The sequence below is a fragment of the Pseudomonas sp. IT-P100 genome (assembly GCF_949767185.1).
Taxonomy (GTDB): Bacteria; Pseudomonadota; Gammaproteobacteria; order Pseudomonadales; family Pseudomonadaceae; genus Aquipseudomonas; species Aquipseudomonas fluorescens_B.
The window spans coordinates 57,525-113,547 of sequence record NZ_CATKQK010000011.1 but is presented as its reverse complement, the minus strand read 5'-3'; the positions used below and the strand labels follow the sequence as shown (position 1 = coordinate 113,547).

The 56,023-nt window shown below is 59.6% G+C and carries 59 protein-coding genes (2 of these 59 only partly in view); 2 read left to right on the top strand and 57 right to left on the bottom strand.

Annotated elements, in window-relative coordinates; genetic code table 11:
- A protein-coding gene (locus ACM6IQ_RS08675) for a flagellar hook-length control protein FliK (RefSeq protein ID WP_017337204.1) crosses the window boundary here: on the top strand, window positions 1–534 show its 3' portion. Its footprint begins 1,041 nt before the window's first position; only the last 534 of its 1,575 coding nucleotides appear in the window; its start codon lies off the left edge, out of view; the stop codon is at window positions 532–534.
- Window positions 531–860: an EscU/YscU/HrcU family type III secretion system export apparatus switch protein gene (locus ACM6IQ_RS08670; RefSeq protein WP_017337203.1), complete on the top strand. Its 330-nt coding sequence runs from the start codon at window positions 531–533 to the stop codon at window positions 858–860. The genes ACM6IQ_RS08675 and ACM6IQ_RS08670 overlap by 4 nt, the downstream gene beginning before the upstream one ends.
- A 64-nt stretch (window positions 861–924) precedes the next feature.
- Here the strand turns inward: ACM6IQ_RS08670 and ACM6IQ_RS08665 are convergent, their stop codons facing one another.
- From ACM6IQ_RS08665 to ACM6IQ_RS08385, 57 genes are all read right to left on the bottom strand, one after another.
- Window positions 925–1,317: a DUF2802 domain-containing protein gene (locus tag ACM6IQ_RS08665; protein ID WP_017337202.1), complete on the bottom strand. Its 393-nt coding sequence runs from the start codon at window positions 1,315–1,317 to the stop codon at window positions 925–927.
- Window positions 1,318–1,803, bottom strand: coding sequence for a chemotaxis protein CheW (locus ACM6IQ_RS08660; protein WP_008024622.1), 486 nt, complete (start codon window positions 1,801–1,803; stop codon window positions 1,318–1,320).
- A gap of 73 nt (window positions 1,804–1,876) precedes the next feature.
- Window positions 1,877–2,755 (bottom strand): CheW domain-containing protein, encoded by an 879-nt coding sequence (locus ACM6IQ_RS08655; protein ID WP_017337201.1) that lies wholly within the window; start codon window positions 2,753–2,755, stop codon window positions 1,877–1,879.
- Between the two features lies 1 nt (window position 2,756).
- A complete protein-coding gene (locus ACM6IQ_RS08650; protein ID WP_017337200.1) occupies window positions 2,757–3,545 on the bottom strand; it encodes a ParA family protein in 789 nt (262 codons plus the stop codon).
- A 39-nt stretch (window positions 3,546–3,584) separates the two neighbouring features.
- Window positions 3,585–4,475: a flagellar motor protein MotD gene (motD, locus tag ACM6IQ_RS08645; RefSeq protein ID WP_017337199.1), complete on the bottom strand. Its 891-nt coding sequence runs from the start codon at window positions 4,473–4,475 to the stop codon at window positions 3,585–3,587.
- Between the two features lie 15 nt (window positions 4,476–4,490).
- Complete coding sequence (locus ACM6IQ_RS08640; RefSeq protein WP_017337198.1) at window positions 4,491–5,231, bottom strand: flagellar motor protein; 741 nt, start codon at window positions 5,229–5,231, stop codon at window positions 4,491–4,493.
- A complete protein-coding gene (locus ACM6IQ_RS08635) occupies window positions 5,231–6,361 on the bottom strand; it encodes a protein-glutamate methylesterase/protein-glutamine glutaminase (RefSeq protein WP_017337197.1) in 1,131 nt (376 codons plus the stop codon). The genes ACM6IQ_RS08640 and ACM6IQ_RS08635 overlap by 1 nt, the downstream gene beginning before the upstream one ends.
- Before the next feature lie 50 nt (window positions 6,362–6,411).
- Window positions 6,412–8,658, bottom strand: coding sequence for a chemotaxis protein CheA (locus ACM6IQ_RS08630; protein WP_017337196.1), 2,247 nt, complete (start codon window positions 8,656–8,658; stop codon window positions 6,412–6,414).
- Between the two features lie 55 nt (window positions 8,659–8,713).
- The gene (locus tag ACM6IQ_RS08625) at window positions 8,714–9,502 is read right to left on the bottom strand and encodes a protein phosphatase CheZ (RefSeq protein ID WP_017337195.1); all 789 of its coding nucleotides are present in this window, start codon (window positions 9,500–9,502) and stop codon (window positions 8,714–8,716) included.
- A gap of 22 nt (window positions 9,503–9,524) precedes the next feature.
- Window positions 9,525–9,896, bottom strand: a complete 372-nt coding sequence (locus tag ACM6IQ_RS08620) for a chemotaxis response regulator CheY (RefSeq protein ID WP_003183998.1) — start codon at window positions 9,894–9,896, stop codon at window positions 9,525–9,527.
- Window positions 9,897–10,063: 167 nt separating this feature from the next.
- A complete protein-coding gene (fliA, locus tag ACM6IQ_RS08615) occupies window positions 10,064–10,804 on the bottom strand; it encodes an RNA polymerase sigma factor FliA (RefSeq protein WP_007894214.1) in 741 nt (246 codons plus the stop codon).
- Entirely contained in the window at window positions 10,801–11,631 is an 831-nt protein-coding gene (gene fleN, locus ACM6IQ_RS08610; protein WP_008001746.1) for a flagellar synthesis regulator FleN, read from the bottom strand. The genes fliA and fleN overlap by 4 nt, the downstream gene beginning before the upstream one ends.
- Before the next feature lie 116 nt (window positions 11,632–11,747).
- Window positions 11,748–13,076 (bottom strand): flagellar biosynthesis protein FlhF, encoded by a 1,329-nt coding sequence (gene flhF / locus ACM6IQ_RS08605; protein ID WP_414878524.1) that lies wholly within the window; start codon window positions 13,074–13,076, stop codon window positions 11,748–11,750.
- 11 nt (window positions 13,077–13,087) lie between these two features.
- Window positions 13,088–15,217 (bottom strand): flagellar biosynthesis protein FlhA, encoded by a 2,130-nt coding sequence (gene flhA / locus ACM6IQ_RS08600; RefSeq protein ID WP_017337193.1) that lies wholly within the window; start codon window positions 15,215–15,217, stop codon window positions 13,088–13,090.
- Between the two features lie 242 nt (window positions 15,218–15,459).
- Window positions 15,460–16,599 (bottom strand): flagellar biosynthesis protein FlhB, encoded by a 1,140-nt coding sequence (gene flhB / locus ACM6IQ_RS08595; protein ID WP_017337192.1) that lies wholly within the window; start codon window positions 16,597–16,599, stop codon window positions 15,460–15,462.
- Between the two features lie 2 nt (window positions 16,600–16,601).
- Complete coding sequence (gene fliR, locus ACM6IQ_RS08590) at window positions 16,602–17,384, bottom strand: flagellar biosynthetic protein FliR (protein WP_017337191.1); 783 nt, start codon at window positions 17,382–17,384, stop codon at window positions 16,602–16,604.
- Window positions 17,385–17,387: 3 nt separating this feature from the next.
- Window positions 17,388–17,657, bottom strand: a complete 270-nt coding sequence (gene fliQ, locus ACM6IQ_RS08585) for a flagellar biosynthesis protein FliQ (protein WP_008024593.1) — start codon at window positions 17,655–17,657, stop codon at window positions 17,388–17,390.
- The gene (gene fliP, locus ACM6IQ_RS08580) at window positions 17,654–18,412 is read right to left on the bottom strand and encodes a flagellar type III secretion system pore protein FliP (protein WP_008039813.1); all 759 of its coding nucleotides are present in this window, start codon (window positions 18,410–18,412) and stop codon (window positions 17,654–17,656) included. Before fliP ends, fliQ begins: the two co-directional genes overlap by 4 nt.
- Entirely contained in the window at window positions 18,412–18,849 is a 438-nt protein-coding gene (gene fliO / locus ACM6IQ_RS08575) for a flagellar biosynthetic protein FliO (RefSeq protein WP_017337190.1), read from the bottom strand. The genes fliP and fliO overlap by 1 nt, the downstream gene beginning before the upstream one ends.
- Entirely contained in the window at window positions 18,850–19,308 is a 459-nt protein-coding gene (fliN, locus tag ACM6IQ_RS08570; RefSeq protein WP_008151080.1) for a flagellar motor switch protein FliN, read from the bottom strand.
- Window positions 19,309–19,376: 68 nt separating this feature from the next.
- Window positions 19,377–20,345 (bottom strand): flagellar motor switch protein FliM, encoded by a 969-nt coding sequence (fliM, locus tag ACM6IQ_RS08565; RefSeq protein WP_008024584.1) that lies wholly within the window; start codon window positions 20,343–20,345, stop codon window positions 19,377–19,379.
- Window positions 20,346–20,354: 9 nt separating this feature from the next.
- Window positions 20,355–20,855, bottom strand: coding sequence for a flagellar basal body-associated protein FliL (gene fliL, locus ACM6IQ_RS08560; protein WP_017337189.1), 501 nt, complete (start codon window positions 20,853–20,855; stop codon window positions 20,355–20,357).
- 208 nt (window positions 20,856–21,063) lie between these two features.
- Window positions 21,064–22,416 carry a flagellar hook-length control protein FliK gene (locus ACM6IQ_RS08555; RefSeq protein ID WP_414878523.1) on the bottom strand — a complete coding sequence of 451 codons (1,353 nt, stop codon included), beginning with the start codon at window positions 22,414–22,416 and terminating at the stop codon, window positions 21,064–21,066.
- A gap of 81 nt (window positions 22,417–22,497) precedes the next feature.
- A complete protein-coding gene (locus ACM6IQ_RS08550) occupies window positions 22,498–22,869 on the bottom strand; it encodes an Hpt domain-containing protein (protein WP_414878522.1) in 372 nt (123 codons plus the stop codon).
- 30 nt (window positions 22,870–22,899) lie between these two features.
- Window positions 22,900–24,606, bottom strand: a complete 1,707-nt coding sequence (locus ACM6IQ_RS08545; RefSeq protein ID WP_414878521.1) for an ATP-binding SpoIIE family protein phosphatase — start codon at window positions 24,604–24,606, stop codon at window positions 22,900–22,902.
- Window positions 24,607–24,611: 5 nt separating this feature from the next.
- Complete coding sequence (locus ACM6IQ_RS08540; protein ID WP_017337184.1) at window positions 24,612–24,917, bottom strand: STAS domain-containing protein; 306 nt, start codon at window positions 24,915–24,917, stop codon at window positions 24,612–24,614.
- A gap of 145 nt (window positions 24,918–25,062) precedes the next feature.
- Window positions 25,063–25,512, bottom strand: a complete 450-nt coding sequence (fliJ, locus tag ACM6IQ_RS08535) for a flagellar export protein FliJ (RefSeq protein ID WP_017337183.1) — start codon at window positions 25,510–25,512, stop codon at window positions 25,063–25,065.
- Between the two features lie 6 nt (window positions 25,513–25,518).
- Window positions 25,519–26,877, bottom strand: coding sequence for a flagellar protein export ATPase FliI (gene fliI, locus ACM6IQ_RS08530; RefSeq protein ID WP_017337182.1), 1,359 nt, complete (start codon window positions 26,875–26,877; stop codon window positions 25,519–25,521).
- Complete coding sequence (gene fliH, locus ACM6IQ_RS08525) at window positions 26,867–27,667, bottom strand: flagellar assembly protein FliH (protein WP_414878520.1); 801 nt, start codon at window positions 27,665–27,667, stop codon at window positions 26,867–26,869. Before fliH ends, fliI begins: the two co-directional genes overlap by 11 nt.
- A gap of 7 nt (window positions 27,668–27,674) precedes the next feature.
- Window positions 27,675–28,694: a flagellar motor switch protein FliG gene (fliG, locus tag ACM6IQ_RS08520; RefSeq protein WP_003184041.1), complete on the bottom strand. Its 1,020-nt coding sequence runs from the start codon at window positions 28,692–28,694 to the stop codon at window positions 27,675–27,677.
- On the bottom strand, window positions 28,687–30,471 hold the full coding sequence (fliF, locus tag ACM6IQ_RS08515) for a flagellar basal-body MS-ring/collar protein FliF (RefSeq protein ID WP_017337180.1): 1,785 nt from the start codon (window positions 30,469–30,471) through the stop codon (window positions 28,687–28,689). The genes fliG and fliF overlap by 8 nt, the downstream gene beginning before the upstream one ends.
- A 15-nt stretch (window positions 30,472–30,486) precedes the next feature.
- Window positions 30,487–30,816: a flagellar hook-basal body complex protein FliE gene (fliE, locus tag ACM6IQ_RS08510; protein WP_017337179.1), complete on the bottom strand. Its 330-nt coding sequence runs from the start codon at window positions 30,814–30,816 to the stop codon at window positions 30,487–30,489.
- A 129-nt stretch (window positions 30,817–30,945) separates the two neighbouring features.
- Complete coding sequence (locus tag ACM6IQ_RS08505; RefSeq protein WP_017337178.1) at window positions 30,946–32,331, bottom strand: sigma-54-dependent transcriptional regulator; 1,386 nt, start codon at window positions 32,329–32,331, stop codon at window positions 30,946–30,948.
- Between the two features lie 5 nt (window positions 32,332–32,336).
- Window positions 32,337–33,542, bottom strand: a complete 1,206-nt coding sequence (locus ACM6IQ_RS08500; RefSeq protein WP_162491079.1) for a sensor histidine kinase — start codon at window positions 33,540–33,542, stop codon at window positions 32,337–32,339.
- A gap of 128 nt (window positions 33,543–33,670) precedes the next feature.
- Window positions 33,671–35,146, bottom strand: a complete 1,476-nt coding sequence (locus ACM6IQ_RS08495) for a sigma-54 dependent transcriptional regulator (RefSeq protein WP_008044600.1) — start codon at window positions 35,144–35,146, stop codon at window positions 33,671–33,673.
- 173 nt (window positions 35,147–35,319) lie between these two features.
- Window positions 35,320–35,616: a hypothetical protein gene (locus ACM6IQ_RS08490; protein ID WP_017337176.1), complete on the bottom strand. Its 297-nt coding sequence runs from the start codon at window positions 35,614–35,616 to the stop codon at window positions 35,320–35,322.
- A gap of 10 nt (window positions 35,617–35,626) precedes the next feature.
- Window positions 35,627–36,022 carry a flagellar export chaperone FliS gene (gene fliS / locus ACM6IQ_RS08485; RefSeq protein WP_414878519.1) on the bottom strand — a complete coding sequence of 132 codons (396 nt, stop codon included), beginning with the start codon at window positions 36,020–36,022 and terminating at the stop codon, window positions 35,627–35,629.
- Window positions 36,023–36,151: 129 nt separating this feature from the next.
- Entirely contained in the window at window positions 36,152–37,591 is a 1,440-nt protein-coding gene (fliD, locus tag ACM6IQ_RS08480) for a flagellar filament capping protein FliD (protein WP_414878518.1), read from the bottom strand.
- Between the two features lie 82 nt (window positions 37,592–37,673).
- Complete coding sequence (locus ACM6IQ_RS08475; protein ID WP_414878517.1) at window positions 37,674–38,039, bottom strand: flagellar protein FlaG; 366 nt, start codon at window positions 38,037–38,039, stop codon at window positions 37,674–37,676.
- Window positions 38,040–38,111: 72 nt separating this feature from the next.
- Window positions 38,112–38,957 (bottom strand): flagellin domain-containing protein, encoded by an 846-nt coding sequence (locus ACM6IQ_RS08470; RefSeq protein ID WP_008035234.1) that lies wholly within the window; start codon window positions 38,955–38,957, stop codon window positions 38,112–38,114.
- Window positions 38,958–39,211: 254 nt separating this feature from the next.
- Entirely contained in the window at window positions 39,212–39,478 is a 267-nt protein-coding gene (locus ACM6IQ_RS08465) for a hypothetical protein (RefSeq protein ID WP_414878516.1), read from the bottom strand.
- Window positions 39,475–40,767, bottom strand: coding sequence for a motility associated factor glycosyltransferase family protein (locus ACM6IQ_RS08460; protein ID WP_414878515.1), 1,293 nt, complete (start codon window positions 40,765–40,767; stop codon window positions 39,475–39,477). Before ACM6IQ_RS08460 ends, ACM6IQ_RS08465 begins: the two co-directional genes overlap by 4 nt.
- Before the next feature lie 83 nt (window positions 40,768–40,850).
- Complete coding sequence (locus ACM6IQ_RS08455) at window positions 40,851–41,777, bottom strand: ketoacyl-ACP synthase III (protein ID WP_414878514.1); 927 nt, start codon at window positions 41,775–41,777, stop codon at window positions 40,851–40,853.
- Between the two features lie 212 nt (window positions 41,778–41,989).
- Window positions 41,990–42,685, bottom strand: a complete 696-nt coding sequence (locus tag ACM6IQ_RS08450; RefSeq protein WP_414878513.1) for an HAD family hydrolase — start codon at window positions 42,683–42,685, stop codon at window positions 41,990–41,992.
- Entirely contained in the window at window positions 42,669–43,655 is a 987-nt protein-coding gene (locus ACM6IQ_RS08445) for an ATP-grasp domain-containing protein (RefSeq protein ID WP_414878512.1), read from the bottom strand. The genes ACM6IQ_RS08450 and ACM6IQ_RS08445 overlap by 17 nt, the downstream gene beginning before the upstream one ends.
- Window positions 43,652–44,242, bottom strand: coding sequence for a GNAT family N-acetyltransferase (locus tag ACM6IQ_RS08440; protein WP_414878511.1), 591 nt, complete (start codon window positions 44,240–44,242; stop codon window positions 43,652–43,654). Before ACM6IQ_RS08440 ends, ACM6IQ_RS08445 begins: the two co-directional genes overlap by 4 nt.
- Window positions 44,239–44,991, bottom strand: coding sequence for a crotonobetainyl-CoA--carnitine CoA-transferase (locus tag ACM6IQ_RS08435; protein ID WP_414878510.1), 753 nt, complete (start codon window positions 44,989–44,991; stop codon window positions 44,239–44,241). The genes ACM6IQ_RS08440 and ACM6IQ_RS08435 overlap by 4 nt, the downstream gene beginning before the upstream one ends.
- 11 nt (window positions 44,992–45,002) lie before the next feature.
- Window positions 45,003–45,890 (bottom strand): class I SAM-dependent methyltransferase, encoded by an 888-nt coding sequence (locus tag ACM6IQ_RS08430; RefSeq protein ID WP_414878509.1) that lies wholly within the window; start codon window positions 45,888–45,890, stop codon window positions 45,003–45,005.
- On the bottom strand, window positions 45,887–46,588 hold the full coding sequence (pseF, locus tag ACM6IQ_RS08425; RefSeq protein WP_414878508.1) for a pseudaminic acid cytidylyltransferase: 702 nt from the start codon (window positions 46,586–46,588) through the stop codon (window positions 45,887–45,889). Before pseF ends, ACM6IQ_RS08430 begins: the two co-directional genes overlap by 4 nt.
- Window positions 46,585–47,694 (bottom strand): pseudaminic acid synthase, encoded by a 1,110-nt coding sequence (gene pseI / locus ACM6IQ_RS08420; RefSeq protein WP_414878507.1) that lies wholly within the window; start codon window positions 47,692–47,694, stop codon window positions 46,585–46,587. Before pseI ends, pseF begins: the two co-directional genes overlap by 4 nt.
- A gap of 92 nt (window positions 47,695–47,786) precedes the next feature.
- Window positions 47,787–48,950 (bottom strand): UDP-4-amino-4,6-dideoxy-N-acetyl-beta-L-altrosamine transaminase, encoded by a 1,164-nt coding sequence (gene pseC, locus ACM6IQ_RS08415; RefSeq protein WP_414878506.1) that lies wholly within the window; start codon window positions 48,948–48,950, stop codon window positions 47,787–47,789.
- On the bottom strand, window positions 48,947–49,948 hold the full coding sequence (gene pseB, locus ACM6IQ_RS08410; protein WP_414878505.1) for a UDP-N-acetylglucosamine 4,6-dehydratase (inverting): 1,002 nt from the start codon (window positions 49,946–49,948) through the stop codon (window positions 48,947–48,949). Before pseB ends, pseC begins: the two co-directional genes overlap by 4 nt.
- A gap of 30 nt (window positions 49,949–49,978) precedes the next feature.
- Window positions 49,979–52,912, bottom strand: coding sequence for a glycosyltransferase family 2 protein (locus ACM6IQ_RS08405; RefSeq protein WP_414878504.1), 2,934 nt, complete (start codon window positions 52,910–52,912; stop codon window positions 49,979–49,981).
- A gap of 54 nt (window positions 52,913–52,966) precedes the next feature.
- Window positions 52,967–53,704: a cephalosporin hydroxylase family protein gene (locus ACM6IQ_RS08400; RefSeq protein WP_008035271.1), complete on the bottom strand. Its 738-nt coding sequence runs from the start codon at window positions 53,702–53,704 to the stop codon at window positions 52,967–52,969.
- A 17-nt stretch (window positions 53,705–53,721) separates the two neighbouring features.
- The gene (locus ACM6IQ_RS08395; protein ID WP_414878503.1) at window positions 53,722–54,792 is read right to left on the bottom strand and encodes a class I SAM-dependent methyltransferase; all 1,071 of its coding nucleotides are present in this window, start codon (window positions 54,790–54,792) and stop codon (window positions 53,722–53,724) included.
- The gene (locus ACM6IQ_RS08390; RefSeq protein ID WP_414878502.1) at window positions 54,782–55,639 is read right to left on the bottom strand and encodes an NAD-dependent epimerase/dehydratase family protein; all 858 of its coding nucleotides are present in this window, start codon (window positions 55,637–55,639) and stop codon (window positions 54,782–54,784) included. The genes ACM6IQ_RS08395 and ACM6IQ_RS08390 overlap by 11 nt, the downstream gene beginning before the upstream one ends.
- On the bottom strand, window positions 55,636–56,023 hold the 3' portion of the coding sequence (locus ACM6IQ_RS08385; RefSeq protein WP_414878501.1) for a methyltransferase domain-containing protein. 839 nt of this gene lie beyond the right edge of the window; 388 of the gene's 1,227 nt are visible here — the last part of the coding sequence; the start codon falls outside the window, past its right edge; the stop codon is at window positions 55,636–55,638. The genes ACM6IQ_RS08390 and ACM6IQ_RS08385 overlap by 4 nt, the downstream gene beginning before the upstream one ends.

The window sequence follows — 56,023 nt, the reverse complement described above, 5'->3', positions numbered from 1 at the left end:
TTCCTGCAAAGCCTGGAAGGCGAAGATGATCTGGAGCACTTGCTGCGGTTGGCCGCCGCGGCAGTCTCACGCCTGCAAAGCCATCAACTGTCTAGCCTGGAGCAGACCGGCGTGACGAACGACGGTCGGCTGATGAGCACCTGGCAGCTGGAAATTCCGATGCGCAATATGCAGGACATCGTCCCGCTGCAGCTCAAGTTCCAGCGCGAGGAAGCCCCCGAAAAAGATCAACCCAATGAGCGCCGTGACGAACGCGAGCCCAAGCAGCAGTTGTGGCGCGTGGACCTGGCCTTCGACATGGAGCCGCTGGGCCCTCTGCAGATTCAGGCACAGCTGATTGGCGGCAGCCTGTCCAGCCAGCTGTGGGCCGAGCGGCCCTACACCGCCAGCCTGATCGAGAGCAATCTGGCCAGCCTGCGCGAACGCTTGCTGGCGGCCGGCCTGAACGTCGGCGATCTCGATTGCCACCACGGCACACCACCCCAAGGGCCGCAAACCCGTCTCGAACAACGCTGGGTCGACGAAACCGCATGAGAAATTCCGATACGCCACGCCAGGCCATCGCCCTCAAATACGACGGCACCCACGCACCGACCCTCACGGCCAAGGGCGACGAAGAGCTGGCGGAAGAAATCCTGAGGATTGCACGCGATTATGAAGTGCCGATTTACGAGAACGCCGAGCTGGTGAAATTGCTGGCCAGGATGGAGCTGGGGGACAGTATTCCGGAGGAGTTGTATCGGACGATTGCCGAGATCATTGCGTTTGCATGGAATCTGAAGGGCAAGTTCCCGCAGGGGCATGATCCGAGTGCGTTGATGGTCGAGAAAGACATCACCGAGCGCGGGGATGATTATTGATGTGTGTTGAATGCAAAAGATCGCGGCCTCGTTGCACTCGACGAGGCTGCGATCTTTTGATCTGTCAGTTCTTGTGCAACTTGCTCATCAACTCCGCCTCAGCCTGGGTCAACCCGCAGGACTGAGTCAGTTCATCGACGCTCGCGCCCATTCCGACCAGGCGTGCTGCCTGGGCGAACGACAGGCTCGACGGGTCGCGCTGCTCAAGCTGGGCCAGCTTGTCCGGCAACGGCCCGACGACGGCGCGCAGCTCGTGCAGGTCTTCACCCATGCGCACATTGCCGCTCTGATAGTCGTCAACGCGCTTGGCCAGGTCCTTGATGCGCTGATCACGCAGCGCATCGCCCTGGGCCTGTTGCGCAGCGATCTGCCGCTGGCCCCGAATATACGCCAGAAACATCGCCAGCGTGCCTGCCCAGAAAAGGAACAGGACAATGACCGCTACCTCGAGAATCAATCAGATACTCTCCAGTTCCGACCATTCTTCTTCGCTCATCATCTTGTCCAGCTCGACCAGGATCAGCAATTCGTTGTTCTTGTTGCACACGCCTTGAATGAACTTGGCGGACTCTTCGTTACCCACGTTCGGCGCGGTTTCGATTTCCGACTGACGCAGGTAAACCACTTCGGCCACGCTGTCGACCATGATGCCGACCACTTGCTTGTCGGCTTCGATGATGACGATCCGGGTGTTGTCGCTGATCTCGGCATTCATCAGGCCGAAGCGCTGACGGGTGTCGATCACGGTGACCACGTTACCGCGCAGGTTGATGATGCCCAGCACATAGCTCGGGGCACCCGGGACCGGGGCGATTTCGGTGTAACGCAGGACTTCCTGAACGCGCATCACGTTGATGCCGTAGGTTTCATTGTCCAGCTTGAAGGTTACCCATTGCAGGATCGGATCTTCGGAACCTTTTGCAGACGACGCCTTATCATTCATACCCTGACCCCTCGAAAAACCGCGCTAGCGGTGTGTGTTCGGTGCGATGGCAAGTCACTTGCCCCGCGTGTTGTTATGTCGGTTTGTGGTTCGGCTTGCTGCCGCTCATGTGCTTTGCCCCACCGCTGGCGATCAGCTCGGCCAGTTCGGATACGTCAAGCAACGCACACATGTGTTCAATCACCGTGCCCGCCAGCCATGGCCGTTGACCACGGTGACTGCGCCACTTGATTTCGTTCGGGTCCAGGCGCAACGAGCGGCTGACCTGATGCACCGCCAGCCCCCACTCGTAGCCCTGAACCGAAATAACGTATTGCAGGCCCTGACGGAAGTCATCGCGATAGCGGTCGGGCATGACCCAACGGGCGGTATCGAGCACTTTCAGGTTGCCCGCCTGGCTCGGCAGGATCCCGAGGAACCATTCAGGCTGGCCGAACAGCGGCGTCAGCTCCTGACCAGCCAGGGAGTAAATCGAGCCCAGGCACACCAGCGGCACCGCCAGGGTCAACCCGGCGACATCGAACAACAGACATTCGAACGGCTCGGCGGCCCAGGCAGGACGACCGTCGGTTTCCACCGGTGGCGGCGTGTTGCTCGGTGGCAGATGGACTTCGACGATCGGTGGCACCAGGGCTTGCAGCAGCGGCGCGATGGTCGAGACGGGGGCCAGAACCGGCGCCGGCGCCTCGATCAGTGCCACCGGGGCTTTCACCACAGGTGCTGCGACCGGAGCGGCAACGGCTGTCGGTTTCTCAGCCGGTTTTTGCGCATCACGAGCCTGCTCTTCAAGCACCGCAGCCTGGAACTCGTCCAGCGCCGCTTCAACCTCGACCACCTCGGGAATCGCTTCGATTTCCGGCGACAACTCCTCGGTCGCGTCCATCAGCAAGCTGTCCAGATAGGACTGGAGCGCAAGTTGCGGACGGGACGTGATTTTTACCGGGCGATTCATCTCACGCCACCTGCGCAACGGATTGCTGCGTCAGCATGTGCTTGAGCAGTGCGCGATAGGCCAAAACGCCGCGGCTCTTGCCGTCGAATTGCGAAGGCGTCACACCGGCGCGGCTGGCGTCACGCAAACGCGTGTCCACCGGAATGTAGCCTTGCCAGATTTCTTCGGGATATTTGTCGCGCAATACCCGCAAGGTCCCGAGCGAGGCTTGCGTGCGCCGATCAAACAGGGTCGGAACGATGCTGAATGCCAGCGGCTGTTTACGTGAGCGGTTGATCATCGCCAGGGTGTTGACCATGCGCTCCAGGCCTTTGACGGCCAGGTGCTCGGTCTGCACCGGAATCACCAATTGCTGACTGGCCGCCAAGGCATTGACCATCAGCACGCCGAGCAACGGCGGACTGTCGATCACGGCGTAATCGAAGTCCTGCCACAGTTGCGCCAGGCTCTTGGCAATCACCAGGCCCAAACCACTCTGGCCCGGCGACTGACGCTCAAGCGTCGCCAGCGCAGTGCTCGACGGCAACAGGGAAATACTCGCGTGACTGGTGGGCAACAGCAACTGACCGGGCAAGCCTTGCGGCACGCTGCCCTTGTGCAGGAACAGGTCGTAGCTGCTGTGCTCCAGGCTGTCGGGGTCGTAACCGAAGTAGCTGGTCATCGAGCCGTGGGGGTCGAGATCGACCACGACCACGCGCTTGCCCGCCTCGGCCAGCAACCCGGCTAAAGCGATAGAGGAAGTGGTTTTACCAACACCACCCTTTTGATTGGCAACGGCCCAGACTCTCATTCGGATTGTTCCTCCCGGTCGACTCGACCGGGAAATAGCTCAACGTATTAATGCGGGTGACGGAGAATTGACGGCGTTCTCTCGTCCCGGCGACTTGACCGGTGCAGGTGCAGTTTGTGTGCCAGCGCGCTTCAACGCGGCATCCGGTTGCGCATGGGCGGTTCCGGTGCCGGTGAGGCTGCGGCGTACATCGAGATTTCGTGACACGACCAGCACCACGCGACGGTTGCGCGCCCTGCCTTCCGCCGTGGCGTTGTTGGCCACCGGCTGGAATTCGCCATAACCCACCGACGCCAGCCGACCCGGATTCACACCCTGCATCGCCAGCATGCGCACGATGCTCGCCGAACGCGCCGAGGAAAGTTCCCAGTTGGTCGGGTACTGCGCGGTGCGGATCGGTTGATCGTCGGTGAACCCTTCGACGTGAATCGGGTTGTCGAACGGTTTCAGGATCGCGGCGACTTTATCGATGATGTTGAACGCCATGTCGCTGGGCATGGCGTCGCCGCTGCCGAACAACAGGCTGGAATTGAGTTCGATCTCGACCCACAGCTCGTTACCGCGCACGGTCATCTGATTGGAGCTGATCAAGTCGCCGAACGCGGCGCTGATGTCATCGGCAATGCTTTTCAGCGGATCACTGGCCCCGGCAATGCCGGCGTCGACTTGCTCGCTGTCCTTGACCAACGGCTTGGCCGGGGTCACGGTTTTCGGTCTCTCTTCACCGATGGGGATCGGCTTGAGCGCGCGATCCGAATCGGTGAACACGCCGATCAACGCTTCCGAAATGATCTTGTACTTGCCTTCGTTGATCGAAGAGATCGAGTACATCACCACGAAAAAGGCGAACAGCAACGTAATGAAGTCGGCGTAGGAAACCAGCCAGCGCTCATGGTTTACATGTTCTTCAGGTTGCCGGCGACGAGCCATAGTCCATTACCCCCATCAATCCATGAAGCCTTGAAGCTTCAACTCGATAGAGCGAGGGTTTTCACCTTCGGCGATCGACAGAATGCCTTCCAGCAACATTTCGCGATAACGCGATTGGCGCAATGCAACGGATTTGAGTTTGGCGGCAATCGGCAGCAGCACCAGGTTGGCACTGGCCACGCCGTAGATCGTGGCGACGAACGCCACGGCAATGCCGCTGCCCAGCTGCGACGGATCGGCCAGGTTGCCCATCACGTGAATCAGGCCCATCACCGCACCGATGATGCCGATGGTCGGCGCGTAGCCGCCCATGCTTTCGAAGACTTTGGCGGCTTCGATGTCACGGCTTTCCTGGGTGTAGAAATCCACTTCCAGAATGCTGCGAATCGCTTCCGGCTCGGCGCCGTCCACCAGCAGTTGCAGGCCTTTGCGCGAGTAAGCGTCGGGTTCGGCGTCGGCCACCCCTTCCAGACCGAGCAGACCTTCCTTGCGGGCGGTCAGGCTCCAGTTCACCACGCGATCGACGCCGCCGGCGAGGTCCACGCGCGGTGGGAACAGGATCCAGCCGAGAATCTGCATGGCGCGCTTGAAGGCGCTCATCGGCGATTGCAGCAGCGCCGCGCCGACGGTCCCGCCGAGCACGATCAACGCCGCCGGGCCGTTGGCCAGCGCGCCGAGGTGACCGCCTTCAAGGTAGTTGCCACCGATGATGGCGACGAACGCCATGATGATCCCGATAAGGCTGAGTACATCCATCAGATACACGCCTCGACCAGGTGCTTGCCTATGTCATCGAGGCCGTACACCGCATCGGCGAGTTCGGCTTTGACGATGGCCATCGGCATGCCGTAGATCACGCAGCTGGCTTCATCCTGAGCCCAGATCGAGCTGCCGCCCTGCTTGAGCAGACGCGCACCTTCACGACCGTCGGCGCCCATGCCGGTCAGTACGACCGCCAGAACTTTGTCACCGTAGGACTTGGCGGCAGACCCAAAGGTGATGTCCACGCACGGCTTGTAGTTCAGACGTTCGTCGCCCGGCAGGATTTTCACCGCGCCACGGCCATCGATCATCATTTGCTTGCCACCCGGTGCCAGCAGCGCCAGGCCCGGACGCAGGATGTCGCCATCCTCGGCTTCCTTGACACTGATGCGGCAGAGCTTGTCCAGGCGTTCGGCGAAGGCCTTGGTGAACGCCGCCGGCATGTGCTGGATCAACACGATCGGGGCCGGGAAGTTGGCCGGCAATTGCGTCAATACACGCTGCAGGGCAACCGGGCCGCCGGTGGACGTGCCGATGGCAACCAGCTTGTAGGCTTTGCGTTTCGGCGCGGGCGACGACGGTGCGTGCGCAGGTGCACGGGCCGGGATCGGTGCCGGGCGTGCCGGCGCGTTGCTGCCATAACTGCCGACGCTGGAGGGCGCTGGGGTCGGGGCTGGCGCGGCGACCGGGGCTGGTGCCGGCGCGCTGTAAGCGCTGACACGACGGTTACTGCGCGAAATGCTGAGAATCTTCTCGCACAGCAGTTGCTTGACCTTCTCGGGATTGCGCGAGATGTCTTCGAAATTCTTCGGCAGGAAATCCACCGCGCCGGCGTCCAGCGCATCCAGGGTCACCCGGGCGCCTTCATGCGTCAGCGAGGAGAACATCAATACCGGTGTCGGGCAGCGCTGCATGATGTGCCGCACTGCCGTGATGCCATCCATCATCGGCATCTCGTAGTCCATGGTGATCACGTCCGGCTTGAGGGCCAGCGCCTGATCGATCGCCTCTTTTCCGTTGGTTGCCGTGCCGACAACCTGGATATTCGAATCCGCTGAAAGAATTTCCGAGACGCGGCGGCGGAAAAACCCCGAATCGTCCACCACCAGGACCTTGACTACCATAAACACTCCGTTAGGCGGGGGCGAGGCTCAGTCGCCCCGCTCCCCCAGAATCAAATACGCCGTGCGGCGTAACGCTTGAGCATGCTCGGAACATCGAGAATCAGCGCAATGCGGCCGTCACCGGTGATGGTGGCGCCGGACATGCCCGGAGTTCCCTGGAGCATTTTGCCCAATGGCTTGATGACCACTTCTTCCTGGCCGACCAGTTGATCGACGACGAAGCCGATCCGCTGGGTGCCCACCGAAAGGATCACCACATGGCCTTCGCGCTGCTCTTCGTGAGCGGCGGAGCTGACCAGCCAGCGCTTGAGGTAGAACAGTGGCAACGCCTTGTCCCGCACGATCACCACTTCCTGGCCGTCCACCACGTTGGTGCGCGACAGGTCGAGGTGGAAGATCTCGTTGACGTTCACCAGCGGGAACGCAAACGCCTGGTTGCCGAGCATGACCATCAGCGTTGGCATGATCGCCAGGGTCAACGGCACCTTGATGACGATCTTCGAGCCTTTGCCCTTGGTCGAGTAGATGTTGATGGTGCCGTTGAGCTGGGCGATCTTGGTTTTCACCACGTCCATGCCCACGCCACGGCCCGACACGTCGGAGATCTCGGTTTTGGTCGAGAAACCCGGTGCGAAGATCAGGTTGAAGCAATCGGACTCGCTGAGGCGGTCTGCCGCATCCTTGTCCATCAAGCCTTTCTTCACCGCGATGCCGCGCAACACGTCGGCGTCCATGCCCTTGCCGTCATCGGAGATGGACAGCAGGATGTGGTCGCCTTCCTGTTCAGCGGACAGGATCACTTTGCCGCTACGCGGCTTGCCCATCGCTTCGCGGTCAGCCGGCTCTTCGATACCGTGGTCGACCGAGTTGCGCACCAAGTGGACCAGCGGGTCGGCCAGTGCCTCGACAAGGTTCTTGTCGAGGTCGGTTTCTTCGCCGACCAGCTCCAGGTTGATCTCTTTCTTGAGCTGGCGAGCCAGGTCGCGAACCAGACGCGGGAAGCGCCCGAAGACTTTCTTGATCGGTTGCATCCGGGTCTTCATGACCGCGGTTTGCAAGTCCGCCGTGACCACGTCGAGGTTCGACACGGCTTTGGACATGGCTTCATCGGCGCTGTTGGCACCCAGGCGAACCAGGCGGTTACGCACCAGTACCAACTCGCCCACCATGTTCATGATTTCGTCGAGGCGCGCGGTGTCGACCCGTACGGTGGTCTCGGCTTCGCTGGCCGGTTTTTCCGCCGGCGGCGCGGACGGCGCACGGGCTGGGGCCGGTGCAGCAGCGGCAGCAGGCTTCGACGCTTCGGCTTTTGGCTCGGGCGCCTTGGCGACAGGTGCCGGGGCTTTGGCGACAGGCGCGGCTACCGAAGAAGCGGCAGAACCGGTACCGACTTCGGTGAACTTGCCTTTACCGTGCAATTCGTCGAGCAGCGATTCGAACTCGTGGTCCGAGATCAGATCGCTGCCAGCCGCTTTAGCGGTAGGCACCGCGGCGGCCGGGGCCGAAGCAATGGCCGACTCCAGCGCGTCGACGGCAAAGCTGCCCTTGCCGTGCAGTTGATCGAGCAGTGCTTCGAACTCGTCGTCGGTGATGTCGGAACTGTCGCCTGCCGCTTTCGGGGCAGCCGGTGCGGCGGGGGCTGCAGGTGCCGCCACCGCGTCGACGGCGAACTGGCCTTTGCCGTGCAATTGATCGAGCAACGACTCGAATTCTGCATCGGTGATTTCGTCGCTGGCTGCTGCATCCGCGGCAGGCTGCGCAGCCGCCACCGGCGCCTCGGCCTGAGCCTTGACGGCGTTCAGCGAGTCCAGCAGTTGTTCGAATTCGTTATCGGTGATGTCGCCTGATTCGGCTTCGGCAGCCGGTTCTTCCACCACTTGAGCCACAGGTGCGGCTTCATCGGCGGTTTGCGGCTCGGCCAGACGGGCCAGGGCCGCGAGCAATTCAGGCGTGGCAGCCGTGATCGGGCTGCGTTCGCGGACTTCGCTGAACATGCTGTTCACCGCGTCCAGCGCTTCGAGAACCACGTCCATCAATTCCGAGTCGACGCGACGTTCACCCTTGCGCAGGATGTCGAACACGTTCTCGGCGATGTGACAGCACTCCACCAGCTCGTTGAGCTGGAGGAAGCCGGCGCCCCCTTTTACAGTGTGAAAACCGCGAAAAATTGCATTGAGCAAGTCCGCATCATCCGGTCGGCTTTCAAGCTCGACCAGCTGTTCGGACAGTTGCTCTAGAATCTCGCCGGCCTCAACCAGGAAATCCTGAAGGATCTCTTCATCGGCGCCGAAGCTCATTAAGGGGGTGCTCCTAACAGGTCTAAAAACCTAAAAAACCTAAAATTCTAAATTTCTAAAATCCCAGGCTGGATAGCAAATCGTCCACATCGTCCTGACCGGACACAACGTCTTCTCTTTTATCGGCATGAATCTGCGGACCTTCACCCTGAGAGAGATGTTTTTGCGGATCTTTTTCAGCAAGCATCGCTTCACGGTCATGTTCGATGCCCGCAAAGCGGTCCACCTGACTGGCCATAAGCACGAGCTTGAGCAGGTTGCTTTCAACTTCGGTGACCAATTGGGTCACACGCTTGATCACTTGACCTGTGAGGTCCTGGTAATCCTGAGCGAGCAGAATGTCGTTGAGGTTGCTCGACACTGCGCGATTGTCCGCGCTGCTGCGTGTGAGAAAACCGTCGACACGCCGAGCCAGTTCGCGGAACTCCTCGGCCCCGACTTCGCGACGCATGAACCGCCCCCAATCCGTGCTCAGCGCCTGAGCTTCATCGCTCAGGCTGTTGACCAGCGGTGTGGAGTTTTCGACCAGATCCATGGTGCGGTTGGCTGCAGCCTCGGTCAGTTTCACCACGTAGCCCAAGCGCTCAGTGGCATCCGTGATCTGCGACACTTCCTCGGCTTGCGGCATGTGCGGGTCAATCTGGAAATTGACGATCGCGCTGTGCAGCTCGCGGGTGAGCTTGCCCACTTCCTGATACAGGCCGCGGTCACGGGTCTGATTGAGCTCATGGATCAGTTGCACAGCGTCGCCGAACCTGCCTTTTTCAAGGCTTTCGACCAATTCGACCGCGTGTTTTTTCAGGGTCGATTCAAAATCGCCCTGTGAAGATTCGTTGTGGTCCATAGCTCCCCCGTGGCGCAGTTTCTCAACCGATGCGTTCGAAAATCTTCTCGATTTTTTCTTTTAACGCCTGGGCCGTGAAGGGTTTGACCACATAGCCGTTAACACCGGCCTGGGCCGCTTCGATGATCTGCTCGCGCTTGGCTTCAGCGGTCACCATCAGCACCGGCAGGTGCTTGAGCTTTTCATCGGCGCGTACGTGGCGCAGCAGATCGATGCCGGTCATGCCAGGCATGTTCCAGTCCGTTACCAGAAAGTCGATGCTCCCGCTGTTGAGAACCGGAATGGCAGTAGTGCCATCGTCGGCCTCCACCGTGTTGGTGAACCCAAGGTCACGCAACAGGTTTTTTATGATCCGCCGCATCGTTGAGAAGTCATCAACGATGAGGATTTTCATGTTCTTGTCCAATTCGACCTCCAAGCAGTCTTAAACGCGCCCAGCACCTGGACGCGCCATTTCAATCAATCCGGCAAAGCACTCAATGACTGTCTGGAGCACAACAGATCGAGACCGGCGCAGTTCAACACCACACCAGCCACGTTCGCAGTGTCCCCACACTGCCTTCAGCGCGCTCGCCACTCCCCCAAACGCCCCCGCAAACGGGCCGCGCACTGGCTGTGTAACTGGCTGACCCGAGATTCGCTGACCCCCAGGACCTCACCGATTTCCTTGAGATTCAACTCTTCGTCGTAGTACAGCGCCAACACCAGTCGCTCACGCTCCGGCAAATTGGCAATCGCGTCCGCCAGCGCCGCCTGGAAGCGTTCATCTTCCAGATCGCGTGACGGCTCGAGATGAGCACTCGCGCCATCCTCGTGCAGCCCTTCGTGTTCGCCGTCCTGCAACAGATCGTCGAAACTGAATAACCGGCTGCCCAGGGTGTCGTTCAAAATCCCGTAGTAATCGTCGAGACTCAATTGGAGTTCGGCCGCAACTTCGTGATCTTTAGCGTCACGGCCGGTTTTAGCTTCAATCGAGCGAATTGCGTCGCTGACCATGCGGGTATTGCGGTGGACCGAGCGTGGCGCCCAGTCCCCCTTGCGGACTTCATCGAGCATCGCGCCGCGGATTCGAATGCCCGCGTACGTCTCGAAACTCGCGCCTTTGCTGGCGTCGTATTTGGTCGACACTTCAAGCAGGCCGATCATGCCGGCCTGGATCAGGTCTTCGACCTGGACACTGGCCGGCAATCGCGCCAGCAAGTGATAGGCAATGCGTTTGACCAGTGGCGCGTAACGCTCGATCAGCTCGTACTGCGCGTCACGTGCCGATTTCTTGTAAAGGTTGTAACCGCTGGCTGTCATAGCACGGGTCCTGCCGTTTGTTGCACGAGGCGCTCGACGAAAAACTCCAGGTGTCCGCGCGGGTTGGCAGGCAGCGGCCAGGTATCGACCTTTTGTGCGATGGCCTTGAAGGCCAGGGAGCACTTGGAACGCGGGAAAGCTTCATAAACCGCGCGCTGCTTCTGAACGGCCTTGCGCACGCTTTCGTCGTACGGCACCGCACCGACGTATTGTAAGGCGACGTCAAGGAAGCGATCCGTGACCTTGGTCAACTTGGCGAACAGGTTGCGACCTTCCTGCGGGCTCTGGGCCATGTTGGCCAGGACGCGGAAGCGGTTCATGCCGTAGTCGCGGTTCAGCAGCTTGATCAGCGCGTAGGCGTCGGTGATCGAGGTCGGCTCGTCGCAGACCACCAGCAAGACTTCCTGCGCGGCGCGAACGAAACTGACTACCGAGTCACCAATACCTGCAGCGGTGTCGATCACCAGGACGTCGAGGTTGTCGCCGATATCGCTGAACGCCTGGATCAGGCCGGCATGTTGCGCCGGGCTCAGATGCACCATGCTCTGCGTGCCGGACGCCGCCGGGACGATGCGGATACCGCCGGGCCCCTGCAACAACACGTCGCGCAGCTCACAGCGGCCTTCGATTACGTCGGCCAGGGTACGTTTGGGTGTCAGCCCCAGCAGGACGTCAACGTTCGCCAGCCCCAGATCGGCGTCCAGCAGCATGACGCGCCGGCCGAGCTCAGCTAGAGCCAGGGACAAGTTCACTGACACGTTAGTCTTCCCGACGCCACCTTTGCCGCCGGTCACCGCGATCACCTGTACGGGATGCATGCTGCCCATGTTATTTCTTTACCTTGTCTTGCATAGACGGAGGCCACATTACTGGCTGCGCGTTCACAAACGGAACAATGCATGGCAGACCATCGATGTAGGTACAAAAACTGTTCATTAATACCTCAGCCAACCTGCTTGGTCGGACTGTGGTAAATATCAGCGAACATGTCAGCCATGGCTTCTTCGCTGGGTTCTTCCTGCATTTGCACGCTGACGGCGCGGCTCACCAGCTGATGACGACGCGGCAGATGCAAATCATCCGGAATCCGCGGTCCATCGGTCAGGTAAGCCACCGGCAACTCATGACTGATTGCCAGGCTCAACACCTCACCCAGGCTTGCTGTTTCATCCAGTTTAGTCAGGATGCAGCCAGCCAGCCCGCAGCGCTTGTAACTGTGATAAGCGGCGGTTAGAACCTGTTTCTGGCTGGTGGTTGCCAGAACCAGATAATTTTTTGATTTGATGCCACGACCGGCCAGGCTTTCGAGCTGCATGCGCAGTGCCGGATCGCTGGCCTGAAGACCCGCGGTATCGATCAGCACTACACGTTTGCGCAGCAACGGGTCCAGCGCCTGCACCAGGGACTGGCCCGGGTCGATGTGGGTGACCGACACGTTGAGGATCCGACCCAAAGTCTTCAGTTGTTCCTGAGCGCCGATACGGTAGCTGTCCATGCTCACCAGCGCGATGTTCTGCGCGCCGTACTTGAGCACGTAACGGGCCGCGAGCTTGGCCAGCGTGGTGGTCTTGCCCATGCCGGCAGGGCCAACCATGGCAATCACGCCGCCCTCTTCCAGTGGCTCGACTTCCGGCGTGGCAATCATCCGTGCCAGGTGCGCCAGCAACATGCGCCAGGCCTGACGAGGTTCGTCAATGCCGGTGATCAGTTCCAGCAGATCGCGGGACAACGGACCGGACAAACCGATGCGCTGCAGGCGACGCCACAGGTTGGCCTGGGCCGGACGGCTGCCTTGCAGCTGATTCCAGGCCAGGGAGCCGAGTTGTACTTCCATCAGTTCGCGCAGGCTGTTGAGTTCGAAACGCATCGAATCGAAAGCCCGCGGATCGACACCGCTGGAGGCTGGCGCAGGGGCCGGGGCTGCACGGCGGGGTTCAGTGTAGGTCGGTTCGATCAGCGGTTCGGCGGCGGTGAGTGGCAGGCCGGCGAACAACTGGCGATTGGTGGACTTGTCGCTCTCGCCCTCGCTACGCAGGCTCAGTTCGGCCTGGGCGGTCACGATCCGCGACTGGGTCTTGCGCAGCTCGTCCTCGAGTTCCATGTTCGGAACACGCGGAGCCAGCGCCGACAGTTTGTAATCAAGGGCAGCCGTCAGCTCGACACCACCGGCGATCCGGCGGTTGCCAATGATGGCGGCATCAGCGCCCAGCTCATCACGAACCAGTTTCATGGCCTGACGCATATCGGCGGCGAAAAAACGCTTAACTTGCATAAACCACTACCTCAGCCGTTGGGCCCTACTGTCGCAACGATGGTCACTTGCTTGTTGTCAGGGATTTCCTGGTAAGCCAACACATGCAAACCCGGGACTGCCAACCGGCCAAATCGCGACAGCATCGCGCGAACCGGACCGGCCACCAGCAGAATCACCGGCTGACCTTGCATTTCCTGACGCTGCGCCGCTTCGATCAACGAGCGTTGCAGTTTTTCAGCCATGCTTGGCTCCAGCAGAACGCCCTCTTCCGAGCCTTGTCCTGCCTTCTGAAGACTATTGAGCAATATTTGTTCCAACCTTGGCTCAAGAGTGATAACTGGCAGCTCCGACTCAGTCCCCACAATGCTTTGGACGATTGCACGGGATACGCCGACGCGTACGGCAGCCACCAGCGCGGCAGTATCTTGACTCTTGGCCGCATTGTTCGCGATCGCCTCGGCGATGCTGCGAATGTCCCGTACGGGCACCTGTTCGGCCAGCAACGCCTGGAGCACCTTGAGCAGCTGCGACAACGACACCACGCCCGGCACCAGCTCCTCGGCCAGTTTAGGCGAGCTTTTGGCCAGCAATTGCATGAGTTGTTGCACTTCTTCGTGGCCGATCAGCTCACTGGAGTGCTTGTACAAAATCTGGTTCAAGTGGGTTGCCACTACCGTACTGGCATCTACCACGGTGTAACCGAGGGATTGTGCCTGCGCACGCTGACTGACTTCGATCCAGACCGCCTCCAGCCCGAAAGCCGGATCTTTGGCGGTGATGCCGTTGAGCGAACCGTAGACCTGGCCCGGGTTGATCGCCAGTTCCCGATCCGGATAGATCTCCGCTTCGGCCAGGATCACCCCCATCAGGGTCAGTCGATAGGCACTTGGCGCGAGGTCGAGGTTGTCACGGATATGCACAGTCGGCATCAGGAAACCCAGGTCCTGTGACAGCTTCTTGCGCACGCCCTTGATACGCGCCAGCAACTGCCCCCCCTGATTGCGGTCCACCAGCGGGATCAGGCGATAGCCGACTTCCAGGCCAATCATGTCGATCGGCGTCACATCGTCCCAGCCAAGCTCTTTGGTTTCCTGAGCGCGGGCCGGCGATGGCAGCAGCTCCTGCTGACGCTTGACCTCTTGCAAGGCCTGAACCTTGACGGTGTTCTGCTTCTTCCAGAACAGGTACGCACCACCGGCCGCCAGGGCCGCCATGCTCAGAAAAGAGAAGTGCGGCATGCCGGGCACCAGACCCATGACCGCCATCAAACCCGCCGCCACGGCCAGCGCCTTGGGTGAGGCGAACATCTGGCGATTGATCTGCTTGCCCATGTCTTCCGAACCGGAAGCACGGGTCACCATGATCGCGGCGGCTGTCGATAACAACAGTGATGGCAATTGCGCCACCAAACCGTCACCGATGGTCAACAGCGCGTAAACCTTGCCAGCATCACCGAAGGTCATGCCGTGCTGGAAAATACCGACGGCCATACCGCCGATCAGGTTGATGAACAGAATCAGCAAACCGGCAATGGCATCACCGCGCACGAACTTGCTGGCACCGTCCATGGAACCGTAGAACTCGGCTTCCTGGGCCACTTCCATCCGACGCAGTTTGGCCTGGTTTTGATCGATCAGACCGGCGTTCAAATCGGCGTCGATCGCCATTTGTTTGCCGGGCATCGCATCGAGGGTGAAACGCGCGCTCACCTCGGAAATCCGCCCGGCACCCTTGGTCACCACGACGAAGTTGATGATCATCAAAATCGCGAAGACCACGATACCAACCACGTAGTTACCGCCGATCACCACCTCACCGAACGCCTGGATCACCTTGCCCGCGGCGGCATGACCGTCCTGACCGTGGAGCATCACCACCCGCGTGGAGGCCACGTTCAGCGCCAGCCGCAACAGCGTTGCCACCAGCAGAATGGTCGGGAACACCGCGAAATCCAGCGGCCGCAGGGCGTAGACGCAGACCAGCAACACGACAATCGACAGCGCAATGTTGAACGTGAAGAACACGTCCAGCAGGAACGGCGGCACGGGCAGCATCATCATGGCCAGCATGACCAGCAGCAACAACGGCACGCCCAGATTGCCCCGACTCAGGTCGGCAACGTTTGTGCGGGCATTGTTGATAAACTGAGAGCGATCCACCGGTTTTCCCCGTTCCTTTAAAGCAAACTTTTGACGCCCGAAGCAGGCGCAGAGCGGCTACTGCAAGAAGCCTTCCAACTTTTGCCGAGGGTTGGAACAGAGGGGTTTATTGACCGGAATGGGTGATGCCTGGACCGGCCTCATCGCGGGCAAGCCCGGCTCCCACAGAGACCGGGGTTGAACACAGAACCTGTGGGAGCGTGGCTTGCCCGCGATGGGGCCATCACTGTCAGTGCAGGTAATCAGGAATCGCGCCGCAGATCCGGCGGAATCGGCAAATCATCCTTGAGCGGTTCAGGACGCTTGCCCTTGCCAGCGCGGTGCTGGCGGATCTGATAGACGTAGGCCAATACCTGGGCGACCGCCAGATACAACCCACCTGGAATTTCCTGCTCCAGCTCCGTGGAGTAGTAGATCGAACGCGCCAGGGCCGGCGATTCCAGCAGCAACACCTCATTGGCCACGGCGATCTCGCGGATTTTCAACGCCAGGAAGTCACTACCCTTGGCCAGCAGTACCGGTGCAGCACCTTTTTCCGCATCGTACTTGAGGGCCACGGCGTAGTGCGTCGGGTTGGTAATGACCACGTCGGCCTCGGGAATCGCGGCCATCATCCGCCGCTGGGACATCTCGCGCTGCAACTGGCGAATCCGCTGCTTGACCTCCGGCTTCCCCTCCTGATCCTTGTGCTCATCGCGCACTTCCTGCTTGGTCATCAGCAGTTTCTTGTGGCTCTGGTAAAGCTGCACCGGAACATCCACCGCCGCGATCAGAATCAGCCCACACGCCATCCACAACGTGCTCCAACCCACCAGCTGAACGCTATGAATGATTGCCTGTTCCAGCGGCTCATGGGCAATACGCAGCAAGTCATCGATGTCCGAGCGCAGGACGGACAAAGCCACAAACAGGATCAGCAGAAATTTAGCCAGCGCCTTGAGCAGCTCGATCACGGCCGTACTGGAGAACATCCGCTTGAGCCCCGCCGCCGGGTTCATCCGGCTGAATTTGGGTGCAAGGCTCTTGCCGGCAAACAGCCAGCCACCCAGGGAAATCGGCCCCAGAAAAGCCGCCAGCAGCAGCAACAGCAATATCGGCTGGACCGCCAGAAGGGCAATCTTTCCTGAATGCAGCAGGTACTCCCCCATCTGCCCGGGATCCAGCAACACCTCCCGCGGCAGGGAAAAGTTCAGGCGCATGATTTCCAGCAGATCCAGAGCCAAACCGCCGCCATAGATCAACAGCCCCCCGGCACCAGCCATCATGGTTGCCAGGGTATTGAGCTCTTTGGAGCGGGCGATCTCGCCCTTGTCCCGGGAGTCCTTTTTGCGCTTCTCCGTGGGGTCTTCTGTTTTGTCCTGACCGCTCTCGCTCTCGGCCATGGCTAGCGCGCCTGCGCCATGTCACGTAACAGCTGCAGGGCCTCGGTGGCCAAGGGCTGATACTGATTGAGAATGTCGCCGAGACCGACCCAGAAAATCACCAGACCCAGCACCAGGGTCAGGGGAAAACCGATGGAGAAAATGTTCAACTGCGGCGCCGCCCGAGTCATCACGCCGAAGGCAATGTTAACCACCAACAACGCCGTGATCGCCGGCATGACCAGCAGCATCGCTGCCCCCAGCACCCAACCCAGCTTGTTGGCCAGCTCCCAGAAGTGATTGATCAGCATGGCGCTGCCGACGGGCATCGTGGTGAAACTCTCCGTCAGCACTTCGAACACCACCAGATGCCCATTCATGCCGAGAAACAGCAGGGTCACGAGCATCGTCAGGAACTGCCCGATGACTGCCGCCGACACACCGTTGGTGGGGTCGACCATCGAGGCGAACCCCATACCCATCTGAATCGAAATGATCTGCCCGGCGACGACAAACGCCTGAAAAAACAGCTGGAGCGAGAGCCCCATCAATGCGCCGATTATGATCTGTTCGGCGATCAGCAGCAGTGCGCTCAGATCCAGCGCATGAACCTGCGGCATCGGTGGCAGGCCCGGCACGACAACCACTGTGATTGCCAGCGCGAAATACAATCGCACACGGGTCGGCACCAGGGTCGTGCCAAAAATCGGCATGGTCATCAGGACGGCGCCGATGCGAAACAACGGCAATATGAACGAAGCGACCCAGGTACTGATCTGGGTGTCGGTCAGCTGCAGCAGTGACATGGCTTAGCCGATGACCCGAGGAATATTGCCGTACAACTGCAGAATGTATTCCATGAAGGTCTGCACCAGCCACGGGCCGGCGACGATCAGCGTGACCAGCATCACCAGCAGGCGCGGCAGGAAGCTCAGGGTCTGTTCGTTGATCTGAGTGGCAGCCTGGAACATGGCCACCAACAGACCCACCAGCAAACTCGGAATCACCAGCACGGCAACCATCATGGTGGTCAGCCAGAGCGCTTCACGAAAGATGTCTACCGCAACTTCCGGCGTCATGGCGAGACACCACCGAAGCTGCTGGCCAACGTCCCAATGATCAACGCCCATCCATCCACCAGCACGAACAGCATGATCTTGAACGGCAGGGAAATGATCAGTGGCGAAAGCATCATCATACCCATGGCCATCAACACACTGGCGACGACCAGGTCGATGATCAGGAACGGAATGAAGATCATGAACCCGATCTGGAACGCGGTTTTCAATTCGGAAGTGACGAAGGCCGGCACCAGGATGGTCAGTGGCGCCTGATCCGGCGTAGCGATGTCGGTGCGCTTGGACAGACGCATGAACAGCTCAAGATCGCTACTGCGCGTCTGGGCCAGCATGAAGTCCTTGATCGGCACCTGGGCCTTGGCCACGGCATCTTGCGCGGTGAGTTTTTCCGCCAGATAGGGCTGCAAGGCATCCTGGTTAACCCGGTCGAACACCGGCGCCATGATGAACAGCGTCAGGAACAACGCCATGCCGGTGAGAATCTGGTTCGACGGCGTCTGCTGCAGACCCAGAGCCTGACGCAGGATCGAGAAGACGATGATGATCCGGGTGAAACTGGTCATCAGCATGACGAACGCCGGAATGAAACTCAGCGCGGTCATGATCAGCAGGATCTGCAGGCTGACCGAGTATTCCTGGGCGCCCTGGGCATTGGTGCCCAGGGTGATCGCCGGGATCGACAACGGATCGGCGGCGAAGGCCAGCGGCGCGGCCAGCATCAGGGCCAGCGTCAAGATGATGCGTAGCGCACCCATTACTTCTTATCCTTCTGATCCTTGCCCAACAGCTCCATCAGGCGCTGGGCAAACTCCGGGGTCGCTTTCTCGGTAACCGGCACCTGCACCGGCTCCTTGAGCACATGCAAGGCAGTGATGGTGCCGGGGCTCAAGCCGAGCAGAATCTGCTCGTTGCCAACCTGCACCAGCATCAAACGGTCACGCGGGCCCAGGGCGCGGGAGCCGATCAGTTCGATCACTTGCCCCTTGCCGGCCGGCCCGGCCTGCTGGACCCGGCGCAACAGCCAGGCGAGGAAGAAGATCAACCCCAGCACCAGCAGCAAACCAAGCACCAGCTGCGTCAATTGTCCCGCCACACCACTGCTGACAGCAGGTGCCGCGGCAACAGTCGCCACGGGCTCGGCCGCCAGGACACTGAACGGCAAGGCCAGCACTACCCCCAGAACCTTTTTCACTCAGCGCAGCTTCTTGATTCGTTCGCTTGGGCTGATCACGTCGGTCAGGCGGATGCCGAACTTCTCGTTGACCACCACCACTTCACCGTGAGCGATGAGCGTGCCGTTGACCAGCACATCCAGCGGCTCGCCGGCCAGGCGATCAAGCTCGATCACCGAACCCTGGTTGAGCTGCAGCAGGTTGCGGATGTTGATGTCGGTGCTGCCCACTTCCATGGAAATCGACACCGGGATGTCGAGGATCACATCCAGGTTCGGACCATCCAGCGTGACCGGATCGTTGTTTTTCGGCACGCTGCCGAACTCTTCCATCGGCAGACGGTTGGACGGCGAACTGGCGGCGTCGGCGGCCAGCAAGGCATCGATATCGTCCTGCCCGGCGTCGCCGGTTTCTTCCAGGGCCGCAGCCCATTCATCGGCCAGCGCCTGGTCGTCCTGGGTATTCATGTCGTTAGCCATCATGTGTCCTCGGCGGGCACCCCTTGAACGGGCTGCCGTCAGTTAATAGCGAATGGGAGCAGCGCCGCTTAACGGCGCTCGATCGGCTCGATCACTTGCAACGCGAGGTTGCCTTTGTGCGAGCCCATCTTGACCTTGAACGCAGGCACGCCATTGGCGCGCATGATCATTTCTTCCGGCATCTCGACCGGGATGATGTCCCCCGGCTGCATGTGCAGAATGTCGCGCAGGCGCAACTGGCGACGGGCAACCGTGGCCCCGATCGGCACGTCAACGTCCAGCACGTCCTGGCGCAGGGCATTGACCCAGCGCTCGTCCTGATCGTCGAGGTCCGACTGGAAGCCGGCGTCGAGCATTTCGCGCACCGGCTCGATCATCGAGTACGGCATGGTCACGTGCAGGTCACCGCCACCACCATCGAGTTCGATGTGGAAGGTCGACACCACAATGGCTTCGCTTGGGCCGACGATGTTGGCCATGGCCGGGTTCACTTCCGAGTTGATGTACTCGAAGTTCACTTCCATGATCGCCTGCCAGGCTTCCTTCAGATCGACGAAGGCCTGCTCCAGCACCATGCGCACCACCCGCAGTTCGGTGGGGGTGAACTCACGCCCCTCGATCTTCGCGTGACGTCCGTCACCGCCGAAGAAGTTGTCCACCAGCTTGAACACCAGCTTGGCGTCGAGGATGAACAGAGCGGTGCCGCGCAGCGGTTTGATCTTGACCAGGTTGAGGCTGGTCGGCACGTACAGCGAGTGCACGTATTCGCCGAACTTCATCACCTGCACACCACCGACGGCAACGTCCGCCGAGCGGCGCAGCATGTTGAACATGCTGATGCGGGTGTAGCGGGCGAAACGCTCGTTGATCATTTCCAGGGTCGGCATGCGTCCACGGACGATGCGGTCCTGACTGGTCAGGTCGTAGCTTTTGACGCTGCCGGGCTCGGCAGCGGTATCGGTCTGTACCAGACCATCATCGACGCCATGCAACAGCGCATCGATTTCATCCTGGGACAGCAGGTCCTGCACGGCCATGTCGTGTTCCTACTGCAGTACGAAATTAGTGAAAAGCAACTGTTCGATGACCACTTTGCCGAGCTCTTTCTGCGCCACTTCCTGGACGCTGGCCGTCGCCTTCTGACGCAACATTTCCTGACCGACCGGCGACGCCAGCGTCGCGAAATCCTGTCCGGAGAACAGCATGACCAAGTTATTGCGGATCACCGGCATGTGGACTTTCAGCGCTTCCAGATCGGCCTGGTTGCGACCCTGCATGGTGATGCTCACCTGCATGTAACGCTGACGGCCGTTCTGGTTGTAGTTGGCAACGAAGGCCGGCGCCATGGGCTCGAAAACCGCTGGCTGCTTGCCGACCGGGGCGACTTCAGCCGCGGCGGCAGGCTTGCTCTGGGCGCTGTGCATGAAGAACCAGGTCGCCCCCACGGACAAGCCGATCGCCAGCAGCAGGGCCACCACGATCACAATGATCAGCTTGAATTTGCCTTTGGTTGCGGGGTCTTTTACTGCTGCTTCGCTCTTCGCCATGCCAATAATCCGTCACTATTCGGGTTTTCACAGTCGCACGGCAAGGCAAGAGCAAGTGTTATGCCAGAAGTGTCGGAGGGTATGTGGACTGCGGCAGCCAGCAGCCAAAATCAAAAGATCGCAGCCTTCGGCAGCTCCTGCATTTTGAAGGTATATACCCTGCAGGAGCTGCCGAAGGCTGCGATCTTTTGAGAGGCACCGCGCTTTATCAGGCGTAGTAGTCGACCGCGCTGGAGCCGATGACGCTGGTCGCACTGGCCGCCACTTCGGCAACGGTCGGCGCGAGCTCTTCATCCATGCCGTCGAGACGACCGCCGCTGGCGTTGGTGCGTCCGCTCTGGCTTTGTTGCGCCTGGTCCTGACCTTGCTGAGAGCCACGGGACTGGTCGGAGACGTTGACGTCTACCTGACCCATGCCCTGTTGCGCGAACATGTCTCGTAAGCGATGCATCTGGCCATCCAGCGCTTCGCGAACGCTTGGGTGCGCACTCATGAAGGTCACCTGGGTCTGCTGGTCCGGCACCATGTTCACCCGAATATCGAGGCGACCCAGTTCGGCAGGCTGCAACTGGATATCGGCCGCCTTGAGGTTGGCACTGGACAGGTACATGACCCGGTTCACCACTTCTTCGGTCCAGCCGCTCTGATGCATGGCAATCGGCTGATTCACCGGTATGGCATTGGCGGTTTTCGGCGTGGCAGCCTGGGTCAGTGCAGCCAGACGATTGGCGAAATCATCGACGCGGGTATCGCTGGTGGCAGACTTCAAATCCTTGAGGCCATCATCGATCAACCCACTGAAAGCTTTTTCGCCCCCCTGGCTGGTACTGTCCTTGTCAGCCTGCACATCGAGCATGCCAGCCATACCGGCGGCAAAGTTCTGCGCCGAGGTAGGCTCGCCATCGGCCTGGGTCTGGGCCGGCGTCGGCGCTGCCTTGGGCTGTGCCTGGCTGGCAGCCGAAATATGACCGCCCTGCTCCATGGCCATGCGCACAGCCGGGAGAGCATCGAGAGGGTCGGCCTCGGGATCGAAATCGCTATCCGCCGCTGCCACAGGTGTCTGCGCCGTCGTCACCGTTGGCGTGACAGGTATTTCCACTTTGGGTTGCTCAGTGGCGACAACAGGTGCCGACTCCGCAACTGGCGCTGCCACAACGGGTTGCAACTCTGGCAGCAATGAAGGATCAAGCGCTGGATCGGCCGGTGCAGCGTCGACCACTGGCGTATCGGCGACATCCTCGTTGGCGGCCTTGTCGTCGCTCGGCGCCGGTTTATCGGCGGGCAAGGATTTGCCGCTATCGGCAACCGTCGGTTCCGGAGCGGCAGACTTGTCGTTGCCGACGTCCGTTTTTACGGGGCTGTCCGGGGTTTTATCGCGCACCGGCTTCGCCGATCCATCAGAGGCCGCAGAGGGTTTGTTCTGGGCCTGAGTGGCGTAAACCTGAGCGAAGCTGGACGCCTTGTCCCCGGGCTCAGCGGACAGCGCCGGTGTATTGGCGGAGGCGGCTTGAGTCTTGGCCTGCGCGGCGGCCTGGAGAAGAATATTGGGGGTAACGGGCATGAACGGTCTCCGCTGCACTGGGATCGTAGGTACAGTTGCGGTGATACGTGCAAGGGTTGAGCCAGTTTTGCTCAAGCGGCGCTAAAAGCGCCGGACGGTCGCATTGTCAGTGAGAGAGCGCTGGCGCTCTGCTTCGTAGAGGGGACGGATAATAGCGAACTCGCCGTCGATTTCTCCGACCAGTTTCTCGATGCCTTCCAAAGACCTCTTCTTGCTACGCTGCTCGAGCTCATTGCAGAGCTCGGCGAGGCGCAGGGCGCCCATGTTGCTGCAACTGCCCTTGAAACTGTGTGCGGCCTCTTCCAGCGACTTGGCATCCCCCCCAGCCTTGCGCAACAGACTCAACCGATCTTCGGAATCGGCGAGAAAAGTATCCAGCAACGTCGGATACTCCTCCTCCATGACAGCTTGCAACGCACTCAGTACGTCGCGGTCCAGATGTGTGTCAGCCACTTGCTCACTCCTTGATCAAGAATGCGCGGATTATGCCAGAGCCTCCCAGAAAAATTCCACGCGGGCACTTCGACCTTCGTCGGACCATCTGGCGTTGCGGCCCAACTGGCGGATAAGACTGATACCACGTCCCGACAGACGGATGCCATCAACGGGGCGCGCCATCACTCGCTCGACATCAAAACCCTTGCCACTGTCTTCGACCCGAATCGTCAGGCAACCGCCGTCATCCTTTGGTGCGACCTGCAAATGCACCCGCACATAGCCGTCCTGCAGCTCATCCAGACGTGCATTGCGCTGCTGATAATAGAGGGTAAAACCCGAAGCATCGCGCTTGAGGCTCGAATCCAGACCCAGCACGCCGTGCTCCAGCGCATTGGAATACAGCTCCGCCAGCACACTGTAGAGCGCCCCGCTCTGCGCGCGCAAACCATGGACCTCCAACAGCAATTGCAAAAGATACGGCAGCGGATTGAAGCGCTTCAGGGTCGCGGCACGGAACTCGAAACTCACCGACCAGTCCAGCGGGCAGGACTGACCACTGTCGGAATAGACCAGGGCGGGTGGAATCAGCTGCGCGGCTTCGAGCAGGCTGACTTCGACCATGCTGACATCGTCGCGGGCCTCACCGCGAAAATCCCGCAGCGCCTGCTCGATCTCTTCGAAAAGCCGGTCGGGCTGACAGTTGGCCGCAAACACCTGTTGCAATCGCTCGACGCCAAACAGCTGCTCATTGGCGTCGCAGGTGTCGATGACGCCATCGGACAACAGGAAGACCCGATCGCCGACAGCCATCGGAAACACTTCGGTGCGGTCATCGAAGGTCTGCGGACTCAGCACGCCAAGCGGCAAATGCCGGGCCTTCAGCGGCGTGCGCTCACCGCTGGCGATGCTGTGCAGATAACCGTCCGGCATCCCACCGTTCCAGACTTCCACCGAACGCCGCTGGAAACTCAGGCACAGCAATGTTGCGCAACAGAACATGTCCACCGGCAGGATGCGCTTGAGCTTGGCGTTCATCTCGCGCAACGTTTCCGACAGGCCGTAGCCCTTGGCGGTCATGCCGTAGAAGACTTCAGCCAGCGGCATGGCCCCGACGGCGGCTGGCAAGCCATGGCCGGTGAAATCGCCGAGCAGCACATGCATGTCGCCGGCCGGGGTGAATGCCGCCAGCAACAGGTCGCCGTTGAACAGCGCATAGGGCGATTGCAGGTAACGGATATTGGGGGCATTCAGGCAGCCGGAATGGGCGACCTTATCAAAGACGGCCTTGGCCACACGCTGCTCGTTGAGCAGATAGTCGTGATGCCTGGCAATCTGATCACGCTGCTTCAGCACAGTGGCCTGCAACCGCCGCAAACGGTCCATCGCCTTGATTTTGGCGGCGAGGATCACTTGGTTGTAGGGCTTTGCCAGAAAGTCGTCGCCGCCGGCCTCAAGACAGCGGGCCAGCGCCTCGCTTTCGGTCAGCGAGGTCAGGAAGATGATCGGCACCAGGGTTTCCCCGGCAAGCGCCTTGATCTGCCGCGCCGCCTCAAAACCGTCCATCACCGGCATCATGGCGTCCATCAACACCAGTTGCGGGCGTTGTTGGCGAAACGCTTCGACCGCTTCGGCGCCATTGGCGGCCGTCAGCACTTCATGGCCCTGGCGGCGGACAATGCTCGACAGCAGCATGCGGTCAGCCGCGCTGTCTTCAGCGATCAGGATCGTCAGCGGTTCGAACAACGGCTGCATGGCCTTCACGCCACGTCGAAGATCTGTTCGAAGTTGGAGATGGCGAGAATCTTGCGCACATCGGCGTTGGCGTGGGTCAGCCTGATCTCGGCGTGCTCGCCACCGGCGTGATCACGCAGCAGCAACAACATGCCAAGCGCTGAACTGTCGAGGTAGGTGGCGTCCTTCAGGTTCACTTCAAAGGACTCGGGTTTTGGCTGAAGGTTTTCGTAAGATTCACGAAATTCCTGATGCTTGGCGAAATCGAATCGTCCCTTGACCGATATCGTCAGCTTTTGTCCATCCGGAGATACTTCTGTAACGACTGACATTGAACGGCTTCCTTGTCATTGGCGAACGTACGTGTACAAGGTTTAGCACTTGGCGGGGATAGGGGCAAGGCTGGAAAGTTGTGGAATATTGAAGGCCCCCTTCGCGGGCAAGCCGCGCGAAGAACGCTAACGCGGTCTCACTGATTCAATACGGATCCTGCCGCGGTAACCGCTGGGACAACTCATCCAGCAGTTTCTGCTCGCGCTTGTCTTCCAGCTGCCGCGCCTCATCCGCGTAGCGCTGAACCAGCTTGCGCAAGCCTTCGACCCGGGCAAACGCCTGCTGCCAGGTGTCCCGCGCCTTGTTCAAATTATTCTGATGCCACGCCAGGCTTTGCCGCTGCTGATCGATGGCGACGCCCAGTTGCGCAAGAAAGCCCTGATAGCCCAGCAACCATTGGCCCGAAACGCCGCTGCTGCCGCGAATGATCCACTGTTCCTGGTAGTCGAGACGAAAGGCCTCAAGGTCGGCGAGCTTGCTTTCAGCCAGGCGAACCTGCCCCTGAAAATGGCCCAAACGCTGTACGGCGGTTTTCTCGGCCTTCTCGGCCATTTCGACCACCGGCGCCAGCCGCCCTGCCCGACTCTGGGCCATGATCGATTAGCCGCCAGCCGCGGGCGCGAAGATCGAACCGAGGTAGGATTCGCTTTCGCCCAGGCTGATGTTGTCGTTAAGTCCTTGACGCAGGTATTTGACCAGCTGCGGCTGCAGGGAAATCGCCAGGTCGGTTTCCCGGTCTCCGCCGGCGACGTAGGCGCCCACGCTGATCAGGTCGCGACTCTGTTGATAGCGCGACCATAATTGTTTGAAATACTGGGCGCGGGCCATGTGTTCCGGCGACACCACCGACGGCATGACCCGGCTGATGGACGCTTCGATATCGATGGCCGGGTAATGCCCCTCCTCGGCCAGACGCCGGGACAGGACGATGTGCCCGTCGAGTACACCCCGCGCCGCGTCGGCGATCGGATCCTGCTGGTCATCACCTTCAGACAGCACGGTGTAGAACGCCGTGATCGAACCGCCACCCTTCTCCGCGTTACCGGCCCGCTCCACCAGTTTCGGCAATTTGGCGAACACCGATGGCGGGTAACCCTTGGTTGCGGGCGGTTCGCCGATGGCCAGGGCGATTTCCCGCTGGGCCTGGGCGAAACGGGTCAGGGAGTCCATGAGCAACAGGACGTTCTTGCCCTTGTCACGGAAATATTCGGCAATCCGCGTGCAATACATCGCGGCGCGCAGGCGCATCAGGGGCGCATCATCCGCCGGAGACGCCACGACCACCGAACGCTTGAGGCCTTCTTCACCGAGGATGTGCTCGATGAATTCTTTAACTTCGCGACCCCGCTCACCGATCAGCCCGACGACGATAATGTCGGCCTCGGTGAAGCGGGTCATCATGCCCAGCAGCACACTTTTGCCGACGCCGGTACCGGCGAACAGCCCGAGCCGCTGCCCACGCCCGACCGTCAACAAACCATTGATTGAGCGAATGCCTACGTCCAGCGGCTCGCTGATCGGGTGACGCTTGAGCGGGTTGATGGTCGGGCCGTCCATCGGCACCCAGTCTTCAGCCTTCATCCCGCCCTTGCCGTCCAGCGCACGACCGGCGCCATCCAGCACCCGCCCGAGCATGCTCATGCCCATTGGCAAGCGACCGGTGTCAGCCATAGGCACCACACGGGCGCCGGGCGCGATGCCGGCAACGCTGCCGACCGGCATCAGGAAGACTTTGCTGCCGGAGAACCCCATGACTTCAGCTTCGACCTGCACCGGATGGTAACTGTCGTCGTTGATCACCATGCAGCGACTGCCCATGGCCGCGCGCAAACCTTCGGCTTCGAGGGTCAAGCCGACCATCCGCAGCAAACGGCCTTCAAGGATCGGCGCGCCGGCCAGCTCCGTGGCCTCGGTGTAACCGCCCAGGCGCTTGGCGAAGCTGGTGCGGTCAAGGCGCATCGGGTTCTTCCGGTTCGACTTCGACGGCAGGCTTGTCGTCGATTGGCAGCTCCAGGCTCAGATCCGGCGCGGCCGGGTGCAAGGCCTGTTCGTGCAACTGATCGAACAGCTTGTCCATGACCCTGGTGATCCGGGTTTCGACCGTGGCGTCGATGCGACTGTGCTCAGTCTCGACCCGGCAACCGCCAGGCAACAACGCTTCGTCCTCGACGATGCGCCAGGTTTCTTCATGGCGCTCGCGCAGGGCTTTGACCTGTTCGAAATCCTGCGGATTGATGTACAGCCGCACATTGCCCACGCCCAGCGGCAACAGCTTGAGGGCGTCGCGCATGACGTGTTCGATCTGCGTCGAATCGATGGCCAGTTCGCGCTGAATCACCTGTTTGGTGATGTGCTGCACGAGGTCGACCAAGGATTTTTCGATTTGCGTGTCCTGCTCGGCGATAGGCTCGAACAGGTTGGCCATCAGTTGTTCAAGTGCTGCGACTTTCGGCGCCAGCACGGCCTCGGCTTCCTGACGAACCTTGAGCGTGGTGCTGTGAAATCCTTCTTTCTCGCCCGTCGCGAAGCCTTCGTTGTAGGCCTCCTGACGGATGCTTTCGAGTTCTTCGAGGGTCAGTGGCTGGACTTCTTCCAGCGGCACTTCTTCCATTTCCGGCGGCTCGGGCTCAGGTTCAGGCTCGGGCTCCGGGACATGCGGGTCGAAACTGGGCAGCGACCAGACATCGAAACCACCGACGTCCTTGGCACGGATCAGGTCGGTCTGGGACTCATCATGTTTGGACGACATAGTGACCTTAGATCATCTCTTCGCCGCCCTTCCCGCCGAGAACGATTTCTCCGGCTTCGGCCATACGGCGAGCAATGGTGAGGATTTCTTTCTGCGCAGTTTCCACGTCGCTGACGCGCACCGGGCCTTTGGCCTCGAGGTCGTCGCGCAACAGTTCGGCCGCCCGTTTGGACATGTTCTTGAAGATCTTTTCCTTGACGCCTTCGTCCGAGCCCTTGAGGGCAAGAACCAGCACATCGGAGGACACTTCGCGCAGCAACGCCTGAATTCCGCGGTCGTCGACATCGGACAGGTTGTTGAACACGAACATGAGGTCTTCGATCTGACCGGACAGGTCTTCGTCGACTTCGCGGATCGAGTCCATCAACTGGCCTTCGATCGAGCTGTCGAGGAAGTTCATGATGTCGGCCGCACGCTTGATGCCACCCAGGGTGGTGCGCGAGGCATTCGAGTTGCCGGAGAACTGCTTCTCGAGAATCTGGTTGAGTTCTTTCAGGGCCGCTGGCTGCACGGTGTTCAGCGAGGAAACCCGCAGAATGATGTCCAGTCGTACCTTGTGGTCGAAGTTGCCCAGCACTTCGCCGGCCTGGTCCGGGTCGAGATACGCCACGACGATCGCCTGGATCTGTGGGTGCTCGTAACGGATCACGTCGGCGACGGCGCGCGGCTCCATCCACTTCAGGCTGTCGAGCCCACTGGTGTTGCCGCCCAGCAGGATCCGGTCGATCAGGCCGTTGGCCTTGTCTTCGCCCAGGGCCTGGGTCAGCATTTTGCGCACGTAGTCGTCGGAGCCGACGCCCAGGCTGGTCTGGTCGCCGACGATGTCGACGAACTCGCTCATCACCTGTTCGACTTGCTCGCGGTGCACGTTCCCCATCTGCGCCATGGCCACACCCACACGCTGGACCTCTTTGGGCCCCATATGGCGCAGCACTTGCGCGGCATCGGTAGACCCCAGGGACAGCAGCAGAATCGCGGCTTTATCAACCCGGGACAGTTTGGCGACAGCGGCTCGGTTATCACTCATCTGCGTTAATCCACTCTTTCACGACCTGGGCCACACGACCCGGGTCTTCTGCCACCAGACTCTTGATTGCGTTCAACTGTGCATCATAGCCTTCGCTCGGGCTCGGCAGCAGGATGCTGGTCGGGCCACCGAGGCTGACGCGGTCGTTGGCCAGTTCGCCGTCCAGGCCGCCCATGCCACCGAGCTCTACGTCGCTGCCCAGGCCCAGTTGCTTGCCTTTGCCGCCATTGGTGATGTTGTTGAGCACCGGACGCAGCACACCGAACACCAGTATCAGGATGAACAATACACCCAGCACTTGTTTGACGATGTCCCAGAACCATGGCTGGGAGTAGAACGGAATATCGGCAATCACTTCACCGCGCTCGGCGGAGAACGGCATATTGATCACACTGACGCTGTCGCCACGACTGGCGTCGAAGCCGACGGCGTCCTGCACCAGACGGGTGAAGCGTGCGAGCTCATCGGCGCTCCACGGTGCGCGGGTGGTTTCACCGTTGGCTGCGTTGATCTTGACCTGATCGTCCACCACCACCGACACCGACAGGCGGTTCAAACGCCCTTGTTGTTGCTTGGTGTGGCTGATGGAACGGTCGAGTTCAAAGTTCTTGGTGGATTGTTGACGCTTGTCCGCCGGGTACGGCGCCAGCATCGGCTGGCCGGTGGCCGGGTCCATGATCTGCTGACCATTGGCGTCCAGCAGTGGCTGGCCTGGCTGCACCATGCCGGCCTGCGCGGTGGCGCCACCGGTGGTTTGCGGCGCCGAAGCAGGTGATGGCGGCTGGTTGCTCAGCGCCCCCGGTACACCTTGCGGGCCATTGCTGGCGGTACGTTGCTCGTTGACCGACTGCTCGCTGCGCAGCGCCGGCTGGTCCGGATTGAACTGCTCGGAGGTCGACTCGACGGCGCTGAAGTCTACGTCGGCGGAGACTTCGGCTTTATAGCGGTCGTTGCCCAGCACCGGTTGCAGGATGTTGTGCACGCGCTGGGTGAGCATGCTTTCCATGCGACGGCTGTAATCGAATTGCTTGCCGGCCATGGTCAGTTCGGAATTCTCCGCCTGATCCGAAAGCAGGTTGCCCTTCTGATCGACGACGGTGATCTGCGACTTGCTGAGTTCAGGCACGCTGGTCGCGACCAGGTTGATGATCGCCAGCACCTGACCCGGCTCCAGTGAGCGGCCGGAATACAGCTCAACCAGAACCGAAGCACTTGGTTTGCGCTCGTCGCGAACGAACACCGAACTCTTCGGAATCGCCAGGTGCACGCGGGCACCCTTGACGTTGTTCAGGCTGGAAATGGTCCGGGCCAGTTCGCCCTCGAGGCCGCGACGATAACGGGTCGCTTCCATGAACTGGCTGGTACCGAGGCCCTGGTCCTTGTCGAGGATCTCGAAACCGATGTTGCCGTCGCTGGGAGTGACACCAGCGCCCGCGAGCTTGAGTCGCGCACGGGACAAGTCATCGGCCTTGACCAGCAAGGCACCGGAATTCGGTTCTACGGTGTAGGGAATGTCAGCGGACGCCAGGGTATCCATGACTTGCTTGGCGTCCATACCGGCAAGGCTGCCGTACAGAGGCCGGTAGTCCGGCTGCTGGGACCACAACACCACGGCGAAGCCAATCGCCACGCTCGCAGCCAGGCCGACCAACAGGCCCACCTGACGCAACATGGTCATCTCGGAGAGGTTTTCCAGGAAGGACAAGCCGAACAGCGGCGGTTTGCCGTCTATCGGAGTGGCCTTGGCCGGAACATTATCGGCGACTGCTTCTGCCATGACTCAATCTCGTCCTTAAACCGGCATCTGCATGATGTCTTGGTAAGCCTGAACCAGCTTGTTACGCACTTGGGTCAACGCCTGGAAAGACACGCTGGCCTTCTGCGAGGAAATCATCACATCGGTAAGGTCCACGCCGCTTTTGCCGATTTCGAAGGCATTGGCCAACTGGCTGGACGCCTGCTGTGTATCGTTCACTTTATTGACGGCCTGACCGAGCATGTCGGAAAAGCTGCTGCCACTCAGTTCAGGGACGGCGGCAGTCGATTTAGGCGCAGACATGGCATCCATTTGCATGGAACGCATATCCAGCATCAATCGATTAAATTCAATACCTTGGCTCATGGTCTACTCTCATTGGCGACCCGCAATTTTTTGACACTCACTCGGCGGGTAGTGAGGTGTTAGCAACAAGGGTGCCAGCTCCGGGGCCGCCCTGAACAAAAGCCTTCCAGGCTTTGCCTTGCCAGCGAATCAGGTGGCGAACAAATAAGCTTCCACATCCATTCCGGCATCGCGCATTTGCGCCAGCTTGTAGCGCAGCGTCCGCGGACTGATTCCCAGACGCTCGGCCGCTTCTTTGCGGCGCCCACGCTCAGAGCGCAGGGTGTCGATGATCATCTGGAATTCGCGACGACGCAGATCGTCCCCCAGCGCCCCAGCCGATTCGGCCTCGACCTCCATCGACCGCACCGGCACCGACGCCAATGTCGGCAAGGGCGCACAGGCAACCGGTCCGGCGAGGCAAAAATCCTGAGGCTGAATCAAACCGCCCTGCTGCAGAATCAAGGCACGCTGAATCGCGTTGTCCAGCTCTCGCACATTGCCCGGCCACGGGTAACCGATCAGGCACGCCTGCGCCTCGGGCGAGAGTCTCGCCGCGGCATGCTTCATTTTATTGACGTGCTTGGCCAGCAGGCGCTCGGCCAGCGGCAGGATATCGGCGGTGCGCTCGCGCAATGGACGCCAGGCCAGGGGAAATACCGACAGGCGATAGTAGAGGTCTTCACGAAAACGCCCTGCCGCCACTTCACCCGCCAGGTCACGGTTGGTGGTCGCGACAACACGAATGTCCAGTGCAATGGGCTTGCGTGCCCCCACTCGCTCGACTTCGCGCTCCTGCAGCACACGCAGCAACTTGGCCTGAAGGCCGAGAGGCATTTCGGAAATTTCATCCAACAGGATGGTGCCGCCGTCGGCCTGCTCGAACTTGCCGGCCTGCGCCGCGATGGCGCCGGTGAACGAGCCCTTCTCGTGACCGAACAGCGTCGCTTCAAGCATGTTGTCGGGAATCGCCGCGCAGTTGATCGCAATGAATGGCTGACTGGCGCGATGCGAGTGCTGATGGATGTAGCGCGCCAGCACTTCCTTACCGGTCCCGGACTCGCCGGAGATCAATACGGTGGAATCGCTGCGCGCCACTCGCGCCGCCAATTCGAGTAATTGCGCACTGGCCGGCTCATACGCAACGGGCCCTTCGCTGTCGGGAGCGCCGAGGCTGCCCAGCGCATGACGCGCCACCAGATCCAGCAGCGCCTTGGGCTCGAACGGCTTGACCAGATAATCCACCGCGCCCTGACGCATTGCATCGACCGCGCGCTCCACGGCGCCATGAGCCGTCATCAGCAAGACGGGCAATTGCGGCTGACGAGCCCGCAGCAAACCGAGCAACTGATGACCATCCATGCCCGGCATGTTGACGTCGCTGAGCACCAGATTGAACGTCTCGGCGCCGACTGCCTCGAGCGCCTCCTCCGCCGAACCGACAGCCTTGTAGTCGTGCCCCGCGAGCAACAGCGTATCCGCCAGCGCCTCGCGTAACGCGCGGTCATCCTCGACCAGTAAAACCTTGATTGCCATGTCCTTCACTCCGCTCCCTGAGCGCTACGCTTTTCATCAAAAAAAAGCGGCAGAATCACCTGCGCGCAAGTGCCGCGTCCCAGCCGCGAGCGCAGCTGCAATTCTCCCTGGTGAGCACGCGCCACGGCCTTGACCACGGTCAGACCGAGGCCCGTTCCGGTGGTTTTGGTGGTAAAGAACGGCTCGCCGAGACGCGCCAGCACTTTCGCATCGATACCGCTGCCGCTGTCGCTGACCGAGACTCGCAGGGTGTTGTCACGACTGTAGAGATGAACTTTCAAACGGACGTCGCCGGCACTGGCCTGGATGGCGTTCTCGATCAGGTTCAGGATCGCTCCGACCAGGGTGTCGCGATTGCACAGCAATTCTCCCGCATGGCTATCGCACTGCCAGCGAATCGGCAGGTCCTGCACGTGGGTCAATGCGGCCGATTGCAAGGACTGCATGAGCATCTTCGGCGTGACACGGTCAGTCAGCGGCAGTTCGCCGCGCGCGAACACCAACATGTCGCGCACTTGATGCTCCAGCTCATGCAGGCGCTCTTTCAGGCGGCCGGCGAAACGTTGCTGCGTGGCCACCGGCAGCTCTTGCTCGGTCAAATGACTGGCGTAGAGCAACGCGGCGGACAAGGGCGTGCGGATTTGATGAGCCAGCGACGCGACCATGCGGCCGAGTGACGACAGGCGTTCGTGGCGGGCCAGTTGATCTTGCAGGTGACGGGTTTCGGTCAGGTCGTTGAGCAGCACCAATTGGCCGGGCTCGGCATCCAGCGAGCGAGTGGCGATCGACAGGCGCCGACCGTCCTTGAGCGAGATTTCATGACCATCGTCTTCACGCGGCGCAAAGCAACGGGCAATGACATGACGCCACAGCTCGCCTTCGAGGGGCAGCCCCAGCAATTCACAGGCAGCAGGGTTGGCTTCGCGCACGATGCCTTGGGCGTCAATGACGATGACGCCGCCAGGCAATAGATCGAGGAGGTTTTGCAGGCGGTTGGCCAGGCGTTCTTTTTCTGCCAGCTCCTGCATGCGCTGAGCGCTGACCACCGCCAACTCGCCCTTGAGCTCGGTGACCCGTGCCTCGAGCATGCTGTAGGAGTCGGTCAACTGGCTCGACATCTGATTGAACAGCGCGAACGCCTGCTCAAGGCCAAGCCGGCTTGCCTGCTCTACGGACGACGGGTGCCCCGAAGCGTCAGGGACAGGAGACATCTGGGCGGCGTGGGGCATCGTGCTCTCTCGCGTGGCTGACCGTCAGTTAAACGGAACGTTGCGAGGGATGTAGCAATACCCGTGCCTAAAAAAAACTGCCTACAAATGAACGACTTGAAAAACAGGCGTCAATCATCCGCCTGTTCATCACCGTCGCGACGACTCATGCCGTACTTGCGCATCTTCTCCACCAGCGTGGTGCGGCGAATCCGCAGTCGCTCGGCGGCGCGCGCCACGATGCCATTGGCATCATCCAGCGCCTGCTGGATCAGGCCTTGCTCCAGACCACCGAGGTAGTCTTTCAGGTCCAGGCCTTCCGGCGGCAGCATGGCATTGGCGGTAAAGTCCGGCGTATGACCGTTGATGGCCACCCGCTCTTCCAGATCGCTGCGCAGGCTGTCGACAAGTTGCTCGTCTTCATCATCGACGTAGCGGAATTTTTTCGGCAACTCGACGACGCCGATGACCCCGTACGGGTGCATGATCGCCATGCGCTCCACCAGGTTCGCCAGCTCGCGGACGTTGCCCGGCCAGCCGTGCCGGCACAACGACATAATCGCGGCGGAGTTGAAACGGATCGAGCCACGCTTCTCGTGCTCCATGCGCGAGATCAGTTCGTTCATCAGCAACGGAATGTCTTCGACGCGCTCACGCAGCGGCGCCATCTCGATCGGGAACACGTTCAGGCGATAGTAGAGATCTTCGCGGAAGGTGCCGATCTCGATCATGCTTTCGAGATTCTTGTGGGTCGCCGCAATGATGCGCACATCGACGCTCTGGGTCTTGTTGCTACCCACGCGCTCGAAAGTGCGCTCCTGCAATACGCGCAGCAACTTGACCTGCATCGGCAGCGGCATGTCGCCGATTTCATCGAGGAACAGCGTGCCACCGTTGGCCAGCTCAAAACGACCGGCGCGGCTGGTGATTGCCCCGGTGAAGGCACCCTTCTCGTGACCGAACAGTTCGCTTTCCAGCAACTCGGCCGGGATCGCCCCGCAATTGACCGGCACAAACGGCGCATCACGACGCTTGGAGTGGTAGTGCAGGTTGCGCGCGACCACTTCCTTGCCAGTCCCGGACTCGCCGAGGATCAACACGCTGGCGTCGGTGTCGGCGACTTGCTGCATCATCTGGCGGACGTGTTGAATCGCCCGACTGGTGCCGACAAGACTGCGGAAAAGATTGGGTTCACGGTGGCGCCCGCGCTCACGAGCCTGGTCATACATCTCGCGATAGACCTGGGCGCGGTGCAGCGAGTCGAGCAGTTTGCTGTAGCTGGGCGGCATTTCGAGGGTCGAAAGCACTCGCCGACGCTGGTCTTCGGGCAGGTCAACGGAAGAATTATCGCCCATTAACAAAACCGGAAGGAACTCATCCCAGGTAGAGAGTGTCTTTAACAAGCCCGGAAGTGCGCCAGGAGCATTGACCGTCCCGATGAGGACACAGATCACTTCACGACTTGATGACAAAGAGCCGACAGCCTGCTGCCAGTCATGGCTACCGCAGGGTAAATTTTCTTCGCCAAGAAAATTTAAAATCACCGCCAAATCGCGGCGGCGGACGCTATCGTCATCAATCAGCAGAATTTTGGTTTCACGCCACATGCAATAGCAACTTCCCTAGTCAACTCAATGCCCGAAATGAGGGGGCAAGCTAGACGCTTGCAGACACGTTATGCCTGTAGACGCCTGAAATCTGCAACCAGCCACTAGTTAAGTCAAAAAACCGTGCACAGTCAAATTTATGGCGCACACGGCATGGATTAACTTAGGATTAATTAACCAAACAGATGGTAAACCTTTGCTGCGTTCTGTGCTTGATGGATCTGCGACATCTCATCGACTATTGCCTGCCTCTCTCCCGTCGCCGCCTCAAGAAGCTGTTTATAGACCCCCAGCAACTCTTCAAGGTTGTCGCGCAACGCGGCCTCGTCCACCGAAGCTTCACTCAAGACGTCTTCCATGCAGGAACGGCAAGCCAGGTCCAATTCACCAATGGCTTCCCAGTTTCGCTCGGCCAGGGCACCGACCAGGCCTTCACGGGTTTCTTCGATTCGCTGCAAAACAAGACTCATGGTGATCTCCTTAAAACTGCGGACCCGGCGCGGCGATAGCGTCCCAGCCGTCCTTGACGGTGCGAAGCAGATCGGCGACTTCGTCGAGAATCTTTGGATCGGTTTTGACGTTGGCTTCAGTCAGGCGCTTCATCATGTAGGTGTACAGCTTGTCCAGCTCACCTACGGACTCGACGGAATTTTCCAGGTCCAGACCTTCACGCAAGCCACCGATGATGCCAATGGCCTTGCCAATGAAAATCCCTTTGTTGGGGATATCCCTGCGCTCCATGGCACCCTTGGCCTGAGCGATGCGATCCAGGCCACCTTCCATGAGCATTTGCACCAAGCGATGGGGGCTGGCTTCGGAAGTCTGGGCCTGCGCGCCAATCTTCTGGTACTGCCGAAGGGCTAACATCGGGTTCATGTTGTACCTCATTAAAACTTTGTGATTCGTATAGCCAGTGTATCGACACGGCGTCAAAAAACTTTAGATTGAAACAAAAAAAGCCCGACAAGCGGAATTCGCTGCCGGGCTTTTGGCGCATGCGCGCTATCAGGCGTTTTTCTGTGCGTTCATCGCCTCGAACATCGAGGTAATGTTGCTCGCCGTTGCCTTAAGCTTGCCGACCAGCGTGTCCATGTCGTTGTACTTTTTGGTCAGCACGGCTGTCAGCGTTTCTATCCGGCGATCCAGTGCCTCCTGCTGGCTGGCCAGGTTGGTTTTAACCTTCGCCAGACTGGCCGAACGCGCATCAAGGATGCCTTCGCTGCCCGTGACGGTATAAGGCGTCAGCATCGTATTCATTCGTTCCAGCAAACCCTTGGCCGCATCACCGGTTGCCGTCGGGTCACCCAGAAACAGCGTCTGAATCTCACCACCCAGCTTCTGCGTGGTCATCGCCGTAGTGAATCTGGCACTGTCGAAATCGAGCGCGCCGGTTTTCTGGTTGGTGGTAATACCCAACTGCGAAAGCACGGTCAGTTTGTCGCCTGCACCGGTACTGGCCAACGGCTCACGGATCGACGCCAAGAGGCCCCGAGCCAGCGGGTCACCGGTCAATGCCGCAGGAATGGTTGGCTTGCCATCTTTGTCCAGCGAAGACTTGGTCAGGGTATTGACGGTGGTGACTACCTGATTGTAAGCGTCGACAAAGGCCTGGACCGATTTCTTCAAACCGTCACTGTTAGGCCCGACTGTCACAGTGGACGTCACACCACCACCTGCCACCAGGTTCAGTGTCAGGCCGGAAACAGCGCCGTCCACGGCATTGGATTTGCTGGTGATCGCCAATCCGTCAACCGAGAACTTGGCGTCCACAGCGAACTCGCCGATGGCGCCGGCCGACGTCGCCGTGGGCGTGGTGCCCATTTTTTGACCCGCCGTGATTTCCAGGCCGGGAATATCACTGAGCGTGATGTCGGAACCTGAACCGGTAACGGTAGACCCCATGACCAGACGCGAACCGAAGGAGTCAGTAATAATGTTGGCACTGAAACCATTGGCGCCTTGCTGGGTATTGATCGCATCCCGTACAGACTGCAACGTAGCGCCCGCGGGAATGACGACAGGTCGGGTAATGCCATTTTGAGTGATATTGAGCGTACCACTCGGAATGGCACTGCTAGGGCCACCGGCAAACGCAGCAGTCGCCACTTTCGACGAGGTCGCAAGAGTGTCGACCTTAATGACATAAGTGCCGTTGACCGCCGAGTTATTGGCGACAGAGGTCAGCACTTTGGGATCGGAACTCGTGGCGGTGTAACCCAGGAACTGCGGGGTCGTGGTACTACCGAGGTTTTTGATCGCGGCCTGGAAATTCGCGAGGACACTCTTGAGGGTCCCGATACCGGAAATCTGCGAAGTATTAGTGGTCGTCTGTCGGGTGATCTGACTCTGCTTGGCCGCTTTGTCAGCATCAACCAAGGCTTTGACGATAGCACCGGTGTCAAGCCCGGAGCCTAACCCCAGACCCGGTAGAATTGGACTTGCCATGTGGGACTCCCTTCAGTGTGTCGCCGGCCTTTTGACCATTAGAACGCCCAAAAGAACATAGCAACAAAATTCATGCCAGCTGTCAGACTTTAGCGCTGAACAGCAGACTGCTTGCATCATTCAAACTATTGGCCAGCTTGAGGACTTCTTCGTTGGGGATCTGGCGAACCACTTCACCCGAGTCGCTGGCAATCACTTTGACAATTACTTTGCCTGAAGGCTCATCGATCGAGAACTCCAGGTTGCGCTTGACCGATTGAACGAACTTTTCAATTTCCTGAACGGCCATCTTCAGTTTGTCCTGCTCGGTTACCGCATCTTTTGGCTCGTCCTTGACCGTTGCCACTGTAGCAGCATCGGCTCGAGGCTTCTCCACCGGCTTGTCAGCAACACTCGTCGCCGGCTTCGCAGCTGGATAAGACAAGTTCAGCTTCACGCTCATATCCATGTCCATCACCTCTTAAACTAAAAAAGCGAGAGAGCGCGCGTGCGCACTCCCCCGCCAAAACTCACCCAGCTATTACTGAAGCAGTTTCAGTACAGCGGATGGCAGTTGGTTGGCCTGGGCCAGAACTGCGGTGGAAGCTTGTTGCAGAGTTTGCTGCTTGGTCAGCTGTGCAGTTTCAGCAGCGAAGTCGGTATCTTGTACGCGGCTACGTGCAGCTTCGGCGTTTTCGTTGATGTTTTGCAGGTTGGAGATGGTGGTGGAGAAACGGTTTTGAGCAGCACCGAGGTCAGCACGAGTGGCGTTGATGTTCGCCAGTGCAGCGTCGATAGCCGATACAGCCGACAGTACTGCCGAGTGGTTGGCTGCGTTGGAAGTACCGGAAATGGTAGTACCGGTCATGCCCAGGGCGCTGGCGTCGAAGCTGGTCGACAGAGTCAGGGTGATCTGGTTGTCGGAAGTAGTACCCGCACCCACCTGGAATTCCATCGCACCAGCAGTACCGTCGATCAGAGCCTTGCCGTTCAGGTTAGTGGACTTGGCAATACGGGTCAGTTCGTCGATGGACTGTTTGTATTCTTTGTCCAGAGCGGTACGGTCAGCAGTGCCGTTGGAGTCGTTTCGCGATTGCAGTGCGATTTCACGCATACGTTGCAGAATGTTGGACGATTCTTGCAGAGCGCCTTCAGCGGTCTGAGCGATCGAAACACCGTCGTTGGCGTTTTTGATAGCCATGGTCTGACCACGGATCTGCGAGGTCATACGGGTAGCGATTTGCAGGCCGGCGGCGTCGTCTTTAGCGCTGTTGATTTTCAGGCCGGAAGACAGGCGAGTCATCGAAGTCGAAAGAGCGTCGGAAGCGCGGTTCAGGTTTTTCTGAACGTTCAGCGAAGTAGTGTTGGTGTTTACTGTCAAAGCCATGACGAATTCCTCGTTGGTTGGGTACTGCGGCTTCCGGCCCTGGCAACCGCCGGGTATGGCCTAGAGAACCTTCGTAATAGTTATCGTCGCGAATGCAGGTTGCTTTAGGGCATTTTGAAAAAAATTTGCCATCACACTGCCACCCTCAATGAAACAAGGGCTTGGCGGCAATCCAATCCAAAAAAGTGACGTCAGGGAATTGCCGGTAACGGGACAGCGAGGACTCGCCTGTACCGGCAAATTGTCAAAAAGCCTTAACCGGCGGTGGCCGCTTCCAGCAATTGGGGCAACTCATGGTCGAGATAATCAGCCAGCGCCAACCAATCCTGCGCTTCCTGACAGGCAAGCATGTCAGTGAGCAACACTGTCCAGCGAGATTGGGCTTCGACATTCTCACACCCCATCATGGACTGCACATCACTGCACATCTGGACCATGAGCAGTGCAGCTTCGACATCCCGTCCAAGACGGAACAAAACAGAACACTGCCGCGCCTCGGCAACCAGGGAGGCTTCAGTCATCGCGTAAGCTCCGGATGAAACGTCGTGCCGACGATCATCGCCCCTGCCCGACTGCTGTTATAGAAAGTCACCCCGGGATGCCCGGCGATGTACCGTTCCAGCTCGCACAAGTAACTGCGGAAATTGAGCTGCGTCTTGACCCGCCGACCGTGGCCATCAAGGACCCAGTGCCGGGCAGCGCCCACTTGCGGCCCAAGATCACCGTCATTCCAGCCGGCGTGGGTCTTGTTGTTCGGGAAAGCAAAGTCGGCACCGAACAGCGTGATCTGGCTGGCCCCCATGTGTACCGCCAGGTCCACCGCCGGATGAATCACACTGCCACCGACAAAGAGTTGTGCCTTGGGTAATAGCTGGCGCATGTCCTTGTAGACAGGACTGGCGGAATAGGCCACATAACGCTTGCCCTGCCAGCCCCCCAAAACCTCTGGATCGACCATAGGCATGTAGACCAGCGTGATATCGCTCGTGTCATCGCACGGCAAATGTCGCGTCGAGATGCGCTGATCGATCGTGACCACCACATCCGGTCTGATCCCATGCGCCACAAGTGGCCGGTAGGCGGTATCGACGCAAATGAACAGCGGCCGCTGCGCCTGTTCCCGTAGCGTACGCAGCGTGTCGAAGTGCTGTTCCAGGCTCGGCCCGGTGCCAATGACAAACACCTCTCTGCCGGAACAGGAGGCAAACAGCTCGGCTGCATCGGCATCGGCGCGAACACGCTCGGCACACGCCTGCAATCGCTCGGCAATTTCCCGATTGTCGGCAGCGAAATCGCGATTATTGAAGGTCAAGTGGGTTTCGCTGATCAAACGGTCGCGGATCTTGGCGTTGAAGTCGTCCGCCAGCACCAGCTCCGAAGGCAACGCGAAGTACGGCAACTGGATTTCCGCCAGATCGCCGGCGTACAGCAGCACCACCCGTGAATCGCCGAGCCACGGTTGTTGATCGAGCAGTTGCAGTACCAGGGCAAATACCGCGCCATTCAGAATATGCACGTACAACCGTTCGAGCCCGGTACGCTCCAGTAATTGCAGCTGTAAATCACCCAGCCCGGTGCCATAGACATGCACCACCGGACTATCGACCGGCAGACTGCCCGCCTGAAGCAACGCTTCGCGGGTTCGATCATGGCGACTGGTCAACTGAATGCCATTGATGCTCAACGTCGAGCCCAGGCCTTCCACCAGATCCGCGCGCAAGGCGGCGCTGTTCTCCACCGACAGTCGATGCCAGACCTTGGGCCAGCGTCGCTGGATCAACTCGCCGTTGCGCTCAAAGAACTCGCTCATGGAGCCTCGCTTTTTATTCGAGCAAAAAAATAGCGCTCAAGGTTACACCTTGAACGCTTTTTTTGTGCCTGGCTTTTGAACGATCAAGGGCGATAGATAATCGCCGAACCCCATGACAAGCCAACGCCGAAACCGCTCAACGCCACGCGTTTCCATGTGGAATCGAGCACGTGTTTTTCCAGAAGCAGCGGGATGCTCGACGACACCGTGTTGCCGGTCTCGACCATGTCCTTGATGAATTTCTCCGGATCGCCTTCGAAACGACGCGCCACGGCATCGACAATCGCTGCGCTGCCCTGATGGATGCAAAAAGCATCGATATCATCAGTGGTCAATTGCGAATCCGTCAGCAGTTCGTGCAAATGCGCCGGGACTTTAAGCAGTGCAAAATTGAACACCTGTCGGCCGTTCATGAAGAACACCCCGTCGGTTACCTTCAGATGAGGCGCCCCGGAACCGTCGGTGCCGAACTTGGCCTTGCCCAATTGCCATGGTGCGTGTTCTCCCATCCACGTGGCAGTGGCGGCATCACCAAACAGCATGGTGGTGTTGCGGTCTTCCGGATCGACGATTTTCGAGTACGGATCAGCAGTGATCAGCAGGCCATTCTTCAAGCCCGCAGCTTCCATGAAGCCCTTGATCGCGTAAATGCCGTAGACGTAACCGGAGCAGCCCAGGGAAATATCGAACGCGGCCACGGTGGTCGGCAGACCCAGTTTGTCCTGGACTATGGCGGCGGTATGCGGCAGGCCTTCTTCATCGCCGTTCTGGGTGACGACGATCAGCACGTCGATGTCTTCACGCTTCAAGTCGGGATTGTTGGCGAACAGCGCATTGGCTGCTTCGACACACAGGTCCGAGGTTTCCTGACCGGCGTCTTTGCGCGGCAGGAAGGCCGAACCGATCTTGCCCAGGATGAACTCTTCATCCTTTTCGAATTTTGCACCTTGTGCGTAATTGTCCACGCCGGCTACAGGAACGTAGCTCGCAATGCTTTTTATGCCAATCATTACGGCTTCCCAATAATAAACAGCCCAATACCACCGCTCGTAATGATTCGAGGGGCGCCGACAAACGGATAAAAACATCGCCTCACCGAGGCGACAATGGGAAGAATAAAAGGCTATCACAGGACCCAAAACAGGCCAGGCGCCACCTTCCCTATTAATACAATACAGTGAAGATGCGCGTTATGACTCGCAGGTCACGCTATTTTGCCGAATCAGGCCGATAAGCTGCTGTGCGCCAGCTCAAAGTGAGCGGCCAGTACCTCGGGTAATGCGTCAAGGTCAGGGATCGAAACCTGCGCGTCGTAACCCGGCAGAGCCACGACGTTGCTATGCCCACCGGTCTGCACCCGGACGGTCAATGCGCCAAGCGGCTTGAGGTTCACGAAATCCTTGGAGGGGTTGTCACCCACGTAAACCATGTCGGCCCAGCAACAGCCTTCTGCCTGGCGAATAAGCTCGAAGCAGTGAATGGAAGGCTTCGCATGACGGATACCAAAACGATGCGTGATAAAGACTCGCTGAAACTCTGGAGACAATCCCAGTGCATCGACTTTGTTCTTTTGCACGATCTTGTGCCCGTCGGTGACGAGATAGAGCGGAACTTGCCCACGGTATCGGTCGAGCACAACTCTGGCGGAGGGGAACAATTCGAGGCTCGGGCGATGATGGCGATAAATGTTCACGCACTCGGCAACGCGCGCCTTCGACAATTGCTCATGCGACGCAAGCCATCGATCAAAAACCCGCCCTCGCCCCTCACGCTCAAGTACCTCCAGCATAAAATCCAGAGAACGTCCGGCGTTCCATCCATAGGCATCTTCGCCGTGCCGGGCCACTGCGCCGAGCCCGCTTGTGACGAAACTGCTTTCGTCATAAAGCGTATCGTCAAGATCAAAAATCAGGATCATGCAGCACCAGGTCAGTGGGCAGACGAACTTGTCTTACTTCACCCGCAATACGTTTGAAAACAGGTGGCAACCCTTGGCCGAATGCCTCTTCAAGGCTCCAGTAAAGAACATCCAGCCCGACAGCGATGGCGGTTGTGGAGGCTCCGCCGAAGCGAGGATTGCATTCAATGATGCGCATCGTGTCGTTGACGACGATCGCTTGCATCACCACCGGACCACGCAAGTCCAGCGTCTCCAGTGCGCGAACAGCTTCACGCTCAAGCGCTTCACTGCGAAACGTGGTCGTTATCTGCGATTCGCCAGCGCTCACACGGTCGCGTCTGCGCAGCACCACGCCCACCACCGAGCCGCCGCGATCAATCCAGCCGTCGATACTGATCTCCGGCCCCGGCACAAATGGCTGATAGATCGGGGCATCCAGGTTTTTCCCGTGAAGGCGAGCGGCATCGAGTGACAAATCAAGCCCGATCGCTCGGGAACCGGCCCCATAACGCTCTTTCACCACATAAGGCCCGGCACCGACGGCCTCGGGTGTCGTCGCCGCATTGATGACCGCAAGCCCGCCCTCTCTGCCGAAGTCAGCGAAAGCGAGCTTGTCCAGGCAGCGTTCGACGGCCTCGGGGTGAGAGACGATGACTGAGATTCCCGCTTCAGATAGCGCTGCGCGGTGGCGCGCCCAAAAGAGCAACTCGCCATCGCGGGTTGGAAAAACCACCGCAATCCCGCGTTCGTGACAGCCTTGGATCAGCGCAGGCAGTTCAGCGTCGGTGATGCGCGGCATCTGCCAGAACCCGTCAGCCACATAACGAGCTGGCGCTTCGGGATCGAGATCACCGGCAAAAACGCGAGCATCGGGATTTATGCGCCTGACCGCTTCCTGCATGGCGCGCACCAACGGTGCCTTGCGCGAAGCGGAAGTGACGAGCACATTGCAAGCCCCCCTTTTCATGCGAACCTGACTGCCGTTCACTGACCGTTTTTCCATTCAACGGCAAGCAAACCATGGGCAAACGAATCCGTGGGCTTGCCGTCAATCAGAACGTGCTCACGCAAGCGCCCTTCACAGCGAAAACCTGAAGCTTCAAGTGTCGCAACGTGGCGAGTACGGTGCTCGAATGTTTCGGTGCAAAGGCGCCGCAATCCGAGATCTTCAAAAGCCAGTTGTTTCATCAAGTCGAGAAAACGTGAAAACAGGGCGATGAGTTCGTCTGTATTCTTTTCGAGCTCCGGGGTGAGCAAGAATGACACCTCGGCCCTGCGGTTTGGCCAGGAAATGTGAACCAGGCCACCATACCCGATCAAAACACCTGCACGTTCCAAAGCGACCAAAACCTGCGAGGGCTCCAGGCTCGTGGTCTGCGGCCAGACATGCTCGGCAAAATAACGCTCTTGCTGTTCCGGTGATATCGGAGCCGTTTGACGCAATACATCCATCTGGGCATTGCGCCATTGCCGTATCGCTTCGATATCGGCCGGCTGCACAGCTCGAACATCGAGCACACCGTCCGACAGGTACGGGTTCGGCATTACCAGGTACTGAACGGCGTCCGCACTCATTCGATCACCATGTAAGAGGTGAGCGGGTTGGAGGGATCTCGCCGTATGGCGTAACGAGACAACCCCAGCACTTCGCGCACAGCGATGGTTTCACCGGGAAATTGCTCTGTATTGAGTTCGTCAAACGCCAGAATGCTGCCCTTGGTCAGATACGGCAGGATCGCCTCGAGACAATCGCGGGTCGGCTTGTAGATATCGAAGTCAAAATAGGCCAGCGCCACAATGGTTTCGGGATGATCCTTGAGGTAGCCGGGAAGCGTCAGCGTGGCATCGCCTTGAACCAGTTCATGCTTTTTCTTGTGTGGAATGGGCGCATTCTGCGTGTGGAAGTCGAGGATATCCTCGAGCTCCTCTTTCCAGTTCTCTACAACGCCGTAGTCACCTGACTGTACGTTGCCGCCATCCTGAGGTGCCACCGAAGGAAAACCTTCAAAGGTATCGAAGCCGATGATCTTGCGGTTGTAATTGAAGGGCTCGTGTATTCCTCTCAACGTGGAGAACAACGCCATGTTCTGCCCCCAACGCACGCCAAACTCCATGATGGTTCCGTGAACGGGCACGATCATCTGATAGAGCATCTGCATGAAGTTGATCCGCGACAACGTCTGTCGCGTGAGATAGAGGCCGATGTTGTCCAACAGTTCACGATCGGGAATCTGTGAGGCGCGAAGTCGATCGACCAGCATCTGCTTGCGGTCAGTCTCGGACTGCGTCGAGCCGACAAGTGTTCGTATGGTGTTGTCTGTCATGTAGTGACTCCTCAGGGTTTCGGTCTAAAGAACGCGGTCAGGTTGCGACCGAACCCCACATCAGCGAGTGCAGCGTAGAAGCGGTTGGAAGCTTCGATCCCCGCTTGCCCGATCAATCGCTCAAGCGTCAACCGGGCCCGGTGGGCCGCCGGTCCCTGGGAACGATCGGCGACGTAGTTTGATCCTTCATGTGCGAGAAAGAGGTCGATCGGAAAATCGCCCTGAATCGCAAGGCAATCCCAGTCTGTTGCCTCAGCCGTTCGGCGCAGACTGTCAGCGGTGAAGTACGACAGGTGATCGGGCATGGCGATCCAGAACCGGTCAGGTATCGCTCCCTTCGCATAGAGTTCTTCGTGATAAGCCGTGCCATCGTTCGGAACAGTCACAACAAGAAGCCCGTTGGGTGCCACTAAACGGCGCAGTGATTGCAGCAGGCTTACAGGGTCCAGAACATGCTCGAGTACGTTGCCCAGCCAGACCAGATCGTATTGTCTTTCAGACGCGATACGGGCTTCGAGCAGGTCGAAGACATCACCCTGCTCGACATGACCGACGTAGTCCGGATTGACCTGTTGCACGCCTGCGCGACTGTAGTCGATACCTTGAACCTGCCACCCGAGCCGATCGAAGAACTTGAGCACGAAGCCTTCCCCGCAGCCGACATCAAGGAGGCTACCGGACTGGTCATCACTCAAGAGCGTACGAGCCTGAAGTGCCTTTTGCGCGATTCGCAGCTCAATGACCTCGAGTTCTTCTTCAGAATAAGACCTTCGAAAACTGCTACTGGCCGCGTTCTGAAAATAAGCCTGCGCATAATATTCGCTCAAGGCCTCTGACGTGGGGCGATCCACCACCTCCAGAAAACCGAACTCGTGCCGGCGTAGACGCGGGTCATTCATCCAAACATCCTTTCATGTTTCAGCTCGGCAAGCGCCCAGTCTTCTTCGGTATCGATGTCCTGCACCTGGATCGCGGGCAAAACGATCGAGCCGGTGTTCGCCCCCATCAACACGTGGTCGCGCAAAAACGCCTCGGTGCGGAACCAGTACCACTGACCTGCATCGTGATAGGCAACCGGAAGGTCCTGTGATCTGGCGTTGAGGTTTTCAGGGAAGTTGAGGGCGATGCACCCATCATCCTCACGTTGCAGCGATCGCCAGATCGGATAGGAAAAAGCAGCGACGGGCATGATGACGTCGAACCGGCCTCCTAACAGTTTCTCTCGTCCGTCAGCCAGGTCCTGTGCCCGCACGAAAGGCGCCGTCGGGTAAAGGCAGCAGGCAAGATCGAACTGCACGCCCGCTTCGGCGTATTGATCCAGCACCTCAAGCAGCACTTGCGACGTGGTGGCGTGATCATCCGCCGCGGAGGCCGACCGCAGAAATGGCACGTCGGCACCCAAGGCGCGCGCAATTTCTGCAATCTCCGGATCATCGGTGCTGACCATTACGGTGTCGAAGGTACCGGATTCGATTGCCGCTTCGATTGACCAGGCCAGCATGGGGCGACCGCGAAACAGGCGGATGTTTTTACGCGGGATTCGCTTGCTGCCCCCCCTGGCAGGAATGATCGCGATGGCGGTCTGTGTGCCGGTCATGTATCGAGACCTCCTTCGATCATCGAGGCATCGAGTGGCTCGCCAAAGGCAAGCGCGCGCACCGCCCTGCGCCCAAGCACTGCATCAAGAAACTTGGGTTTGAGCCCGTTACCGGGACGGATAGAGCGCACGTTTTCCTCCGTCAACATCTCGCCCTTGGCGACAGGCGCCACGACATAGAGTGAACGGCGATTCTTCAGGACAATTTCTTCCGACCGTGTGGGCTCGAATGCGGGAGCACCGACCGCCACATGGGCGATGCGCGCCGTCGTCACGAGCTCGGCGAGTTCTGCGGGTTCCAGCGAAAATGCGCTATCGACCCCACCCTCCTCACGGGCCAGGGTGAAATGCTTTTCAATGAACGACGCCCCCAGCCCTACTGCAATGGCAGACACCACCGTGCCAAGCGTATGGTCGGAAAGCCCGGCCACTACGTCGAAACGCCGGGCGATCTCTGCGATCGTCGCCAGGTTCGCTTCCTCTGGCGGCGCCGGATACGCGGCTGTGCAGTGAAGGACAACAATCTCTGTGGCGCCCGCCCCACGCGCAGCCTCTACTGCTTCTGCGATTTCCTCAAGGGTCGCCATGCCCGTGGACATCACGATGGGCTTGCCCGTGCGCGCCACCTTGCGAATGAGTGGCAGGTCGATCAATTCAGGCGATGCAATCTTGTAGGCCGGTGCGCCAAGAGACTCGAGGAAATCCACGGCCGTGGCATCAAAGGGCGATGAAAACACCGTAATCCCCACCTTGCGGCCATGCTCAAAGATCGCTTCGTGCCACTCCCACGGCGTGTGTGCTTCTTCATAAAGCTCATAGAGGCGGCGTCCATCCCAGAGACCACCGCTCACCATGAATTCCGGCCCGCTGTGATCGATGGTGATGGTATCGGCGCGGTACGTCTGAATCTTGACCGCATCAGCGCCAGCCAGTTTGGCGGCTTCAATAATGCGAAAGGCACGGTTGATGTCACCGTTATGGTTCCCGGACATCTCGGCAACGATGTAAGGCGGCTCCGCCGGACCGATGCGACGCCCGGCGATGCTCAGAACCGGTGGCCGAGCGCTGTGCGCTCCTGTTCCCCGTGCTGCGTGCTGCCCTTTCACAAAGCCACTCCAGTTGTATTGGTTTTCAAAAAATAATCGATTCGCTGCCGGATACCGCGGGCCGGCATGTTTGCAATGCCACTCAAGTGTTTCTAAGCCTCAAGCAACAGACGCCGCAGTTGTTCCACCACATAATCCTGCTGTTCATCGCTCAGCAAAGGAAACATCGGCAGGCTGATAGCCTCGGCGTAATACCGCTCTGCCTGCGGGAAGTCACCTTCGGCAAACCCCAGGTTGCGATAGTAAGGCTGCAAATGCACCGGAATGTAGTGCAGGTTCACGCCCACCCCGGCCGCTCTCATGCCTTCGAACACCTGTCGATGGTTAAGGTTAATCCGGTCTGTGTGCAACCGCACCACGTACAGATGCCACGCCGATTCTGCCTCAGGCTGCGCGCCAGGCAAGGTCAGCGGCAAGTACGCCAGCAAGCGCTGATATCGCGCCGCCAGTTCACGGCGGCGCGCGACGAACCCATCGAGTTTGTTCAGCTGCGACAGGCCTAGAGCCGCTTGCAGGTCGGTGATCCGGTAATTGAAGCCCAGTTCCACTTGCTGATAGTACCAAGGGCCGTGACTGGATTCGGTCATCTGTTGCGGATCGCGGGTCATGCCGTGACTGCGCAGGCGCTGCAAGCGCTCGGCCAGTTCAGGGCGATTGGTCAACACCATGCCACCCTCGGCACTGGTGATGATTTTCACCGGGTGAAAACTGAATACCGTCATCGCCGCGAATTCGCCGCAACCTACGGGACGCCCGGCATAGGAGGCGCCGACCGCGTGGGACGCATCCTCTATCACCGTAACGCCGTAACGTTCGGCCAATCCAGCAATCATCCGCATGTCGCAGCTCTGACCGGAAAACGCCACGGCCACCAGCACCTTTGGCAGTGTGCCATCGCGTTCAGCGGCTTCAAGCTTCGACGCCAGTGCATAGGCGTCGAGATTCCATGTCAGTGGATCGATGTCGACAAAATCGACCTCGGCGCCGCAGTAACGACCACAGTTGGCCGAGGCCAGAAATGTGTTCGGCGTGGTCCATAGTCGATCGCCCGGTCCGAGTCCGGCGGCAAGGCAGGCAATGTGGAGCGCCGCCGTGGCATTGCATACCGCCACCGCAAAATCAGCCTGACAACGTTGCGCCAATGCCTGTTCGAAGCGTTCGATGGTCGGCCCTTGAGTGAGCCAGTCTGACTGCAACACGTCCACCACCGCGTCGATGTCTGCCTGATCGAGACTTTGCCGACCGTAGGGAATCATGCCGACAGCTTCGCGTGTAGATCAGCAATCTGGCCGACCGACAGGTAGTGCGGATTGGTGTCGGAACGGTACTCGAAATCTTCACTGACCGGCCTGCCCTGCTCCCCCAGTTTGTCGACGGCAAAATCCACGTCGACACTGGTGAAACGAATCGATGGCTGAATGGTGTAGTGATCGGCGAACTCCAGGGTCATCCGCGCGTCATCCAACGGCACCATCAACTCATGGAGCTTTTCTCCCGGGCGAATACCGACGTGCCTGTGCGGTAAATGTTCAGCCATGCCCAGAGCCAGATCGACGATGCGAATCGACGGGATCTTTGGCACGAACACTTCACCACCGTGCATGCGCGCGAAGCTGTCGAGCACAAACTGCACGCCATGATCGAGGGTGATCCAGAAACGCGTCATGCGCTCATCGGTGATTGGCAGCTCTGTGGCGCCCTTGGCAATCAGTTGGCTGAAAAACGGCACCACCGACCCCCGCGACCCGGCGACGTTACCGTAACGAACCACTGAAAAACGGGTGTTCTGGTCGCCGGCAATATTGTTCGCGGCGACGAACAACTTGTCCGACAGCAGCTTGGTTGCACCGTACAGGTTGATCGGACTGGCAGCCTTGTCGGTGGACAGCGCGACAACTTTTTCCACGCCGTTGTCGATGGCCGCTGCGATGATGTTTTCCGCACCGTTGACGTTGGTGCGAATGCATTCAGTCGGGTTGTACTCCGCCGCCGGCACTTGCTTCAGTGCCGCGGCGTGCACCACGTAATCGATGCCACGCATGGCCTGGCGCAAACGGTCAGCATCGCGAACATCACCAAGGAAGTAACGCATGCATGGCGCGTTGAACGTCTGCTGCATCTCGTACTGTTTGAGCTCATCGCGGGAGAACACCACCACCCGCTTCGGCTGATATTGCTCCAGCAGTCGGCGGATGAAATTGCGCCCGAACGAGCCGGTGCCGCCTGAGATGAAAATCGATTTACCGTTGAACATGCCTTGAGTCCTTTTACCTGTCAGCCAGGCTTATGCGAGCAATTGCGCCCAGTTCACCGGGGTCGGTTCAGCAAGGGTAAAGCCCTTGCCGGTCAGGGCCAGGTTCTGGTTGTAAGCCTCGTCGTGGGCAAAACGTGCCAGCCACTTATCGCGCAAGGCCGCCACTGCCTGCGGATCGTTCGGCAAGGTGCCCGGGTGTGCAATCTGAACCTGCGGCGTCCATACCGTCAGCAAACCGGCATCGGCGACTTTCAGGCACAGATCGACATCGGCGTAAGCCTCATCGAAGTGCTCGCGATCCAGGCCACCGAGGGCAACGAAGACTTCCTTGCGAATCATCAGGCACGCACCGGAAACGGCCGAATAATTCTGCTCGACAGCCAATCGGCGCATGTAGCCCGGTGCATCTTTTTTCTCGCCGATGAAGGGTGAAGCGATCTCGCCGTTTAGCCCCAGGATCAGGCCGGCACCGCTTACGTTGCCCTCGCGATCCACCAGCTTGGCACCGACCACCCCGACTTCGGGACGCTGGGCCTGATTGAGTAACGCTTCGATCCAGTTAGCGTTGACCACTTCGGCGTCCGCCGCCAGCAGCACCAGGTATTCACCTTGAGCCTGCTCGACCGCCAGGTTCATCAGCGCCGACGTGCTCAGTCGCTGCGTTGCCTTGACCAGACGAATCCGGCCTCGCCCGTTTTGCTCCAGGCTGTCGAGCCAGGTGAGCAGCTCGGTGGACTGGCTGTGGTTATCCACAATGACGATTTCGTTGTTTTGATAGCGCGTGCGCTGCAATACGCTGACCAGGCCGCGCTGCAAGTGCTCCAGATTGTCCTGACTGTGGATGACGATCGACACTTTCGGGCGAGCGACATGACGGTAGTCGATGCGGTAACCACCCGACGCCTCGGCGCTGACCTGCGCTTGATAACCGCGAGTCGCCAGATGACGAACCAACGTCTGACGCTCGTGTTCGTTGGGCGCCAGCTCGGGTGCTGCGGTGATCAGCAACGGCTCCGCCAGATGGGCAAGACCGGCCAGCCCACCGGCTTCGATAAGGCGCAGCAGCAAGTCAAACTCGAGCGCCGACGAGAACTCGCGGGAAAAACCACCGACCTCCACCAACGCTTCGCGGCTGATCAGCCAGTGCCGCGCGACAAGTGCCGGCATGCTCTGCAACAGGTCAAGGTTGAAAGCGGGCCGGAAGACATCGACCAGCGTGCCATTGGCATTGCGATGAATCTCGTCCATCGCCACCGCACGGCATCCTTCGGCGTTCTGCAATTCGATACTGGCACGCAAGAAGCCTGCTGCGGTGAATTCGTCACCTGCTTCGGCCAGCAACAGCCAATCCGAGGTCGACTGACGAACGATCTGGTTCAGTTTGTCGACGTAATTGGCCGTGGAGACCTTGACGAAATGCAGCGTGTTTTGTGCGGTGGTGACCGCCGGCAAGTCACCCGTGGTGAAGATCACCACTTTGAATGCGCGGAACGCACTCTCCATGAGGCTATCCAGGGTGGCCTGGAGCTTGTCCATGTCAGCGTCCAGATCCAGCAGCAGAATGCCGAACTGAGGACCTCCTTCGTTAGCCGCCAGGTGCTGATTGATTTTCCTCACCGCGGTGTCGTTCGGTTGACGGGCTTGCAGCCAGTTGTGCAGACGTCCCGAGGGCATCGTGTCGAGCAACTGGCGACTGTCGAAGGTCGGCACAGTGTCCAGACGCTGAACCCACTCAGTCAGCACCTGGGCATCGGCAGGCTCATCCATCTGCCGCAGCTGCTGTGCCAGTTTTTGCACCACCCGACGGTTGAAGGCTCCCAATTGCACCGCTTCAAGCAGACGGTTCTGGATCGTCGCCGAACTGTCATTGGAGTAAGTGCGCTGCAAAGCCTCTTGCTTGAGCAATGCGCCTTCCATTTCTTCGAGTTGCAAGCGCCCGGCCGGCATCGCATGCAGGAGGAACTCGCATTGCGTGAGTTGTTCGAAGAAAGCGCTGTTGTAGAACGGCATCTCGACGTATTGCTGCGGCCCGAAGACCCGCTTCGGGTCCACCGTCGGATCCTTCCAGTAAGACTCGAAAATCGGTTCGATAGTCAGCGCCTTACGGGTTGTCAGGCTTTCTGCCAGGACGGCGAAGCTCTGCAGGGCAACCTCTGCAGTCTGTTGTTCATCCAGGCCACTGATGCCGGTCGGCAGCGACGCCAGAAATCCGGCAAAGCGCTCGCGCTCCGCGACTGAACGCGCATCCTTGAAGGTCAGGGTCGTCATGATTTCGGTGTTGTGATCCGAGCGGCCATAGTTGACCTCGCGCACCACGTAAGGCGACGGGAGAATCCGCGCCTTGGCCCGTGCCAGCATGTAGTAGACATGCCCGATTTCCTGCCACTCGAAGATCGTTTTTTCAGGCAACGCCTGATACCAGTCACGCAGCAACGAGGTGCGGTGAACCGCATAGAACGGCGGAATGTACTGGCTCATGTAATCGAGGACACGATCCTGACCGCGCTCGGCGTTGTAGTCCTCGTGCACTTTTTTGTCACGGCGGTAGTACTGCACGTAGTTGGAGTGGGTCAGGTACATCAGGCAATAGCCATGGCACAGACCGTAGTCCGGGTTGGCTTCAAGGAAGTTCACGGACTCGGTGAGGGCACCGTGCAGCAGAAAATCATCGTCAGAGGCGAAGACCATGTACGGCGTGGTGACCTGCTCGACGCCGTACACCAGTTTGGTCTGGATTCCCCAGTAGCCAAACTGCGGCAAATGCCGGTAGTCGATGGTGTCCGCGACCGCAGCCGCGCCCTCCAGCGCAACGGTCGATGAGTCGAGGACCAGAATCTTGCAAGGCAATGTGCTGTAGAACTGCAATGCCCTGCGCAAAAACGCCGGGCGATTGTGTGAAATCAGCACCAGAGTGAACAGTTCACTCAGGGGCAGCGTGTTTTCAGAACCGTAAATGCCTTGCATATCCTTCCCCACCACAGACCGATTGCCCGATGAACGCTTGAATAAAGGTGTCGCTTAACGCACGCGGCGCAGGTAGCCATCCGGCGCTACTGAAATCAGCAGTTTGTTGTCCATCGCGCGGTCAATTTCGAAATCGCGGTTTTCTTCCAGGTAGGCCCAGACCGCGGTTTTCGGGTTGTCACCCTTGCCCCAAGGACGATCCGGGAACGCATCTTCCGGCATGTCTTCGACCACGGTGTCCATGACGACGCAGTAGCTGTCCACCGACACCAGCGGCGCATACAAACGCAGTTCTTCGAGCACGTGATCGTGGGTGTGGTTGGAGTCCAGCACCAGGATGACTTTCTTGCCTTCGGCCGCGGCACGCACTTGTGCGGCGATAGCCGGGTCGATACTCGAACCTTCGATCATCGAAATGCGCTTGCTCATCGGATGGCTTTCGATGGCTTCGCGGTTGTGCGCACGGATATCGAGGTCGATGCCCAGCACTTCGCCGTGACCTTGCAGCTCCAGCAGGGACGCGTAGTAGATGATCGAGCCGCCATGGGCGATGCCGCATTCAATCACCAGGTCCGGCTTGACCTGCCAGATGATCTCTTGCATCGCCATCATGTCTTGCGGCAGTTGAATGATCGGGCGACCCATCCACGAGAAGTGGTAGCTGTATTTGTGTCTGGCCGATTCGTTGAAGAAATCCCGGGCCAGACCCGTCAGTTTCTGGTCATCGCCCTGACGCGCGATTTCTGCCTGGCACTCGGCTTCGAACGCTTTATTGATGGTGTTGTCGGTCATTTTAAAAGTCTCAATAGTCACTGGAACGAAGCGCTGTCTACGGCGTGATAGACGTAGCGTCCACCGGTCATCCGCTTGATTTCTTCGAGGTAGTTGGAGTTCATCACAAACAGGTTGGCGCCTTCAGGCAAGGCGTCTATCGCCTCTTGGGGCGAGGACACGCGCGCGCCGCTCAGGGGCAGATAGCGCCCCTGCTTGGCCGGGTTGATATCCACCACGCGGTCCACCGCCACACCAGCCCGTTGCAGGAACAGCGAATAGATCACGCCTTTGGACGACGCCCCCCAGATCGCCGAACCCTGTTCCGGGTTTGCCTGAATGATTTGCACCGCGCGCTCGAGGCTGCCGGTGAAAGCTCGCGGCAGGTCCAGGCGTGGCACCGGTTGATCCGGGGTCAGGCGCAAGGTCGCAAGATCCGCGACGATGTACAGGTATTGGCCACCGAACAGGTGCCCGGCCTCATGCACGGTCCCGAACATCCGGCGCAGGTCATCGAGGCGGAAATAATTGACGTGCTCATAGAACAGGTCGAACCAGGCGCGGTGTTCGAGGATCCAGTCGAAGCACGGCACCTCGATGTAAATCTGCCCGCCCTGATTGGCGTCGGCCATCTCGGCCAGAAAACTCACCGGGTCCTGGATGTGTTCCAGCACATGACGCAGCACGATGGCGTCTGCCGCCAGGCCGAGGCCAAGGGTGAATGGCGCCTTGATCACGTCGGCGTTGTTGCCTTCGTAGGCCGGGTCGATGCCGGTGATGGCGTAGCCCAGACCTTTGAGCAGTTCGAGAAAGTAGCCTTTGCCGCAGCCGACTTCGATCAGTTCCTGCCCTTTGAAATGGCGAGCAATGATGCCTTCGACATCGCTCAGGTGCTTCTGGAACTGGCCCGAATGCGCCTGCTCGTTCTGGTAGTCGGCGTCGTAGCTGAGCTTGTCGGCATCAAAGGCCTGGTTGAAAACCAGCCCGCTCTTTTGATCCTGCACCAGCACCATGTCGGCGCTCGCCGAGGCCCTGGCTGACGCCGGGTCGGCAAAGGTCCGGTTCTGCAACACCGGCAGGTCGGCGACCCGATACAACTCATGCCTCATGCTCTGCTCCCAGTACCTGTTGCAAACGGTCCGCCACGCCCCAGAACGCCATCGGTTCGTGGGTCGGGTATGGGTAATGACCCAGGTTCAATTCGATCGACGCGCCACGTTCGCGCACACGCTGTTCGACCAGCGCCCGCACCGAAACCGGCTGGCCGCTGGCGCAATTGATCACACCGTCGAAGTCACGCTGTTGCATGATCGCAGCGAGGTAACCGGCAGCCGTCTCGATCGCCAGGTAATCGCGCAATTGTTCGCCGCCCGACATGCTGAAACGCTCGTCGCCGGCATCGATCGCCCGGTCCAGCGCTGCGAGCAGACTGTTGGGGTTTTGACCCGCGCCGTGCAGGTAAAACAGTCGCGCCCATTGCAGCGTGAACGGTTGAACCCGCTGCAGGTTTTCGAGGAACAGACGCAGGGTGTTTTTAGCCAACCCGTATGGGTTGCTCGGCTGCGGCGCGGTCTGCTCGTTGAGCGGCCCGCTTTGCATTCCGTATTCGAAGCAGGTGCCGGTGACCAGCACTTGGGGTACGCCCGCCTCGATCGCGCTCTTGATGAAGCGGTAATCGGCCATCAGGTTGTGCTCGAAGTGAAACAGCGCCTGATAGTTGGGCAAGCCAGGCCAGGCCAGATGCGCCAAGGCGTCGATGCCATCGGTCAATGCGCCGATGTCCAGGTCTGCGCCGTGAATATCGGCCTTGATGAACTCCACGGCATTGATCCACGGCAAGCTCGCGGCGGTTTCGGCGTTGCGCGCCACCGCGCGAACTGCGCAGCCACGGGCGAGCAACGCCGCGACCAAATGGCGGCCGACGAATCCGGTGGCACCGGTCACCAGCACTTTCACAGGACGGTCAACTCAGGCACGGCGATCACGAAGCGGCCATCCCACTGACGCACCTGAGCCAGTTGCTGGCTGACTTCGTGCAACAGGTTCCACGGCAATACCAGCACGTAATCCGGTTTTTCCAACTCGATCTGCGTCGGCGAAACAATCGGAATGCGACTGCCCGGCAGGTACTTGCCCTGCTTGTGCGGGTTGGCGTCGGCGACCCAGGCCAGCAGGTCCGGCTTGACCCCGGCGTAGTTGAGCAAGGTGTTTCCCTTGGCGGCGGCACCGTAACCGACCACACGCTTGCCGTCGGCCTTGGCCTTGAGCAGAAAGCGCAGCAGTTCGTGTTTGATACGTTCGGCGGCCGGCGCGAGGGTCGCGTAGTACTCGGGGGTTTTC

Excerpts from the sequence above, each read along its gene's own strand:
- ACM6IQ_RS08670 (WP_017337203.1), top strand. The coding sequence starts at position 531 with ATGAGAAATTCCGATACGCCACGCCAGGCCATCGCCCTCAAATACGAC.
- ACM6IQ_RS08660 (WP_008024622.1), bottom strand. The coding sequence starts at position 1,803 with ATGAATGATAAGGCGTCGTCTGCAAAAGGTTCCGAAGATCCGATCCTG.
- ACM6IQ_RS08655 (WP_017337201.1), bottom strand. The coding sequence starts at position 2,755 with ATGAATCGCCCGGTAAAAATCACGTCCCGTCCGCAACTTGCGCTCCAG.
- ACM6IQ_RS08650 (WP_017337200.1), bottom strand. The coding sequence starts at position 3,545 with ATGAGAGTCTGGGCCGTTGCCAATCAAAAGGGTGGTGTTGGTAAAACC.
- motD (WP_017337199.1), bottom strand. The coding sequence starts at position 4,475 with ATGGCTCGTCGCCGGCAACCTGAAGAACATGTAAACCATGAGCGCTGG.
- ACM6IQ_RS08640 (WP_017337198.1), bottom strand. The coding sequence starts at position 5,231 with ATGGATGTACTCAGCCTTATCGGGATCATCATGGCGTTCGTCGCCATC.
- ACM6IQ_RS08635 (WP_017337197.1), bottom strand. The coding sequence starts at position 6,361 with ATGGTAGTCAAGGTCCTGGTGGTGGACGATTCGGGGTTTTTCCGCCGC.
- ACM6IQ_RS08630 (WP_017337196.1), bottom strand. The coding sequence starts at position 8,658 with ATGAGCTTCGGCGCCGATGAAGAGATCCTTCAGGATTTCCTGGTTGAG.
- ACM6IQ_RS08625 (WP_017337195.1), bottom strand. The coding sequence starts at position 9,502 with ATGGACCACAACGAATCTTCACAGGGCGATTTTGAATCGACCCTGAAA.
- ACM6IQ_RS08620 (WP_003183998.1), bottom strand. The coding sequence starts at position 9,896 with ATGAAAATCCTCATCGTTGATGACTTCTCAACGATGCGGCGGATCATA.
- fliA (WP_007894214.1), bottom strand. The coding sequence starts at position 10,804 with ATGACAGCCAGCGGTTACAACCTTTACAAGAAATCGGCACGTGACGCG.
- fleN (WP_008001746.1), bottom strand. The coding sequence starts at position 11,631 with ATGGGCAGCATGCATCCCGTACAGGTGATCGCGGTGACCGGCGGCAAA.
- flhF (WP_414878524.1), bottom strand. The coding sequence starts at position 13,076 with ATGCAAGTTAAGCGTTTTTTCGCCGCCGATATGCGTCAGGCCATGAAA.
- flhB (WP_017337192.1), bottom strand. The coding sequence starts at position 16,599 with ATGGCCGAGAGCGAGAGCGGTCAGGACAAAACAGAAGACCCCACGGAG.
- fliR (WP_017337191.1), bottom strand. The coding sequence starts at position 17,384 with ATGTCACTGCTGCAGCTGACCGACACCCAGATCAGTACCTGGGTCGCT.
- fliQ (WP_008024593.1), bottom strand. The coding sequence starts at position 17,657 with ATGACGCCGGAAGTTGCGGTAGACATCTTTCGTGAAGCGCTCTGGCTG.
- fliP (WP_008039813.1), bottom strand. The coding sequence starts at position 18,412 with ATGGGTGCGCTACGCATCATCTTGACGCTGGCCCTGATGCTGGCCGCG.
- fliN (WP_008151080.1), bottom strand. The coding sequence starts at position 19,308 with ATGGCTAACGACATGAATACCCAGGACGACCAGGCGCTGGCCGATGAA.
- fliM (WP_008024584.1), bottom strand. The coding sequence starts at position 20,345 with ATGGCCGTGCAGGACCTGCTGTCCCAGGATGAAATCGATGCGCTGTTG.
- fliL (WP_017337189.1), bottom strand. The coding sequence starts at position 20,855 with ATGGCGAAGAGCGAAGCAGCAGTAAAAGACCCCGCAACCAAAGGCAAA.
- ACM6IQ_RS08555 (WP_414878523.1), bottom strand. The coding sequence starts at position 22,416 with ATGCCCGTTACCCCCAATATTCTTCTCCAGGCCGCCGCGCAGGCCAAG.
- ACM6IQ_RS08545 (WP_414878521.1), bottom strand. The coding sequence starts at position 24,606 with ATGCAGCCGTTGTTCGAACCGCTGACGATCCTGATCGCTGAAGACAGC.
- ACM6IQ_RS08540 (WP_017337184.1), bottom strand. The coding sequence starts at position 24,917 with ATGTCAGTCGTTACAGAAGTATCTCCGGATGGACAAAAGCTGACGATA.
- fliJ (WP_017337183.1), bottom strand. The coding sequence starts at position 25,512 with ATGGCCCAGAGTCGGGCAGGGCGGCTGGCGCCGGTGGTCGAAATGGCC.
- fliI (WP_017337182.1), bottom strand. The coding sequence starts at position 26,877 with ATGCGCCTTGACCGCACCAGCTTCGCCAAGCGCCTGGGCGGTTACACC.
- fliH (WP_414878520.1), bottom strand. The coding sequence starts at position 27,667 with ATGTCGTCCAAACATGATGAGTCCCAGACCGACCTGATCCGTGCCAAG.
- fliG (WP_003184041.1), bottom strand. The coding sequence starts at position 28,694 with ATGAGTGATAACCGAGCCGCTGTCGCCAAACTGTCCCGGGTTGATAAA.
- fliF (WP_017337180.1), bottom strand. The coding sequence starts at position 30,471 with ATGGCAGAAGCAGTCGCCGATAATGTTCCGGCCAAGGCCACTCCGATA.
- fliE (WP_017337179.1), bottom strand. The coding sequence starts at position 30,816 with ATGAGCCAAGGTATTGAATTTAATCGATTGATGCTGGATATGCGTTCC.
- ACM6IQ_RS08505 (WP_017337178.1), bottom strand. The coding sequence starts at position 32,331 with ATGGCAATCAAGGTTTTACTGGTCGAGGATGACCGCGCGTTACGCGAG.
- ACM6IQ_RS08500 (WP_162491079.1), bottom strand. The coding sequence starts at position 33,542 with ATGTCTCCTGTCCCTGACGCTTCGGGGCACCCGTCGTCCGTAGAGCAG.
- ACM6IQ_RS08495 (WP_008044600.1), bottom strand. The coding sequence starts at position 35,146 with ATGTGGCGTGAAACCAAAATTCTGCTGATTGATGACGATAGCGTCCGC.
- ACM6IQ_RS08490 (WP_017337176.1), bottom strand. The coding sequence starts at position 35,616 with ATGAGTCTTGTTTTGCAGCGAATCGAAGAAACCCGTGAAGGCCTGGTC.
- fliS (WP_414878519.1), bottom strand. The coding sequence starts at position 36,022 with ATGAACCCGATGTTAGCCCTTCGGCAGTACCAGAAGATTGGCGCGCAG.
- fliD (WP_414878518.1), bottom strand. The coding sequence starts at position 37,591 with ATGGCAAGTCCAATTCTACCGGGTCTGGGGTTAGGCTCCGGGCTTGAC.
- ACM6IQ_RS08475 (WP_414878517.1), bottom strand. The coding sequence starts at position 38,039 with ATGGATATGAGCGTGAAGCTGAACTTGTCTTATCCAGCTGCGAAGCCG.
- ACM6IQ_RS08470 (WP_008035234.1), bottom strand. The coding sequence starts at position 38,957 with ATGGCTTTGACAGTAAACACCAACACTACTTCGCTGAACGTTCAGAAA.
- ACM6IQ_RS08465 (WP_414878516.1), bottom strand. The coding sequence starts at position 39,478 with ATGACTGAAGCCTCCCTGGTTGCCGAGGCGCGGCAGTGTTCTGTTTTG.
- ACM6IQ_RS08460 (WP_414878515.1), bottom strand. The coding sequence starts at position 40,767 with ATGAGCGAGTTCTTTGAGCGCAACGGCGAGTTGATCCAGCGACGCTGG.
- ACM6IQ_RS08455 (WP_414878514.1), bottom strand. The coding sequence starts at position 41,777 with ATGATTGGCATAAAAAGCATTGCGAGCTACGTTCCTGTAGCCGGCGTG.
- ACM6IQ_RS08450 (WP_414878513.1), bottom strand. The coding sequence starts at position 42,685 with ATGATCCTGATTTTTGATCTTGACGATACGCTTTATGACGAAAGCAGT.
- ACM6IQ_RS08440 (WP_414878511.1), bottom strand. The coding sequence starts at position 44,242 with ATGAGTGCGGACGCCGTTCAGTACCTGGTAATGCCGAACCCGTACCTG.
- ACM6IQ_RS08435 (WP_414878510.1), bottom strand. The coding sequence starts at position 44,991 with ATGACAGACAACACCATACGAACACTTGTCGGCTCGACGCAGTCCGAG.
- ACM6IQ_RS08430 (WP_414878509.1), bottom strand. The coding sequence starts at position 45,890 with ATGAATGACCCGCGTCTACGCCGGCACGAGTTCGGTTTTCTGGAGGTG.
- pseF (WP_414878508.1), bottom strand. The coding sequence starts at position 46,588 with ATGACCGGCACACAGACCGCCATCGCGATCATTCCTGCCAGGGGGGGC.
- pseC (WP_414878506.1), bottom strand. The coding sequence starts at position 48,950 with ATGATTCCCTACGGTCGGCAAAGTCTCGATCAGGCAGACATCGACGCG.
- pseB (WP_414878505.1), bottom strand. The coding sequence starts at position 49,948 with ATGTTCAACGGTAAATCGATTTTCATCTCAGGCGGCACCGGCTCGTTC.
- ACM6IQ_RS08405 (WP_414878504.1), bottom strand. The coding sequence starts at position 52,912 with ATGCAAGGCATTTACGGTTCTGAAAACACGCTGCCCCTGAGTGAACTG.
- ACM6IQ_RS08400 (WP_008035271.1), bottom strand. The coding sequence starts at position 53,704 with ATGACCGACAACACCATCAATAAAGCGTTCGAAGCCGAGTGCCAGGCA.
- ACM6IQ_RS08395 (WP_414878503.1), bottom strand. The coding sequence starts at position 54,792 with ATGAGGCATGAGTTGTATCGGGTCGCCGACCTGCCGGTGTTGCAGAAC.